58 protein-coding genes and 3 pseudogenes (1 of these 61 running past the window's edge) are annotated in these 57,671 nt (G+C 40.5%); 49 read left to right on the forward strand and 12 right to left on the reverse strand.

The window, feature by feature from the left end; translation table 11 throughout:
* Positions 1-185: 185 nt before the first annotated feature.
* Positions 186-1,427 (forward strand): aminopeptidase, encoded by a 1,242-nt coding sequence (locus P5Y91_RS08130; protein WP_118397338.1) that lies wholly within the window; start codon positions 186-188, stop codon positions 1,425-1,427.
* A gap of 315 nt (positions 1,428-1,742) precedes the next feature.
* Here the strand turns inward: P5Y91_RS08130 and def are convergent, their stop codons facing one another.
* Positions 1,743-2,357, reverse strand: a complete 615-nt coding sequence (gene def, locus P5Y91_RS08135) for a peptide deformylase (protein ID WP_003004253.1) — start codon at positions 2,355-2,357, stop codon at positions 1,743-1,745.
* 60 nt (positions 2,358-2,417) lie between these two features.
* On the reverse strand, positions 2,418-3,104 hold the full coding sequence (locus P5Y91_RS08140; protein WP_070594792.1) for a cyclic nucleotide-binding domain-containing protein: 687 nt from the start codon (positions 3,102-3,104) through the stop codon (positions 2,418-2,420).
* Between the two features lie 145 nt (positions 3,105-3,249).
* On the opposite strand from P5Y91_RS08140, the gene P5Y91_RS08145 reads away from it, so the two are divergent.
* The 7 genes from P5Y91_RS08145 (at position 3,250) to trxA (ending at position 10,966) form a co-directional block, all read left to right on the forward strand.
* Positions 3,250-4,413: an MFS transporter gene (locus P5Y91_RS08145; RefSeq protein ID WP_045759069.1), complete on the forward strand. Its 1,164-nt coding sequence runs from the start codon at positions 3,250-3,252 to the stop codon at positions 4,411-4,413.
* A gap of 105 nt (positions 4,414-4,518) precedes the next feature.
* A complete protein-coding gene (locus tag P5Y91_RS08150; RefSeq protein WP_118397341.1) occupies positions 4,519-5,682 on the forward strand; it encodes an MFS transporter in 1,164 nt (387 codons plus the stop codon).
* Entirely contained in the window at positions 5,673-6,401 is a 729-nt protein-coding gene (locus tag P5Y91_RS08155; protein ID WP_118397344.1) for a pseudouridine synthase, read from the forward strand. The genes P5Y91_RS08150 and P5Y91_RS08155 overlap by 10 nt, the downstream gene beginning before the upstream one ends.
* A 372-nt stretch (positions 6,402-6,773) precedes the next feature.
* A complete protein-coding gene (locus P5Y91_RS08160; RefSeq protein ID WP_277839234.1) occupies positions 6,774-9,437 on the forward strand; it encodes a Cna B-type domain-containing protein in 2,664 nt (887 codons plus the stop codon).
* Between the two features lie 410 nt (positions 9,438-9,847).
* Complete coding sequence (gene rpsO / locus P5Y91_RS08165) at positions 9,848-10,117, forward strand: 30S ribosomal protein S15 (protein ID WP_003004251.1); 270 nt, start codon at positions 9,848-9,850, stop codon at positions 10,115-10,117.
* Positions 10,118-10,414: 297 nt separating this feature from the next.
* Positions 10,415-10,639 (forward strand): DUF4649 family protein, encoded by a 225-nt coding sequence (locus tag P5Y91_RS08170; RefSeq protein WP_024054957.1) that lies wholly within the window; start codon positions 10,415-10,417, stop codon positions 10,637-10,639.
* A 12-nt stretch (positions 10,640-10,651) separates the two neighbouring features.
* Entirely contained in the window at positions 10,652-10,966 is a 315-nt protein-coding gene (trxA, locus tag P5Y91_RS08175) for a thioredoxin (protein ID WP_003013593.1), read from the forward strand.
* Between the two features lie 50 nt (positions 10,967-11,016).
* Here the strand turns inward: trxA and pepF are convergent, their stop codons facing one another.
* The gene (pepF, locus tag P5Y91_RS08180; RefSeq protein ID WP_070594797.1) at positions 11,017-12,813 is read right to left on the reverse strand and encodes an oligoendopeptidase F; all 1,797 of its coding nucleotides are present in this window, start codon (positions 12,811-12,813) and stop codon (positions 11,017-11,019) included.
* 155 nt (positions 12,814-12,968) lie between these two features.
* Here pepF and P5Y91_RS08185 point away from each other — a divergent pair, with 155 nt between their 5' ends.
* The 10 genes from P5Y91_RS08185 to P5Y91_RS08230 all read left to right on the forward strand — a co-directional run bounded on the left by P5Y91_RS08185 (position 12,969) and on the right by P5Y91_RS08230 (position 24,945).
* Positions 12,969-14,237: a DUF6287 domain-containing protein gene (locus P5Y91_RS08185; protein WP_118397353.1), complete on the forward strand. Its 1,269-nt coding sequence runs from the start codon at positions 12,969-12,971 to the stop codon at positions 14,235-14,237.
* 17 nt (positions 14,238-14,254) lie between these two features.
* A complete protein-coding gene (locus P5Y91_RS08190) occupies positions 14,255-14,992 on the forward strand; it encodes a hypothetical protein (RefSeq protein WP_049475177.1) in 738 nt (245 codons plus the stop codon).
* Between the two features lie 608 nt (positions 14,993-15,600).
* Positions 15,601-17,823, forward strand: a complete 2,223-nt coding sequence (gene pnp, locus P5Y91_RS08195) for a polyribonucleotide nucleotidyltransferase (protein ID WP_049483815.1) — start codon at positions 15,601-15,603, stop codon at positions 17,821-17,823.
* 24 nt (positions 17,824-17,847) lie between these two features.
* Positions 17,848-18,465 (forward strand): serine O-acetyltransferase, encoded by a 618-nt coding sequence (gene cysE / locus P5Y91_RS08200; RefSeq protein WP_061604741.1) that lies wholly within the window; start codon positions 17,848-17,850, stop codon positions 18,463-18,465.
* A gap of 12 nt (positions 18,466-18,477) precedes the next feature.
* Positions 18,478-19,344, forward strand: coding sequence for a GNAT family N-acetyltransferase (locus P5Y91_RS08205; protein WP_049516407.1), 867 nt, complete (start codon positions 18,478-18,480; stop codon positions 19,342-19,344).
* A gap of 20 nt (positions 19,345-19,364) precedes the next feature.
* Positions 19,365-20,708 (forward strand): cysteine--tRNA ligase, encoded by a 1,344-nt coding sequence (gene cysS / locus P5Y91_RS08210; RefSeq protein WP_049516408.1) that lies wholly within the window; start codon positions 19,365-19,367, stop codon positions 20,706-20,708.
* A complete protein-coding gene (locus tag P5Y91_RS08215; RefSeq protein ID WP_003004765.1) occupies positions 20,701-21,099 on the forward strand; it encodes a Mini-ribonuclease 3 in 399 nt (132 codons plus the stop codon). The genes cysS and P5Y91_RS08215 overlap by 8 nt, the downstream gene beginning before the upstream one ends.
* The gene (locus tag P5Y91_RS08220) at positions 21,096-21,956 is read left to right on the forward strand and encodes a helix-turn-helix domain-containing protein (protein ID WP_049516411.1); all 861 of its coding nucleotides are present in this window, start codon (positions 21,096-21,098) and stop codon (positions 21,954-21,956) included. The genes P5Y91_RS08215 and P5Y91_RS08220 overlap by 4 nt, the downstream gene beginning before the upstream one ends.
* A gap of 124 nt (positions 21,957-22,080) precedes the next feature.
* Complete coding sequence (locus P5Y91_RS08225; RefSeq protein ID WP_003010064.1) at positions 22,081-23,211, forward strand: ABC transporter ATP-binding protein; 1,131 nt, start codon at positions 22,081-22,083, stop codon at positions 23,209-23,211.
* Between the two features lie 66 nt (positions 23,212-23,277).
* Positions 23,278-24,945, forward strand: a complete 1,668-nt coding sequence (locus P5Y91_RS08230; protein ID WP_129824496.1) for an alpha-glucosidase — start codon at positions 23,278-23,280, stop codon at positions 24,943-24,945.
* A gap of 59 nt (positions 24,946-25,004) precedes the next feature.
* On the opposite strand, the gene P5Y91_RS08235 is transcribed toward P5Y91_RS08230, so the two are convergent.
* Both P5Y91_RS08235 and P5Y91_RS08240 read right to left on the reverse strand, forming a co-directional pair.
* Positions 25,005-28,220: an LPXTG-anchored zinc carboxypeptidase gene (locus P5Y91_RS08235; RefSeq protein WP_277839236.1), complete on the reverse strand. Its 3,216-nt coding sequence runs from the start codon at positions 28,218-28,220 to the stop codon at positions 25,005-25,007.
* A gap of 114 nt (positions 28,221-28,334) precedes the next feature.
* Positions 28,335-29,297 carry an aromatic acid exporter family protein gene (locus P5Y91_RS08240; protein ID WP_070594805.1) on the reverse strand — a complete coding sequence of 321 codons (963 nt, stop codon included), beginning with the start codon at positions 29,295-29,297 and terminating at the stop codon, positions 28,335-28,337.
* Between the two features lie 96 nt (positions 29,298-29,393).
* On the opposite strand from P5Y91_RS08240, the gene rlmB reads away from it, so the two are divergent.
* The 5 genes from rlmB to rpsI all read left to right on the forward strand — a co-directional run bounded on the left by rlmB (position 29,394) and on the right by rpsI (position 32,526).
* Positions 29,394-30,122 (forward strand): 23S rRNA (guanosine(2251)-2'-O)-methyltransferase RlmB, encoded by a 729-nt coding sequence (gene rlmB, locus P5Y91_RS08245; protein WP_003010074.1) that lies wholly within the window; start codon positions 29,394-29,396, stop codon positions 30,120-30,122.
* Between the two features lie 18 nt (positions 30,123-30,140).
* Positions 30,141-30,653, forward strand: coding sequence for an NYN domain-containing protein (locus P5Y91_RS08250; protein ID WP_003004212.1), 513 nt, complete (start codon positions 30,141-30,143; stop codon positions 30,651-30,653).
* Positions 30,653-31,516 (forward strand): DegV family protein, encoded by an 864-nt coding sequence (locus P5Y91_RS08255; protein WP_003010076.1) that lies wholly within the window; start codon positions 30,653-30,655, stop codon positions 31,514-31,516. The genes P5Y91_RS08250 and P5Y91_RS08255 overlap by 1 nt, the downstream gene beginning before the upstream one ends.
* Before the next feature lie 152 nt (positions 31,517-31,668).
* Complete coding sequence (gene rplM, locus P5Y91_RS08260) at positions 31,669-32,115, forward strand: 50S ribosomal protein L13 (RefSeq protein ID WP_002876943.1); 447 nt, start codon at positions 31,669-31,671, stop codon at positions 32,113-32,115.
* Positions 32,116-32,133: 18 nt separating this feature from the next.
* The gene (gene rpsI / locus P5Y91_RS08265) at positions 32,134-32,526 is read left to right on the forward strand and encodes a 30S ribosomal protein S9 (protein WP_002893764.1); all 393 of its coding nucleotides are present in this window, start codon (positions 32,134-32,136) and stop codon (positions 32,524-32,526) included.
* A gap of 109 nt (positions 32,527-32,635) precedes the next feature.
* Here the strand turns inward: rpsI and P5Y91_RS08270 are convergent, their stop codons facing one another.
* On the reverse strand, positions 32,636-32,857 hold the full coding sequence (locus tag P5Y91_RS08270; protein ID WP_002893762.1) for a tyrosine-type recombinase/integrase: 222 nt from the start codon (positions 32,855-32,857) through the stop codon (positions 32,636-32,638).
* Between the two features lie 244 nt (positions 32,858-33,101).
* On the reverse strand, positions 33,102-33,710 hold the full coding sequence (locus tag P5Y91_RS08275) for a DUF1269 domain-containing protein (protein WP_002893760.1): 609 nt from the start codon (positions 33,708-33,710) through the stop codon (positions 33,102-33,104).
* Between the two features lie 350 nt (positions 33,711-34,060).
* Between P5Y91_RS08275 and P5Y91_RS08280 the strand changes: the two are divergent.
* From P5Y91_RS08280 to P5Y91_RS08340, 13 genes and pseudogenes are all read left to right on the forward strand, one after another.
* A pseudogene (locus tag P5Y91_RS08280) lies at positions 34,061-34,204 on the forward strand (IS982 family transposase); the annotation flags it as partial.
* A gap of 3 nt (positions 34,205-34,207) precedes the next feature.
* Positions 34,208-34,541, forward strand: a pseudogene (locus tag P5Y91_RS08285) (diacylglycerol/lipid kinase family protein); the annotation flags it as partial.
* 148 nt (positions 34,542-34,689) lie between these two features.
* Positions 34,690-35,280, forward strand: a pseudogene (locus tag P5Y91_RS08290) (IS256 family transposase); the annotation flags it as partial.
* A 180-nt stretch (positions 35,281-35,460) separates the two neighbouring features.
* On the forward strand, positions 35,461-35,739 hold the full coding sequence (locus P5Y91_RS08295) for a DUF6110 family protein (protein WP_002902306.1): 279 nt from the start codon (positions 35,461-35,463) through the stop codon (positions 35,737-35,739).
* A gap of 1 nt (position 35,740) precedes the next feature.
* Positions 35,741-37,804, forward strand: coding sequence for a heavy metal translocating P-type ATPase (locus P5Y91_RS08300; RefSeq protein ID WP_002893754.1), 2,064 nt, complete (start codon positions 35,741-35,743; stop codon positions 37,802-37,804).
* A gap of 299 nt (positions 37,805-38,103) precedes the next feature.
* Positions 38,104-38,718, forward strand: a complete 615-nt coding sequence (locus P5Y91_RS08305; RefSeq protein WP_002911684.1) for a CadD family cadmium resistance transporter — start codon at positions 38,104-38,106, stop codon at positions 38,716-38,718.
* Positions 38,719-38,729: 11 nt separating this feature from the next.
* Positions 38,730-39,068 carry a Cd(II)/Zn(II)-sensing metalloregulatory transcriptional regulator CadX gene (gene cadX / locus P5Y91_RS08310; RefSeq protein ID WP_000711078.1) on the forward strand — a complete coding sequence of 113 codons (339 nt, stop codon included), beginning with the start codon at positions 38,730-38,732 and terminating at the stop codon, positions 39,066-39,068.
* Between the two features lie 43 nt (positions 39,069-39,111).
* On the forward strand, positions 39,112-39,246 hold the full coding sequence (locus P5Y91_RS08315; protein ID WP_023024363.1) for a hypothetical protein: 135 nt from the start codon (positions 39,112-39,114) through the stop codon (positions 39,244-39,246).
* Between the two features lie 69 nt (positions 39,247-39,315).
* Positions 39,316-39,600, forward strand: a complete 285-nt coding sequence (locus P5Y91_RS08320) for a hypothetical protein (RefSeq protein WP_225915803.1) — start codon at positions 39,316-39,318, stop codon at positions 39,598-39,600.
* 588 nt (positions 39,601-40,188) lie between these two features.
* Positions 40,189-40,491 carry a TMEM175 family protein gene (locus tag P5Y91_RS08325; RefSeq protein WP_006151097.1) on the forward strand — a complete coding sequence of 101 codons (303 nt, stop codon included), beginning with the start codon at positions 40,189-40,191 and terminating at the stop codon, positions 40,489-40,491.
* Positions 40,416-40,775, forward strand: coding sequence for a hypothetical protein (locus tag P5Y91_RS08330; protein ID WP_000397555.1), 360 nt, complete (start codon positions 40,416-40,418; stop codon positions 40,773-40,775). Before P5Y91_RS08325 ends, P5Y91_RS08330 begins: the two co-directional genes overlap by 76 nt.
* Positions 40,772-41,095 (forward strand): potassium channel family protein, encoded by a 324-nt coding sequence (locus P5Y91_RS08335; protein WP_000825751.1) that lies wholly within the window; start codon positions 40,772-40,774, stop codon positions 41,093-41,095. The genes P5Y91_RS08330 and P5Y91_RS08335 overlap by 4 nt, the downstream gene beginning before the upstream one ends.
* Complete coding sequence (locus P5Y91_RS08340) at positions 41,092-42,141, forward strand: DUF389 domain-containing protein (protein ID WP_277839237.1); 1,050 nt, start codon at positions 41,092-41,094, stop codon at positions 42,139-42,141. The genes P5Y91_RS08335 and P5Y91_RS08340 overlap by 4 nt, the downstream gene beginning before the upstream one ends.
* Positions 42,142-42,719: 578 nt before the next feature.
* Here P5Y91_RS08340 and P5Y91_RS08345 read toward each other — a convergent pair.
* Positions 42,720-44,528, reverse strand: a complete 1,809-nt coding sequence (locus P5Y91_RS08345; protein ID WP_277839238.1) for a DUF262 domain-containing protein — start codon at positions 44,526-44,528, stop codon at positions 42,720-42,722.
* 421 nt (positions 44,529-44,949) lie between these two features.
* Here P5Y91_RS08345 and P5Y91_RS08350 point away from each other — a divergent pair, with 421 nt between their 5' ends.
* Positions 44,950-46,662, forward strand: a complete 1,713-nt coding sequence (locus tag P5Y91_RS08350) for a hypothetical protein (RefSeq protein WP_277839239.1) — start codon at positions 44,950-44,952, stop codon at positions 46,660-46,662.
* Positions 46,663-46,880: 218 nt separating this feature from the next.
* On the opposite strand, the gene P5Y91_RS10375 is transcribed toward P5Y91_RS08350, so the two are convergent.
* Positions 46,881-47,306, reverse strand: coding sequence for a helix-turn-helix transcriptional regulator (locus tag P5Y91_RS10375; protein ID WP_347272208.1), 426 nt, complete (start codon positions 47,304-47,306; stop codon positions 46,881-46,883).
* A gap of 282 nt (positions 47,307-47,588) precedes the next feature.
* Between P5Y91_RS10375 and P5Y91_RS08360 the strand changes: the two genes are divergently transcribed.
* The 4 genes from P5Y91_RS08360 (at position 47,589) to P5Y91_RS08375 (ending at position 48,824) form a co-directional block, all read left to right on the forward strand.
* Positions 47,589-47,828, forward strand: coding sequence for a hypothetical protein (locus tag P5Y91_RS08360; RefSeq protein WP_195550322.1), 240 nt, complete (start codon positions 47,589-47,591; stop codon positions 47,826-47,828).
* A gap of 27 nt (positions 47,829-47,855) precedes the next feature.
* Positions 47,856-48,197 (forward strand): hypothetical protein, encoded by a 342-nt coding sequence (locus tag P5Y91_RS08365; RefSeq protein WP_195550323.1) that lies wholly within the window; start codon positions 47,856-47,858, stop codon positions 48,195-48,197.
* Between the two features lie 20 nt (positions 48,198-48,217).
* Entirely contained in the window at positions 48,218-48,424 is a 207-nt protein-coding gene (locus tag P5Y91_RS08370; protein WP_195550324.1) for a hypothetical protein, read from the forward strand.
* Positions 48,425-48,515: 91 nt separating this feature from the next.
* Entirely contained in the window at positions 48,516-48,824 is a 309-nt protein-coding gene (locus tag P5Y91_RS08375) for a hypothetical protein (RefSeq protein ID WP_195550325.1), read from the forward strand.
* Positions 48,825-49,233: 409 nt separating this feature from the next.
* Here the strand turns inward: P5Y91_RS08375 and P5Y91_RS08380 are convergent, their stop codons facing one another.
* Positions 49,234-50,112: a LysR family transcriptional regulator gene (locus tag P5Y91_RS08380; RefSeq protein WP_195550326.1), complete on the reverse strand. Its 879-nt coding sequence runs from the start codon at positions 50,110-50,112 to the stop codon at positions 49,234-49,236.
* A 125-nt stretch (positions 50,113-50,237) separates the two neighbouring features.
* On the reverse strand, positions 50,238-50,588 hold the full coding sequence (locus tag P5Y91_RS08385; RefSeq protein WP_195550327.1) for a helix-turn-helix domain-containing protein: 351 nt from the start codon (positions 50,586-50,588) through the stop codon (positions 50,238-50,240).
* A gap of 358 nt (positions 50,589-50,946) precedes the next feature.
* Here P5Y91_RS08385 and P5Y91_RS08390 point away from each other — a divergent pair, with 358 nt between their 5' ends.
* The 6 genes from P5Y91_RS08390 to P5Y91_RS08415 all read left to right on the forward strand — a co-directional run bounded on the left by P5Y91_RS08390 (position 50,947) and on the right by P5Y91_RS08415 (position 55,880).
* Entirely contained in the window at positions 50,947-52,572 is a 1,626-nt protein-coding gene (locus P5Y91_RS08390) for a malolactic enzyme (RefSeq protein WP_277839240.1), read from the forward strand.
* 132 nt (positions 52,573-52,704) lie between these two features.
* Positions 52,705-53,652, forward strand: a complete 948-nt coding sequence (locus P5Y91_RS08395; protein ID WP_277839241.1) for an AEC family transporter — start codon at positions 52,705-52,707, stop codon at positions 53,650-53,652.
* A 753-nt stretch (positions 53,653-54,405) separates the two neighbouring features.
* A complete protein-coding gene (locus P5Y91_RS08400; protein ID WP_031576108.1) occupies positions 54,406-54,615 on the forward strand; it encodes a helix-turn-helix transcriptional regulator in 210 nt (69 codons plus the stop codon).
* Positions 54,612-54,800 carry a hypothetical protein gene (locus P5Y91_RS08405; protein WP_013904663.1) on the forward strand — a complete coding sequence of 63 codons (189 nt, stop codon included), beginning with the start codon at positions 54,612-54,614 and terminating at the stop codon, positions 54,798-54,800. Before P5Y91_RS08400 ends, P5Y91_RS08405 begins: the two co-directional genes overlap by 4 nt.
* A gap of 13 nt (positions 54,801-54,813) precedes the next feature.
* Complete coding sequence (locus P5Y91_RS08410; protein WP_277839243.1) at positions 54,814-55,164, forward strand: PspC domain-containing protein; 351 nt, start codon at positions 54,814-54,816, stop codon at positions 55,162-55,164.
* Between the two features lie 14 nt (positions 55,165-55,178).
* The gene (locus tag P5Y91_RS08415) at positions 55,179-55,880 is read left to right on the forward strand and encodes a DUF3169 family protein (RefSeq protein ID WP_277839244.1); all 702 of its coding nucleotides are present in this window, start codon (positions 55,179-55,181) and stop codon (positions 55,878-55,880) included.
* Positions 55,881-56,166: 286 nt separating this feature from the next.
* On the opposite strand, the gene P5Y91_RS08420 is transcribed toward P5Y91_RS08415, so the two are convergent.
* Positions 56,167-56,370 carry a CsbD family protein gene (locus P5Y91_RS08420; protein WP_009732209.1) on the reverse strand — a complete coding sequence of 68 codons (204 nt, stop codon included), beginning with the start codon at positions 56,368-56,370 and terminating at the stop codon, positions 56,167-56,169.
* A 314-nt stretch (positions 56,371-56,684) separates the two neighbouring features.
* Here P5Y91_RS08420 and P5Y91_RS08425 point away from each other — a divergent pair, with 314 nt between their 5' ends.
* Both P5Y91_RS08425 and P5Y91_RS08430 read left to right on the forward strand, forming a co-directional pair.
* A complete protein-coding gene (locus tag P5Y91_RS08425) occupies positions 56,685-57,284 on the forward strand; it encodes a rhomboid family intramembrane serine protease (RefSeq protein ID WP_277839245.1) in 600 nt (199 codons plus the stop codon).
* 184 nt (positions 57,285-57,468) lie between these two features.
* Positions 57,469-57,671: the 5' portion of an NADP-dependent oxidoreductase gene (locus P5Y91_RS08430; RefSeq protein ID WP_277839247.1), read on the forward strand. It continues 805 nt past the right edge of the window; 203 of the gene's 1,008 nt are visible here — the first part of the coding sequence; the start codon lies at positions 57,469-57,471; the stop codon falls past the right edge of the window.

Genomic DNA, 57,671 nt, shown 5'->3' on the forward strand with positions numbered 1-57,671 from the left:
CAAGACGCAGTGGTTGAGTGGGCTCTACTACGCTGATTTCATCAGCTTTTACAGCCCTACTCAACTGTGCGGAGGTGGGACGACGAAATCGAATTCTAACGAATTATCGATTTCTGTCCCACTCTCTTTTTACATGGACTTATGGTATACTAGGAGGAGATCATTCACTTATGAAGGAGAAAACAATGCTTTTACCAAATTTTAAAGAAAACCTCGAAAAATACGCTAAATTGTTAGTGGCGAACGGTATCAATGTGCAACCTGGGCATACCTTGGTCTTGAACATCGATGTGGAACAAAGAGAATTGGCCCACTTGATCGTGAAGGAAGCCTATGCCTTGGGGGCGCATGAAGTGATTGTCCAATGGGCAGATGATTTCACTACCCGGGAAAAATTCCTCCATGCACCGATGGATCGTTTGGACAATGTGCCAGACTACAAGATTGCGGAGATGAACTACCTCTTAGACCACAAAGCTAGTCGCTTGGGTGTGCGCTCGTCTGATCCAGGTGCCTTAAATGGTGTTGATGCAGAGAAGCTATCTGCCTCGGCTAAGGCCTTGGGCATAGCCATGAAACCAATGCGCATCGCTACTCAATCTAACAAGGTCAGCTGGACCGTTGCTGCAGCAGCAGGTTTAGAATGGGCGAAAAAGGTCTTTCCAAATGCGGCGAGCGATGAAGAAGCAGTGGATCTCCTTTGGGATCAAATCTTCAAGACCTGCCGGGTCTATGAGGAAGATCCCGTCAAGGCTTGGGAAGAGCATGCTGCTATTCTCAAGAGCAAGGCAGATACACTAAATAAGGAACAATTCTCAGCCCTTCATTACACAGCCCCAGGGACTGATTTGACTCTTGGCTTGCCGAAAAACCACGTCTGGGAATCTGCCGGAGCCATCAATGCCCAAGGTGAAAGCTTCTTGCCAAACATGCCGACAGAAGAGGTCTTCACAGCTCCTGACTTCCGTCGTGCTGAAGGTTATGTCACCTCTACAAAACCGCTTAGCTACAATGGGAACATCATTGAAGGGATCAAAGTGACCTTTGAAAATGGAGAAATTGTGGATATCACAGCTGAAAAAGGCGATCAAGTCATGAAAGATTTGGTCTTCAAAAACAAGGGAGCGCGTGCCTTGGGTGAATGTGCTCTCGTACCAGATCCAAGCCCAATTTCCCAATCAGGCATTACCTTCTTCAACACTCTCTTTGATGAAAATGCCTCTAACCACTTGGCCATCGGGGCAGCCTATGCAACCAGCGTAGAAGGTGGTGCAGAGTTCACAGAAGAAGAACTCGAAGCAGCCGGCCTCAACCGCTCAGACGTCCACGTCGACTTCATGATCGGCTCAAGCCAAATGGATATCGACGGCATCAGAGAAGATGGCACCCGCGTCCCAGTCTTCCGCAACGGAGATTGGGCAATATAGGGAGCAGGACAGAAATCGGTAGACGCAGTCTCGATTTCGTAGTCCTGCCCCCGCACAGTTGATTAGGAAGTACGAGTACCGTAGGTAGGAGTAGTTCCAATCAACCACTGCGCCAAGAGACAGAAATCGGTAGACGCAGTCTCGATTTCGTAGTCCTGCCCCCACACAGTTGATTAGACTGGACGAAGAACCGAAAGGTTCGAGTACCGTCAATCAACCACTGCGCCGAGAGACAGAAATCGGTAGACGCAGTCTCGTAAAAAAAGTAAGGTAGTAGTGAATCATCACTACTACCTTACTTTTTTGTTATTTGCTCTATTCTAAAATCAAAAGGCCTTCTTTGATTTCAAATGGGTTATTTGGGTTGATGCGGTCATAGAACATGATGCCGTTGGTGTGGTCGATCTCATGTTGAACGACGATGGAGTTGTAGCCCTTGAGTTTGATGCGTTTCTTTTCCCCATCTTTTGTGAAATACTCAACAGTCACACGGGCATGGCGAACCACATAGCCTGGGACGTTGCGGTCTACAGAGAGACAGCCTTCCCCGTCGCCAAGAGCCGCATCTTGAACAGAATGGGCGACAACCTTTGGATTGTACATGACTTCTTGAAGACTATAGGCTTCTTTTGGTGGGTTGCCATCGGCATCTTCTGGATTGGGAACCAAAACAGCGATGATCCGTTTTGAGATATCCAGCTGAGGGGCCGCGAGTCCCACTCCTCCACGGAGGCCGAGTTTTTCAGCCATGACAGGGTCTTGAGAATGGTGCAAGAATTGCATCATTTTTTCACCTAGGATAATTTCCTGGTCAGACAAAGGGAAGGTCACATCCTCCGCAACCGCTCGAAGTGTGGGATTTCCTTCGCGGATAATGTCATCCATATCAATCAAATGGGATGCTCTTGTAACTTTTTCAATTGCTTTCATCGTTTTACTCTCACTTTCTTTCTACCCTCCATGATAACACAAAAGAGCCTAAAATTAAAGTTATCTGTCGACGGTTTCCGCATGTTTGATGGACAAATCATTCATCCTTTTTGCATCTAAAATCGTATAGACTCTCCCTTCTCTTTGGACTAAGCCCTCTTCGATCATCTGCTTGATGACGCGGCTAAGGTGGCGGTAGCTGATCCCAAAATGCAGGGCCAGCTGATTCATCTTGGGCTTGAGGGTCCCATTTTCATCGCAATGTTCCATAAAATGAGTAGCGAGGCGTTCCTTGACCGAATAATGAAAGTTGGCAGGAGCCAAATAGTTGATCTGGTGCAATTTCTCAGCCAAGGTCTTGGCCGTAGAACGCAAAAAGGTCGGGTCCAGCAGTAGGCGGTCCTTGAAATGCCGAGCAGAGAGCTGGACGACTAGTGAGTCTTGGTCTGCAATGACCGATGTGATACAGACCCGATCGAGCAGGAGCTCAATCTCTCCTAACAGTCCAGGTTTTTCTTGGATTTCAAGGATGGTGTCGCTACCATTTTCAAGACTGTGGACGATCTTGAGCCGGCCTTTGAGAAAATAAGGAATGACATCTTGGTCAGAACCCTGGCGGCAGATATACTCTCCAGCCTGATAGAGAACAAGGTCCAGCTGACTAAGACAGTCACCTGGAAAGATCTGATCCAATTGGTAGTCAGTGATGATCTCCATGAGTTTCGTAGATGGGGAAATTTTTTTCATCTTAATCTCCTAAAATAGGACAAATGTCCTGTTTTTCTCTTTCTAAATTGATTATACTAGGATTCTATTGAAAATACCAGTTTGAATCTTTTCTAAATAAATTAGTAAAGTCAAATGTTACCAGTAAAGTGTAGGAAATAAAAAAATGAAAAAAATAATGGAAAGAATCAGTCTCTTGAGCTTGTCGCTCATGCTGATCTCATCATTTTCAATTACAGCCGGTTTGCCGGCTATGAAGGCCTATTTTAGCCAATTTGGATATTCAGCAGGCCAGGTGGAACTCTTGGTTTCCCTGCCGGCCTTTGCGGTTGTGGCCATGCTCTTTTTAAATAGCCTGATCGAGCGGTGGATGAGTGAGCGCCAGATGATTGTCGCAGGGCTTTTGCTCTTTTCAACTAGCGGCCTTGTGCCTTTGGTCGTGCAGGACTATCCTCTCATCTTTCTGAGTCGTATTCTCTTTGGTTTGGGGACAGGAATGATCAATGCCAAGGCTATTTCGATTATCAGTGAGCGCTACTCAGGCAATGACAAGACTCGGATGCTGGGCTATCGGGGGTCTGCTGAAGTGGTGGGCTCTGCCATCTTGACTTTTATTGTTGGACAACTCTTACCCCTAGGCTGGCCAGCGATCTTTGCCGTATATGGAGGTGGTTACTTGATTTTACTCCTCTATATCCTTTTTGTCCCCTATCCTAAGGGGAAAAAACAGGCTAGCTTGAAGGAGAAAAAGAAAGGTTCCGCACGCCTTCGCTCCCCTCAATGGCGTTTTAGTCTGATGCTAGCCGTGATTGCTGGTATCATCATTTGTTTCAATTCCATCATTAGCCTGCGCGTGCCGGATATCATTGTTGATGCTCGTATGGGAACGGCGACAACAGCTGGAACAGTCCTAAGTCTGATGCAATTGACAGGGATTGTAGCGGGAGTGGGATTTGCTAGTTTGACACATGTTTTCAAAAAGAACTTGCTCATGATCATGTGCTTTGGTTTCGGTCTAGCGTTAGCCTTGATCGGCTTGTCTGGACAGCTGTGGAGCCTGGTTCTAGGAACCCTCTTGGCAGGATTTACCTACAGTACGGGAGTAACCAGTATCTTCTATCACTTATCTGAAAAAATTCCGACTAATCTCCTGAACCTTGCGACCTCGCTTGTCTTGATTGGCTGCAATCTTGGATCAGCCGTCTCCTCTTTCTTCATCCAGTTGGTGACGCCACTAGCTCCTTCCAATCATCTGCTCTTTATCTTGATTGGTGCTTTGATGCTCCTAACAGGAGTCTTCGCCTCACAATTACTAGCACGAACGAAATGATTGAAAAATCATTTCGTTTTTTTAATTCAATCTATTGCGTCCTGTCACTAGCTCGTGTTATTATAGGAGGAGTGTGAAAAAAAGAATAGTTTAAAGGAAAAAATAATGAAAAGAATCATGGAGAAAGTGAGTATTCTCGCGCTTTCATTTATATTGACGACCTCGTTTTCGATTTCGAGTGCGCAGTCGGCCATGTTTGCCTATTACAAGGGAATTCCTCACAGCATGATTGAGCTCTTGGTCTCGCTTCCTTCTGCAGGGATCATGGTTTCACTCATCTTCAATAAATGGATTGGGCGCCTATTTTCAGAGCGTCAGATGATTGTGATAGGCCTAGTCGCTTACGCTCTATGTGGCTTTATTCCCTTAATCAGTCCAGCTTATCCGGTTGTCTTTTTGTCTCGGATTATTTTTGGGATGGCGGTTGGCTTGCTCAATGTTTCTGCCATAGCCATTATCAGTGAGCGCTATAAAGGAAAAGAACGTGTCCAAACACTTGGCATTCGGGGTTCTGCAGAGGTTGTTGGGACAGCTGTTTTGACCTTTGGAGTGAGTCTCTTGATTCGCTTTGGCTGGCAGGCTGCCTTTCTCGTCTACGGTATCAGTATTCCAATCTTACTTTTGTATCTCTTATTTGTGCCATATAGTTCGAAAACAGTTGGTGTAGAGGAGAAACATCGGAATGATCAGATGACAGCTGGTCAATGGCGGACGGCACTAGGCTTAGCTGTTGTTGCGGCGTCGATCGTCTTATCTAATGTCATGATTACTGTTCGGATTCCAAGTGTGGTGGAGCAAGTTGGGCATGGCACTGCCCAAACTGCAGGGATTATGTTAGCAGCTATGCAATTTGTCGGGATCCTTGCAGGATTAGCCTTCTCACCCTTGACCCAGCTCTTCCGCGATCGCTTGTTGCTCGTTTCGGGAGTGGCCTATGGCTTGACCCAACTGTTGATCGGGCTTTCTACCAATCTCTGGATGCTTGCCATTGTGACCATCCTTGCAGGCTTTGCCTATAGTGTAGCTCTTACAACAGTTTACAATGTCTTATCTGATAAGATGCCCGCAGGGGTCTTGAGCCAGGCAACGTCCATGGCGGTTTTGGGATGTAGTACAGGTTCGATCGCAACGACCTTTGTCCTTAGTCTATTAGGGACTATCTCATCTGCTCCAGCCTTCATTTTTGGATTTTCTGGTATCCTCATGATCCTGATTTCCTTTTTTGGCCTTTGGATTGTGCGAAAGAGCGGGAAGACATCATGCGGCTAGATAAATTTTTAGTAGATTGTGGTGTGGGGAGTAGGACCGAGGTCAAGCAACTCCTCAAGCAAAAGAAAATTGCAGTGAATGGAAAAAAAGAGACAGCAGGGAAACTTCAGATTGATCCAGCCAAGGATCAGGTGACCTTTATGGGGGAAAATCTGGTCCATGAAACCTTTGTGTATTATCTGCTTCATAAACCAGCTGGAGTCATCTCAGCGACTGAGGATGACCATCACCAAACTGTCTTGGATCTATTGGATGAGACAGCCCGTCAAAAGGAAGTCTTTCCTGTCGGGCGCCTAGATATCGATACCCATGGCTTGCTCCTTTTGACCAATAATGGTAAGCTCGCCCATGCCATGCTTTCACCGAAGAAGCATGTGTCGAAGGTCTACCGTGCCCAGGTGGCTGGGATCATGGATGAGGCAGATGTGGCCCGTTTTGAAGCAGGCATTGCCCTCAAAGACTTCACGACTTTGCCTGCGAGGTTGCAGATCTTAGAGGTGGATGAGACAAGCGCCAGTTCCTATGTCGAAATTGAAATCGCAGAAGGAAAATTCCACCAGGTCAAGCGCATGGTCGCTGCCTGTGGCAAGGAAGTGGTGGATTTAGAGCGGATCTCGATGGGTCCTCTAACGCTAGATCCAACTCTTCAATTGGGAGAATGGCGGAGACTCCAACCTTCTGAACTCAAGTCCCTAGAGGTCTTCGGAGTTCCCTTATAAGCAAAAAACCAAGAGGCTGGGACAAAAGTTCTAGCCTCTCAATTGTCTTTGGATTGTCGAGCAAGACGCAGTGGTTGAGTGGCCTCTACTACGCTGATTTCATCAGCTTTTATAGCCCTACTCAACTGTGCGGAGGTGGGACGACGAAATCGAATTCTAACGAATTACCGATTTCTGTCCCACTCTCTATTTTTCTTTGTATCAAAAAAATGTACTTAAAATACAAAAAAGCATATATAATAGCTTGTCTTCTCAAAGTAAATCGATTATAATGAAAAAAGATGGGTTGTGCATAAAATCACAATATGTAGTGATAATTTTTCGACTCACATACCTTATCTAGTAAACGTAGAAAAAGGAGAAAAATCGTTTATGAAAAAGAGGCTTTATTCTGTTGTGATAGCAGTTGTCCTATTTTTGGTAGCGGCTTTAGGATTTGCCAAACCCAATAGTCCGGCTAAAGTCCATGCAGATACGATCAATGATGTTGTGACATCTGTAAACATCTCGAAATCAACTGGTGGGGCCATTACAGATCCACTCGGTGTTTGGGAAAGTTTTCAAGTTGAAGCAAACTTTGTGTTGCCAAATGGACGTGTAAAAAAGGGAGATCAGACCGTTATCCAACTTGGAGATGACTTTAAGGTCTTTGAAACGGATACCATTGACCTGCTGGATCCAAGTGGTCAAAAGGTCGCGACAGCAACGGTAGATGATCAAAGAAAAGTCATTACTGTAACCTATACGGATTATCCTGAAAGAATGGCCAATGTGACAGGGAAACTGCGTTTCTTTGCGCGTGTAGACCACCAAGTCGTCAAAGGGCAAAAGACACTTGATTTTACTCTCACGATCGATAAGAAAGTGATTTCAGGTGGGAATATCGATTACAAAGGGGTCAATCCGGGTGAAAATCCTCCTACTCCAGAAGTCTTTAGCAAATGGGGCTGGACCAACTCAGATAATAAATTAAAATTGACCTATACCTTGAACATTAATCAAGGTCACACAGCTCTTCATAATATTGATATTAAAGACCAATTGGCCTTTACAGATGGAAAAATCAAAGCAGATTCTGTCAATATCCATACTGGAACTTGGCAGATCGATAACGAAGATGGTGCCTATCATTTACGAGATACCACCAATGTCACCAAGAATTATTCCCCTGTTGTCAGTGCCGATGGTCAATCTCTAACGGTTCACATCGGAGATCTAGCTCCAGAACAAGGAATGACAATTCGCTATGATGTTTATTTGGACAAGGTCCCAGCCATCAATACTTCCTACAAAAACAATGCGAAGATGACAGCTACAGAAATCAAGGAGCAAAATAAGGTTGCAGACATTCTGTATCAGTTCCTTGATGGAAAATTTAATGGTGAGAAATACTCCTTCACTATTCATAAAAAAGGTGAAAATGGTCAAGCTCTTGCAGGTGCTGTCTTTGCTGTGACAGCAGATGATACAGGTGAGCAAGTTGGAACCATTACGACAGATGAGAATGGTGTTGGCACCATTACGGGCTTGATCAAACAAGCTTATACGGTTAAAGAAATTCAAGCTCCGACAGGCTATGTGCTCTCTGAAGAACCTATCAAGATCAGCAAGGATGATTTTGGAAATGACCTCGCGATTTCTCGTGATGTCGTAAACCAAAAAGAAAAAACAAGCGTTGCTGGTCAAAAGACATGGAATGATAATGATAACCAAGATGGCAAGCGTCCATCAAAAATCACCGTCAATCTCCTAGCAAATGGGGTCAAAGTCGCTTCCAAAGAAGTGAAACCAGATGCTGCAGGAACTTGGGCTTATCAGTTTGATAATCTCGATGTGGTCGATGATGCTGGCAATGTCATTGCCTACACTGTTTCAGAAGAACCTGTTGAAGGCTATGAAACAACTATCGAAGGAACCAATATTACCAACACTCGTACACCAGAAGTTGTTGAGATTCCAGTAACGAAAGTTTGGAAAGACAATGATAACCAAGATGGCGTTCGTCCTGACAAGGTCACTGTTCGTCTCCTTGCAGATGGTACAGAAGTAGCTAGCCAAGAGCTAAGTGCAGCGACTGATTGGAAGACAGTCTTTACCAATCTTCCAAAATACAATCACGGCAAACAAATTGTCTACACAGTCACAGAAGACACAGTAGCCAATTACTCTGCTGCGATTGATGGAACAACCATTACCAATAGCTACAAGCCAGGTAAAACCAGCGTTACTGTTACAAAACGTTGGGAAGACAACAATGACCAAGATGGCAAACGTCCAAGCACCATTAAGGTACAGCTCTATGCAGATGGCAAAGCTCAAGGAAAAGAAGTAGAACTTTCTGCTAAAAATAACTGGACTCATACCTTTAGCAATTTGCCTCTAAAAGCGAAAGGCAAAGAGATTCAGTACCAAGTGAAAGAAGTTGGAACAGTCAAAGGCTATACTAGTACGGTCGATGACAGTAACAAGGGAAATGTAGTGATCACCAATAGCCGCACACCAGAAGTAACGGAAGTAGCGGTCAAGAAGATCTGGGATGATGCAGACAATAAAGATGGTCTTCGTCCTGAAAAAATCACAGTTCGTCTCCTTGCGGATGGTCAAGAAGTAGCTGTAAAAGAAATCACAGCTACTGATAATTGGCAGGCAAGCTTCACGGATCTACCTGTATACAAGGAAGGTAAGAAGATTGCCTACACGATTACAGAGGATCCAGTAGCAGGTTATACAAGCAACATTGATGGTTTCACGGTAACCAATCGTCATACACCACCAACAACACCTCCTACCACACCACCAAGTACACCGCCAACGACTCCGCCTACAACCCCACCAACAACTCCACCGACGACACCACCAACAACGCCGCCAAGCACACCGGAAAAACCAGAAACTCCAACTACACCAAAAGAAGGAAAGAAAAAATTTCTTCCATCAACTGGTGAAGTTGTTGCTTACGGATTGACCATACTCGGTGCACTCTTAGCAATTTTTGCTTTGGCTTTGCTCTTGCGTGGTAAACGGAAAGAGAAATAAGCTTCATACCGATAAAGGGGCTGGGACAAAAGTCCTAGCCTCTCAATTATTTTTGGATTGTCGAGCAAGACGCAGTGGTTGTGTGGGCTCTACTACGCTGATTCCATCAGCTTTTACAGCCCTACTCAACTGTGCGGAGGTGGGACGACGAAATCAAATTCTAACGAATTACCGATTTCTGTCCCACTCTCTTTTGAATAAGTTGCTTGAAGAATGATCCATCAAATTGTCCAAATTCCCAAGGTTCTTTTTAGAAAAGAGAAAAGCTCCTCTCGAAGGAAACATAAGTGTTTGACAGAAAGATGAAATCTTGGTAGAATAAGAAGGTCGAATAGACAACTAACTCTTTCTTGGTAGCAGGATATGCCAAACCTGCCACTCGGATAGAGCATAAAGAAAAGGAGCTTATCATGGCAATCTCAAAAGAGAAAAAAAATGAAATCATTGCACAATACGCACGTCACGAAGGTGACACTGGTTCAGTAGAAGTACAAGTTGCTGTCCTTACTTGGGAAATCAACCACTTGAACGAACACATCAAACAACACAAAAAAGACCACGCTACTTACCGTGGTTTGATGAAGAAAATCGGTCGCCGTCGTAACTTGTTGGCTTACCTTCGTACAAACGACGTTAACCGTTACCGTGAGTTGATCAACTCTCTTGGACTTCGTCGTTAATCTGCTCTATTTTCCACTTACGCTGCGTTGTCACCTTGCCTCGATATACTCGAGTATAATCTTCGGCTACGGTTCCTAGCATCGTAAGGTAAAATAGACCAGATCTATCTCCCTTCGGGGAGATTTTTTGTTTTCACCAAGATTTTAGCCCGAGCTCAAAACAGCTCTCTGGATTCAGAGGGCTTTTTTGTTATCTTTTTTCGGACAAGATTCATGATTCTGAGTAAGTCGTTTTATTTGACAGATGTAATTGACAGAGTTACAATAGACACATCTTAAGAAATAGAGGTTATCGATATGATTGATATTACATATCTAGATGGTGCAAAACAAGAAAGAGTCATGCATTTTGATTCCTACGATGAGTTTGAACGCTCCCAACAAGCTTGCTTGATTGGGGTAGCAGATTTTTATCCTGTTGTGAAACTGACCTATAATGGGCATGAATTGGATTACCAAGGGACTTACGGAGATGTCTTCTTCTATTTGATGAAGCAAGATTTGACGCAGTACCAAAACTAAAGGAGAAAGAAAATGGCAAAAGCAATTACAGACGCAACATTTGAAGCAGAAACAAAAGAAGGCTTGGTCTTGGTAGACTTTTGGGCAACCTGGTGTGGTCCATGTCGCATGCAAGCTCCTATTTTAGAAAAATTATCGGAAGAACTTTCGGAAGATGAGTTAAAAATCCTAAAAATGGATGTGGATGAAAATCCAGAAACAGCGCGTGCTTTCGGCATTATGTCCATTCCAACCTTGCTCTTTAAAAAAGATGGGCAGGTTGTTAAACAAGTAGCAGGAGTGCATACCGCAGCACAAATTAAGGCCATTGTGGCAGAGTTGAGTTAAAAAGCAAAAAAGCTAAAGAGGAATGAACCTTCTTTAGCTTTTTTTGAATCTTATTCTCCCAATTCTGCACTGTAAGCAATAATTTGATCGACAGTGTCTGAAAGGAATTGGATGGTATCACGAAGTGGTTTGTCAGTTGAGATATCTGCTCCGATAATCATGGCTGACTCAAGTGGTGTCTTGCTACCGCCTGATTTGAGGAGGTCCAGCCAATCTTTAGCTCCGTTTTCAGAGTTTTTCAAATGCAAGTAACCCGCTGTTGAGATTACTAATCCAGCTGAGTAGGTGTAGCTGTAAAGTCCCATGTAGTAGTGGCTTTGGCGCATCCAGGTCAAAGCCGCATCGTCATCTGTTTCAACAGCGTCTCCCCAGAATTCGGTCAAGACTTCCTTCATGATGCTATTGAGCTTGCTAGCGCCGAAGGTTCCACCTTCTTCAATCAGGGTGTAGACCTTGCGTTGGAAGGCTGCTTCCAGCAAGTGGGTGATGAAGTTGTGGAAGTAGGTGTCTGTCAAACGGTGAGCTAGGGCAAAGCGTTTTTGACGAGGATCGTCAAACTGGTGTTCCAAGTAGTCGCTGAGGAGGAGCTCGTTAAAAGTAGAAGGAGCTTCCACATAGTAGGTCGACATGTGGGCGTTGAAGTAGCTTTGGTTGTTGTCTGAGAAGATGAATTGACCAGAATGTCCGATCTCATGGATCAGGGTATAAACATCGCTCATCCGTCCTGTCCAACTCATCAGGACATAAGGATGGACACGGTATGGATCGGCTGCATAACCACCGGAATCCTTGCCTTCATTGGCAGCAAAGTCGACCCAACGTTCGGTTTGGTAGCGGGCAATTTCGCGGGAATATTCTTCGCCAAGAGGTTCCACAGATTTCATGACCAAATCATAAGCATCATCAATGGTAACATCTGGGTTGAGCGCACTGTCCAAGTCCAACTTCCAATCAGCAAAGGTCATTTTCTCAAGGCCGTTGACCTTGGCCACGTGTTTGAGGAATTTTTGAGCTACTGGAGCGAAGTCCTTCATGATCAGGTCAATCTGACGATCAAACATGGCACGATCCACTTCCTGCTCAGCTAAGAGATAGTCAAATACGGAATCGTAGCCTCGCATATCTGCGATTAGTTTTTCAGATTTGACTTGGGCTAGATAGGTAGCAGCAGCCGTGTTTTGGTGCTTGCGGAGACCTTCTGAGAAGGAACGAAAGGCTTTTTCACGGACTTCCGCATTCTCATGGTTTTGGTAGAAGTTTTCATAGGTGACAAAGCTATTCTTGTAAACTTCTCCATCTACTTCAAAATCAGCCATTTCAAAGTCACCTGCCCGCATCTTGGTATAGATGTCTTGCGGTCCGTAGAAGACTTCACCAAGGTTGGTCAGAGTTTTTTCCACATCAGCTCCCAAGTAGTGAGCTTTTTTGATTTTAGCCTGACGAATGGCAAAAGTGAGGTGAGGGAGTTGTCCGAGACGTTCAAGGACTTCTTCATCCGCTTCTACCAAAGCATCATCAAAGAAGGAAAGTTCAACGCTGGCCCAAGTTTCGAAATCCATCCCTGCTTGGGCAATTTCCGCAAAAGCTTCATCGCTAAAGTCCGTCGTTTGGGGCATAAAGCTGTAGTTGCCAATGTGGCTGAGTTGGATCTGAATTTGTTCAAAGACTGCAAAGGCAGCTTCAAAGTCTTCAAAGGTGTGGAGGTTGCCTTTGTAGTTACGGACAAATTCATTGATTTCTTCACGTGTTTTTTCAATGGCACGCAAGAAGTCTTCCTGGTCTTGGTAGAGGGCTGTGAGGTCCCAGAGTTCGTTCTCAGGAAATTCAGAACGTTTTTTTAATTCCATAGTGTTCTCCTTTTGATCAAATAACTATACTAAGTATATCAGAAAAAAGGGCAGAAACATAGAGGAAGAGGGGAAAATGCTTGTGTGAAAATCTTGAAAAGAGCTGGAAAAATCGACCATTTTTGATATACTAGGATAGATATGAGGAGGTTTTTATGAAAAAGGTTATGATTTCAATACTGGCGGGTGCGTCCGTTCTGTCTCTAGTGGCTTGTGCTCCCAAACGCTACGAGCGTCAAAGTAAGCCGAATACGGCAAGCTCTTCATCGGTCAAAAAAGAAAAGAAGGATACAGGACAAAAGAACTATCAAGAAGTATTAGATCGCTACAAGGCTTATGCAACCGCAATTAATGCCAAAGACCAAACGGCTTTACAAAATGAACTGAAGAAGATCGATGCGACTTCAGAGGAATATGCGTATGTCTTTAACATTCAAACTCTTGGAAGCACCAATGAGTGGCACTATGCTTTTGAGGATCTTAATCGTGATGGTAATGATGAACTGCTGATTGGGGATGGCAAAACGATTGCTGCTGTGTATTATTTGAAAGATAAGCAGCCAACCTTGCTCCATGTAGCCTATGTGGCTTCTGCAGGTGGCTATCGCTCTAGCTTAGATCTTTTTGACAATGGACAAATCGTCTATGCTACTTGGCAATCTGTGAATCCAGAAATGGAATTGACCCTTTATTCGCTAGGAAAAGGGGAAGCAAAGGAAGAAAAGAAAGCAACCATTCAAATTGGTGGGAAGGAAACGGCAGAACAGGCTCTTGGGATTTCAGCCAAGAAGTTGGACCTTAGTAAGCTTGACTGGAAAAAATTTGATGGTTCAGGGAATTCCAAATCAACAGCGAAAGCAGAAGAGAAAAAATCAGAAAGCTTCCAAGTACAAGTTAGCGTGGCCGATCTTCGTATTCGAAAAGAACCGTCTACCTCCGCCCCATCTGCAGGAATGATCGCAAAAGGAACTCACACCATTACGGAAACAGTAGACGCGGATGGCCATACTTGGGGCAAATTGGAATCTGGGCAAGGCTGGATCGCCCTTGACTATACAACGCGCGTGAGTGGCAATACTGAATCAGCTTCAGCGCGTGCCGCTACAAAGACTGGAATGAATCTAGAAGAAATTAAAGCTGGAAATTTCTCAAGTGTAGCGGGAGTTTGGAAAAATAAGTACGGTACGAGCATTGAGTTTGATGCGCAAGGAATTGTGAAGGTCAATGGTAGTGCTGTCAATGGTGTTCAATTTTCTGGTTTTTACTTCAAGGAAGGCAATTTACACGGAGTTAGTCGGATGCCTGGGGCAACGAATGACACGCCTATTCTTTTCATTCCTTCAAGAGAAGGTGGCAGTGAATCCATTTACTGGAGTAAGAGTGATGCTACGAATGGGAACGATTTGTACTACCGTGTGAACTGAAAAATAAGGAGACAAACATGAAAAAAATTGGAACATATTTACTAGCTGCAGCCCTCTTGCTTTCCCTAGCAGCCTGCGCCCCAAAACGCTATGAGCGTAAGCACAGTCCGGTAGGGGCTTCATCGGTCAAAAAATCATCTGACAAAGCCCAAGAAAAAGAGCAAACAGAAGAAGCTAAGTCAGATGAACATGATAAAGAAGCCATTGGGACCTTATCAAAAGCAGACCAAGCGGACATCTATTCGATTATTGAAAACAGTGCGTCTTTGACCTACTCACTTCAGGTGCAACCGACTCGTTTGCTGGAGTTGAACAATGATCACGGTGCGGTTGATGGTTACCCGCAAGACATGTTCATTGATTACTACAATACCTACACGCCAGAAACCTATAATTTACAAGATATCATTGATAAATTGAATGCTGAAGAGACATCGGACTCTATCCGTAGTCTGTCACAAGACCAGTTGATCCAACTAACAAATGAAAAGAAAGATGGCTGGATCTATTCGACAAAAGACAAGGCCTTTTACGAAATTGTAGCTGGTGGTCGTGGCGGAGCGATGCCACCGATGGAAATTCCTTCACCGGATGAATGGGTGATCAATGAAGATTCAGTTGAAGTGACCACATCGATCCAAGGGACTTCTGAACCCTACAGACGTTTTGTCTTGAAACGCAACAACAAGAACTACAAGGGTGGAACCCACAAAACACGCTTTTATGTCGACAGCACAGAATTCGTGAAATCGTAAAAATAATCAGAAGCTATATCTAGCTCTAAAATTTTTATATAGAACTTGCTGAAGAATCAAAGAAAAAGGCCATCAAAGCCTTTTTCTTTTGGGCTTGAATATGTTAAAATAAAAGGTATACGTGCTTGGATACAAAGATGAGGATATAACATACAGATAGGCTGTTGAAATTCCTATCTCGTTGAGTTCTATAGTGGCTTAGTATCTTGAGTAATTGAACCCGGCCGAAAAGCCGTGTAAAAAAGATAAACTGTCTTGTCTTCATCGAAGACTTCGTCAGTTTCCTATTTTTACTTTGCTTTTTGCGGCCTAAGTATCTTGATAGTTGAACACGGGCTAAATCCCTAGTGAAAAAGATAGATTTCCTAGTGTGCGTGGCACACTGCGTTAATCTCCTATTTTCATACGGGATTCTTCACGCCCTTTGTATCCTGATGAACTGAATTTTGGCCTCATTTCTTAGGAAAAAAGATAAGTTTCCTAGCACTCATCGAGTGCGGCGTCACCTTCCTATTTTTCTACAGAAATGTTCGGCAAGCCGAACCGTCCAAAATATCTTGATCTTTGTAGGCAAGTCGTATAATTTTATCAATCCAAAGGGGATTAAAATGACAAAACAAGTGTTTCAAACGACTTTTGCGGGTCGTGAGTTGATCGTAGAGACTGGTCAGGTTGCCAAGCAAGCAAATGGCGCTGTTGTCGTACGTTACGGTGAGTCAACTGTCTTGACGGCTGCCGTTATGTCTAAGAAGATGGCAACTGGGGATTTCTTCCCACTTCAAGTCAACTACGAAGAAAAAATGTATGCGGCTGGGAAATTTCCTGGCGGCTTTATGAAACGGGAAGGACGTCCTTCTACTGATGCGACTTTGACAGCGCGTTTGATCGACCGTCCAATCCGTCCCATGTTTGCGGAAGGTTTCCGTAATGAAGTGCAAGTCATCAACACGGTTCTTTCTTACGATGAAAATGCATCTGCACCAATGGCAGCCATGTTTGGTTCATCATTGGCGCTTTCTATCTCAGATATTCCATTTGACGGACCAATCGCTGGGGTACAAGTAGGTTATGTGGATGGGGAGATCGTCATCAACCCAACGCAAGAACAAGCTGAGCGCTCGCTTCTTGAATTGACAGTAGCAGGTACGAAGCACGCCATCAACATGGTAGAGTCTGGCGCTAAAGAATTATCAGAAGAAATCATGTTGGAAGCTCTTCTGAAAGGGCACGAAGCTGTTAAAGAATTGATTGCCTTCCAAGAAGAAATCGTAGCAGCAGTTGGGAAAGAAAAAGCAGAAGTAGAATTGCTTCATGTGGACGCTGAATTGCAAGCTGAAATCATTGCAACCTACAACAGTGACCTCCAAAAAGCAGTCCAAGTAGAAGAAAAATTAGCTCGTGAAGCTGCGACTCAAGCGGTGAAAGACCAAGTGACAGCCGTTTACGAAGAAAAATATGCAGACCACGAAGAATTTGACCGTATCATGCGTGATGTAGCTGAAATCTTGGAACAAATGGAACATGCAGAAGTGCGTCGTTTGATCACAGAAGACAAGGTTCGTCCGGATGGTCGTAAGGTCGATGAAATCCGTCCTTTGGATGCGGTTGTTGACTTCCTTCCTCGCGTTCACGGTTCAGGTCTCTTTACTCGTGGACAAACGCAAGCCCTTTCTGTTTTGACCTTGGCACCAATGGGTGAAACGCAAATCATCGATGGTTTGGATCCAGAGTACAAGAAACGCTTTATGCACCACTATAACTTCCCTCAATACTCTGTAGGGGAAACAGGTCGTTACGGTGCGCCTGGTCGTCGTGAAATTGGTCACGGTGCTCTTGGTGAGCGTGCGCTTGCTCAAGTCTTGCCAAGCTTGGAAGAATTCCCATACGCGATTCGTTTGGTAGCAGAAGTTTTGGAATCAAACGGTTCTTCATCTCAAGCCTCTATCTGTGCGGGAACACTTGCCCTTATGGCGGGTGGTGTGCCAATCAAGGCACCAGTAGCAGGTATTGCAATGGGTCTCATTTCTGATGGAAACAACTATACCGTATTGACAGATATCCAAGGTTTGGAAGACCACTTTGGAGATATGGACTTTAAGGTTGCAGGTACGCGTGATGGGATTACAGCCCTTCAGATGGATATCAAGATCCAAGGGATTACTGCAGAAATCTTGACGGAAGCTCTTGCTCAAGCCAAGAAAGCGCGTTTTGAAATCCTTGATGTGATCGAAGCAACCATTCCAGAAGTGCGTCCAGAATTGGCGCCAACTGCTCCGAAAATTGATACCATCAAGATTGATGTGGACAAGATTAAGATTGTCATCGGTAAGGGTGGAGAAACCATCGATAAGATCATCGCTGAAACAGGGGTTAAGATTGATATCGACGAAGAAGGGAACGTATCAATCTACTCGAGCGACCAAGATGCCATTAACCGTGCCAAAGAAATCATTGCTGGTTTGGTGCGTGAAGCGAAGGTGGACGAAGTCTACCATGCCAAAGTGGTTCGGATCGAGAAATTTGGTGCCTTTGTCAACCTCTTTGACAAGACAGATGCCCTCGTACACATCTCTGAAATGGCTTGGACTCGTACCAACCGTGTCGAAGACTTGGTAGCCATCGGTGATGAAGTCGATGTGAAGATTATCAAGATCGATGAAAAAGGTCGTGTCGATGCTTCTATGAAAGCTCTTCTCCCTCGTCCGCCAAAAGCAGAAAACAGCGAGGAAAAGGGTGAAAAAACTCATCGCCATGGCGATCGTCCTCGTCACCACAACAAAGACCACAAACCTAAAAAAGACTTTACTATTACACAAAAAGATTCAGAATAATCATTTAAAAAGGAGGAGCACGGTATGGGATGGTGGCGTGAAACCATCGATATTGTAAAAGAAAATGACCCAGCAGCGCGTACCTCGCTGGAGGTCCTTTTGACCTATCCGGGCGTCAAAGCACTGGCAGCTCACCGTGTTTCCCACTTTTTGTGGAACCATGGCTTTAAGCTCTTGGCGCGGATGCATAGTCAGTTTTGGCGTTTTTGGACCCAGATTGAAATCCATCCAGGTGCGACCATTGCTTCTGGTGTCTTTATCGACCATGGAGCGGGCCTCGTTATCGGGGAAACGGCCATTGTTGAAAAAGGCGTTATGCTCTACCACGGGGTGACCCTTGGGGGAACAGGGAAGGATGTCGGTAAACGCCATCCGACGGTTCGTGAAGGAGCCTTGGTCTCCGCTCATGCTCAGGTCATCGGTCCGATTGAGATTGGGGCCAAAGCCAAAGTAGGAGCGGGAGCGGTCGTGGTCTCCGATGTACCGAGTGATGTGACCGTTGTCGGAGTCCCTGCTAAAATTGTTCGTGTGCACGGTAAGAAGGATGAGCCAATCATTCACCAAGAAGAAGAAAAACGCGAATACTACGTGAATAAGATGGAGCATGCTAAGGAAGCCAGTCATCGGTCTTCTAGCTTGTAAGGAGATCGCTACGTGATTCAAGCAACCAATACATTGAATGACCACCAACTACTGGAAGCAAAGTCCCTTATTGCCATCTGTCAGAACGATGACGGAACTTTTCGGGATCCTTATCTCTCCAATATGCTCAATTTTGATCCCTATATGCCCGCCTTTTTCCTTTATTATGAAAAAGGTGAACTTATTGGCATATTAACGGTTTATGCAGATGACCCAGATGTGGATGTGGCGATCCTGGTCCATCCTAATTATCGTCGTCAGGGAATTGCGCGTGCTTTGTATGGAAGTTTTGAGAAAGAAACGGCATCTTATCCAATTGAGTCTGTGACTTTTCAGACAGAGCGTATTTTTCTAGAGAATCATCCTGATTTTGCCAGCAATTGGGGACTGGTTGAGGATGGCGAAACAGAAACCTGGTTAGGACGTGATCGAACCGCTTATGCATTAGATTCCCGTTCGGATGTCGGTGTGCTCTTGGCGGAACCTTCTTATCTTGAAGCCATTGCCCAGCTCCACCACCAAACCTTCTCAGATGAAGTGGAAGCACCGGAAGTGAGCCACAGATACATTTCAGAGGCCTTGAAGGATCCTGATAGTCTGCTTTACATATTACTCAAAGAAGGTCAAGTGATTGGCGTTTGTACGGTCGATGTATCTGGAAAATGCAATTACCTTTATGGACTTGCGATTGCTGAAGTCTATCGTGGGCAAGGTTACGGAAGCTATCTAGCAAAATCAGTCGTCAACCAAGTCATTGAGCAAAATGATAAGGAATTTCAGATTGCAGTGGAAGATGACAATGTAGGTGCTAAACGCTTGTATGAAAAGATTGGCTTTATCAAACAGACTCAGGTGGTTTACTTGAAGCCAAAAGAGTAGAAACAGAAAGGAAATGAAGCGTGTTAAAAATTTATGATACCATGTCTCGTGATCTGCGAGAATTTATCCCCATCGAGGAAGGAAAGGTCCGCATGTATGTTTGTGGACCAACGGTTTACAACTATATCCACGTAGGGAATGCCCGTTCAACGGTAGCCTTTGACACGATTCGTCGCTACTTTGAGTATCGTGGCTACGAAGTTGCCTACATTTCCAACTTTACAGATGTGGATGATAAGATCATCAACCGTGCCAAAGAAGAAGGCATCACACCTCAGGAAGTGGCAGACAAATATATTGCGGCCTTCCGTGAGGATGTGACGGCTCTTGGCGTGAAGCCTGCAACTCGCCATCCTCGTGTGGTCGAGTTTATGGATGACATCATTCGTTTTGTCGCTGACTTGATCGAAAAAGGCTATGCCTATGAGAGCCAGGGAGATGTCTATTTCCGTGTGGAAAAATCCCACAACTATGCAAAATTAGCCAACAAAACTCTAGAAGACTTGGAGCTAGGCGCTTCTGGTCGGACAGATGAGGAAACAGCCCGCAAGGAAAATCCAGTTGACTTTGCCCTTTGGAAAGCTGCCAAACCAGGAGAGATTTCCTGGGACAGCCCTTGGGGACCTGGTCGTCCTGGTTGGCACATCGAGTGTTCGGTCATGTCGACGGGAATTTTAGGGGATACTATTGATATCCACGGTGGTGGTGCTGACCTTGAGTTTCCGCACCATACCAACGAAATCGCTCAATCAGAAGCTAAGACCGGAAAAACTTTTGCCAATTACTGGATGCACAATGGCTTTGTCAATATTGATAATGTCAAGATGTCCAAGTCCTTAGGCAACTTTATCACTGTGCATGATGCATTGAAGACTATCGACGGCCAAGTGCTTCGTTTCTTCTTTGCAACCCAGCACTACCGCAAGCCCATTAACTTCACAGAAAAAGCGGTTCGCGATGCGGAGACCAACCTCAAGTATTTGAAAAACACCTATGAGCAACCGTTCACAGGAGAAGTGGATCCAGCAGACTTACAAGGCTTTGTGGACAAGTTTATCGCGGCTATGGATGAAGATATCAATGCGGCAAACGGCATCACCGTCGTCTTTGAATTGGCTAAATGGATCAATTCAGGTCACTACAATCAAGACGTCAAAGATGCCTTGACCAAGATGTTAGAAGTCTTTGGAGTGGTCTTTGTCGAAGAAGACTTGGATGCAGATATTGAAGCCTTGATCGCTGAACGTCAGGAAGCGCGGGCTAAGAAAGATTTTGCGCGAGCAGATGCCATTCGCGATGAATTGGCTGCACAAGGAATCAAGCTCTTGGATACAAAAGAAGGTGTAAGGTGGACACGTGATTGATGTCAATCTAATCAATGGGATTGCCCTTGCCTTTGAGGGAGATGCGGTCTATTCCATGTATATTCGCAGACACCTGATTTTTCAAGGGATGACCAAGCCCAATAAGCTTCACCAGGCTGCCACCCGCTATGTCTCTGCTAGAGCTCAGGCCAGCTTGATTGAAAGCATGCTGGAGCAAGAAATTCTGACAGAAAAAGAGTTGGAGATCTACAAGCGCGGTCGCAATACCAATAGCCATACCAAGGCCAAAAATGCGGATGTCGTGACCTATCGGATGTCGACGGGCTTTGAGGCTGTCATGGGCTATCTCCATATGACGGGGGAGCTCTCTCGGCTAGAAGAGCTGATTGACTGGTGCATCCAGCAAGTAGAAGAAGGAAGAAAGCAGTGAAAAATATCAGAGAGTGGTTTCCTCATGCAGAGGTGACGGATCAAGCCAATCCACCAGCTGGTTATGTAGCCATTCCCCTTCAGGCTCATCAATGGTTGCTGCTGAAGGAAGAAGAGCTAACCGAACGAGAAAAACAATTGATTTCCTGGTTGGGCGGTGAAGAAGAGGTTGCCCCTAATCCTTGGTACCAGTACCTGATCGATGGAAAGGGAGAAGCCCCTCAAGTCATCAAAAAAATGCAGCTTGTCTATTGCCACATTTCGCATTCGACAGCGGAAGGGACGGCTTCTTGGCTAGAGATGATGCAGACACTTTTGCCCAACTTCCGAGCAACCTTGCAACTGAGCGGACAAGATTATGTGCTCATTCTGGACCAAGACCAGTCTTTACCTGTGGCCGATATCTTAAAAGATACCGTCTCTGCCATGGAGTATGACTTCAATATTCGTTTATCTATCTTGGTCGGGCAAGTATGGACCGAGTCTAAAGACGGGAAAGTGTCTCCGGTCATCCGAGCAGAACGGGCGGTCTTTCGAGCCTGGATTCGAGAAGGCCATCAAGGTGTCTATCGCTTTTCTCAACTCTATCTATGGGGAATCGAGCAGGCAGATTTAGATCTCACTCCAATCAAGGCAAGCTTGCATCAGTTGATTGAAAGTCAAGATCAATTGCAAGACATCATTGTTGCTCTTTGGGACAATGGGGCAGTCGTCACCAAGGCCGCCCAGCAACTCTATCTCCACCGCAATTCGCTCCAATATAAGATTGACAAGTGGGAGGAGTTGACGGGTCTTCAGTTGAAAAATCTGACAGATCTAGCCCTGTGCTATCATTTAGTTTTACAAGATGTGATTTAAACGGAATCAATCCAGAGTTTTGTGCAACTTGCACAAAACTCTTTTTCTTTTTTGTGAGACTTGCCATAGATTTGTAAAACGTTTTCATTTACAATAGAACTATAAAAATCAAAGGAGTACCATCATGGTAGAATTGAATCTTAGTCACATTTATAAAAAATATCCAAATAGCGAACATTACTCAGTTGAAGACTTCAACTTGGACATCAAAGACAAAGAATTTATCGTTTTCGTAGGTCCTTCAGGATGTGGTAAATCAACGACTCTTCGTATGATCGCTGGTCTTGAAGACATCACAGAAGGTGAATGTTCAATCGATGGCACTGTTGTAAACAACGTGGCACCTAAAGACCGTGATATCGCCATGGTATTCCAAAACTACGCTCTTTACCCACACATGACTGTGTACGATAACATGGCCTTTGGTTTGAAATTGCGTAAATACAGCAAGGAAGATATCGACAAACGTGTACAAGAAGCAGCTGAAATCCTTGGCTTGAAAGAATTCTTGGATCGTAAACCAGCTGACCTTTCTGGTGGTCAACGTCAACGTGTGGCCATGGGTCGTGCCATTGTCCGTGATGCAAAAGTGTTCTTGATGGACGAACCTTTGTCAAACTTGGATGCTAAACTTCGTGTATCCATGCGTGCTGAAATTGCGAAAATCCACCGTCGTATCGGAGCTACAACAATCTACGTAACCCACGACCAAACAGAAGCGATGACATTGGCTGACCGTATCGTTATTATGTCTGCTACTAAAAACCCAGCTGGTACAGGTACTATCGGACGTGTAGAACAAATCGGTACTCCGCAAGAAGTGTATAAGAACCCTGTGAATAAATTCGTAGCTGGATTCATCGGAAGCCCTGCCATGAACTTCATTAACGTGAAATTGGAAGGTGGACACATCGTTGCCAATGGATTGAACTTGAAAGTTCCAGAAGGTGCTTTGAAAGTCTTGAAAGAAAAAGGCTATGATGGTAAAGAATTGATCTTTGGTATCCGTCCAGAAGACGTGAATACAGAAGCTGCTTTCCTTGAAACATTCCCAGAATCAGTCGTGAAAGCAACCATCTCTGTATCTGAGTTGCTTGGTTCAGAATCTCACTTGTACTGCCAAGTTGGTGACAACGAATTCATCGCTAAAGTAGATGCGCGTGACTACCTTGGAACTGGTGAAACCATCGAACTTGGATTTGACTTGAACAAAGCTCACTTCTTCGACAAAGAAACTGAAAAAACAGTATACTAATAAGTGCTGACACTGTAGAGACTGAGACGATATGTCTCAGTCTCTTTCATTTTAAGGAGACAAAACATGGAAAAAGACTGGTGGAAGGGGAAGGTCGCTTATCAGATCTACCCAAAAAGCTTCAAAGACAGCAATGGAGATGGTGTTGGGGATTTAAAAGGAATCACGGAGAAACTCGATTACCTTCAAGACTTAGGGATTGATATTCTCTGGTTATCCCCTATTTACAAGAGTCCGTTTATTGACCAGGGTTACGATATTTCCGATTATTATGCCATTGATCCTATTTTTGGAACGATGGAAGATATGGAAGAGTTGATCGCTGAAGGCAAGAAGCGAGGCATTTCCATCATTATGGACTTGGTGGTCAACCACTGCTCCAGTCATCACGAATGGTTCCAAAAGGCTTTAGCGGATCCAGATGGCCCTTATGCGGATTACTTTTATTTCATCGAAAGTGACAAGGAACCCAACAACTGGGAAAGTTACTTTGGAGGCAGTGTTTGGGAACCGGTTCCTGGCACTAATAAATACTATCTCCATTCTTTCCACAAGGATCAGCCAGACCTCAATTGGCAAAATCCTGTCTTGCGCGAAGAGATATATAAGATGATCAATTGGTGGTTGGACAAGGGAATTGCAGGCTTCCGGATTGATGCCATTATCAATATCAAAAAGGATTTAGAATGGCGTTCGCTTCCGTCCGATCGCGAAAATGGCTTGGTTCCAGTACCGGAGTCTCTGGTCAATGCCCAACCGATTGAACCTTTCTTGCAAGAGTTAAAGGAGCGGACTTTTGCCAAGTACAACGCCTTCACAGTAGGGGAAGTTTTCAATGAAACTGACGAAGAGTTGCACTTCTTTATTGGAAAAGATGGTGTCTTCTCTTCCATCTTTGACTTCAAACAAACCATGCTGGGGCAAGAAGGAAAAGGCTGGTTCGACCATGCTCTTCCAACAGCGGATGAACTCAAGGAAAGTATTTTCCAAGCGCATGAGCGCGCGGATTGCATTGGGGTTCTATCGACCATCATTGAAAACCACGACGAACCTCGTGGAGTGTCCCATTATATTGCGGAAGGTCCAGTAAACGATACCAGTAAAAAGGCCTTAGGAACCATACAGATTTTGCGCAAGGGAATTCCTTTTATCTATCAAGGCCAAGAAATTGGGATGGAAAACCAAGTCTTTGAATCGGTGGAGGACTTTGATGATATCGCGACCATCAATGGCTACCATGTGGCGAAAGAAGCTGGTTTGACCGAGGAAGAAGCCTTGGCCGCGATTGCCAAATACAGCCGGGACAATGCGCGAACACCCATGCAATGGTCAGCAGAGCCAGGTCTGGGCTTTAGTGATGGACCAGCTTGGTTGATCAGTCCCAAACCAAATGTTGCCATCAATGTGAAAGATCAAGAAAAGGATCCAAATTCCATCTTGAATTACTATCGCCAGTTGACGGCCTTGTATCGCCATCCCCTTTATGGAAATACCATCCGATTCGGAGATATGATCCCAGCGTATCGGGACCGTGAAAACATCATCGCCTTTGAACGCCGTGGGGACAAGCGTCTCTTGGTTGTCAGCAATTTCCAAAATCGCCAGGCTACCTTGGAGTTGCCAGCTCCGATTAAAACAGTCGTTTTAAATAATACAGCAGGATTATTCCAAGAAGGAGACCAAGTGCTCGAATTAGTCCCTTACCAAACGGTTGTGTTGGAATTGGCAGAATAGAAAAGAACCTTCGCATCTGCGAAGGTTCTTTTCATGTCATCCAGGTCTAAATCTGGAACTTACTCAACTTCTTTCTTTTTCAAGAGGAGGAAGCCTCCGCTAACGGCTAGCAAGAAGCCTGAAAGAATGAAGTGCGCCGTTGTGTCTTCTCCAGTTTGTGGCAATTGTGCCTTGGCTGGACTTTCTTGGAAGCTTTGTCCTACTTGGTAAGTCAAGGCTTGCACGCTTTCTTCTTTAGTTGTTTCTTTTTGTGGAAGGAGCACTTTAGGAGTGTCCTTCTTGGCCAAGATTGGCTGTGGATTGCTTGTTTGGTTATGAATTGGAACTACCACTTGATCTGGTTCTTTAGCTGGAACGTAATCCATCAAGCTTGCCAACTTGCTGCCAAAGATCGCATTGGTTACCCAGCGGAAGAAGTGGACAGGGTGTTGACGGTTGGTTGGATTTCCTGCATAGACAAAGAGTGGTTGTCCCATCAGTTCTCCAGAGATGGCCATGACTTTGTTAGCCAGAACATCGTTATGTGGCCACCAACCTGCAATATAATAATCGCTTGGAGCGATGCTCATCAAGGTCTTGAAATGCTCTGGAACCTTTTCAATCCAGTTTCCTGAGTTGGAGTAGAAGAGGGTATTCTTCTTGTATCCGCTGGTCAATGGATCCTGATCATCAATGATCGCTTTCATCAAGCCTTCGTAGTCACTACCGCCTTTTAGTTTTTCAGCGTCAAATCCTGTAAGAACTCCCAATTTTTCCAATTTTTGCATGGCTTCCCCGCCAATGACAAGGGTTGGTTTCTTGCCAAAAATGGAAGCGTCAAAGCGATTGCTTTCCAAAATAACAACATCCGCTTCTTCTGGCGTATTGACGATTTGGAAGCCTAATTTTTCAAGGACCAAACTAGTATGAGCAGGCGCATCTACTCCAGCCCAATTATAGTGGTAGTTTGGAGAGTAGACCTTCATCGGTTTCAAGGTTGGGCCACTAGGCACCTTGTAGAGGGCATCACCATAAATGGCATAGTTTGGTAGGAGCGAAGCAAAGGTATCGCGGTCAACGATGTAGCCATCATCTGTTAGGTAGACAGATTTTCCTTGTGCAATAGCCTGGTTGACAGCTTTAACGGCACTGGCTGAGGTATTTGCGATCACATAGTAAGGAGCTTTTGGATCGATCTCAGAGGTACGAGTGGCGCGGGTGGTGGTGACTTCTCCTAATTTTCCGTTGAAAAGACCATCCGCAAAGACAGGTTCGGACTTGAACCCTCTCATATCTGGGAAGTTTACCAGCAACTCTGCGTACATAGCAGCCCAGGCAGATTCGTTGGAACCCTTGTAGAGAATGTGGTTAGCATAGCCACGTTTGGCTTGGGCCATGTCAATGACTAAGTCCCCTTTTTTATAGTTGCCAATATCTTCTTTGAGTTCCTTGACGAGGACACCATTGCGTTTGAAGTAGTCGATCATATTGAAGGCTTCTTGGGCATCGTTGTCTTTGTCGAGGCTCATTGGGATGACGTAGTAGTCTGGGAAGAATTTCGGACGACCATTTTTCACACGTCCAACGATTTCTCCATTTGGGCCGACCAGTTCATTTTCGGCTTTTGGATCTTCGGTTTTATTGAGACCGCGCAGGTAGAAGTTGAGACGCATCTCAAGGAGACGGTCCGGATCTTGGTTGAGGAAGTCAATCCCTCCTAGGACAGCATTGCGACCTGCTTTGTAGGATTCTTCATTTCCTTCCGGAATTTCGATAGTATGGCCTAAGATACCATGGTAGACAGCATAAACTCCTGTATAGCCAGAGAAGGAGTCATCCCAGCCATCGCCCCAATCCAGTTTTGGAATGATGTAACTATCGTATTTAGAATTGGCAACTCCTGCCCGTCCCATATGATGGGCATTTTCTAGCATCAGATCTGACAGAAGATCGTATTCGAAGTTCGGATCATGTGGTGGAGTTGCAGGTTCGATCAAGAATTCTTTGACAAAACCGTGTAAGTCGTAGAGAGCGATTGGATTCCATTTGTTGATCATTTGGATAACCGTGCGAACTTCAGGGTTGGTTTGGTAGCTGGCATCCCGGTTTGGATCGAGCCCGTTTGCTAGGGCCCGCAGGTTGAGAGCATCCCCATCTGGGTTTTCCGTGAAGTCAAATAAGAAAATGAATTTGTTTAAGAGAGTTGGGATGTCCAGGGTCACATTCTTGACGTTACCAGCTTCGTCTGTCGTTTTAAAAGTGACTTGATTTTCTGTAGCGAAGGTATGGAAGAGGCCTGTGATGATATCAATGCCTGGCTGTTCATCCGCGTGGGTGTTGTGGACTAAGACAGGTAATTTGTAATCCAAGGTCTTGTCTTTTAGTGCGGCCAGCATTTCACTTGGCTTAGTCAAAGCTGTAGGGTTGGTACTAGAAAGGTAGTGATCAATGCTGGCTTGGTCCTTGCTCACGATCCCCATCTTCATATCCCGGCCTTGGGCACTCTTGCCAAGAGTTTCCAGCTGCACTAAACGATCGGGTTTCGCTTCTTCCTTGGATTTTTCGATGGCAGCCAGCATCTCTTCATGTGTATGGTAGTCTTGGTAAGGTCTAAAAACAAGGGTTTTATTGATGGTCACACCTAAGTCTGCATTGGTCCCGACCAGTTCATGGTTGCCGATGTAGTTGCGGTAAGTCCGGCGAATATTATTTGGGCTACGAAGACTGAGATCTTCACCAAAGAGATCCTGCACGTCAATGTGGAGATCCAGATCATTGCCGTTTGCGGTCTCTGTGATAGTAAGGAATGGATCCTTGCTCAGTGTTCCTGTCTCCATATCCCAGGTTTTCCACTCAGAGAGAGGTTTATTGTCTAAGGTCCAGCTGATCTTGCCAGCAGCTTGAGCTTTTTCTTGGACTTTGTCATCAATCGTACTCTTTTCAGAGAGATAAATGGTGCTATCCGTCAATCGAGTCGCTTGGTCAGCGGTCGTTGTAGCACGGGTAGTGCTTGGACTAGCGGTTGGAGCAACTTCTGTTGTAGAAGCCGCATCAGAAGTCGCTGCGGTTTCTGTAGGACTAGCAGGAGTTACTTCTGTGGATGCAGCGGGACTGGTCGTCTCGGCGGTCACAGGTTGCTCAGTAGCAGGTGTCGCTTCAAGGGCCGTGCTAGGCTCTGTTTGAGGCGCTTCTAAGCTATCGGCTGAAGCTTGGCCATGACCGATAACGGAAAGCAAGACAGCCGCTGAGAGGCTGAGTGTTGTAGTGTACAAATGTTTCTTATACGAAGACTTCATATAGAAGACCCTCCTTAAAAAGTTATTTTCCGTTTCTAGTATACCATTTTAGGAAAGTGTTTACAACAAAACCCCGAATAAAAAAGCCTTTGCATCTTGCAAGGGCCTTTTTGTCTATTCTGTCTCCTTATGAAATTGTTGGTAAAAATCAACCTTGACCTGGATAAAAGTTTCTAAGTCTCTTAAGAGTTGGAGCAAGGTGGCGCGTGTTTCGAATTCTTCACGGGTCTTAGGAAGAGGACGTTCGCGAAAGATCGCCAAATACTGACTAATATCATCTAGAAGATCTTGGGCAGGATTTTTCTGGCTTAACTGTTGGGCCGTTTTCTTAAAAAGTTGAGCTAGGATTATGCTTTCACTCGCCGCCAACTGACAGCGGTTGACGTTTTCTGCCATATCCCGCAGAATATCGTTTTGCCGCTTGCGCATTTCGAAGTAGTGAATATGGTAGTTGGTTTGGTGAAAGAGGTGGTTGGAATGGTCCAGATAAACTAGCTTCAAAGCGTCCTTTAGGATACCATCCAACTCCTTAATCAAGCGAGCATCATTGCGACCATCCCCTTTACTAAGTAATTCCGCAAAACGACCAAGGATCTTTTTCAGTTGGTCTTCAACAACATCATGGTAGTGATCGATCGCTCCCTGATTAGAAGGCATATAGAGATTGGCCAGCAAGGCAAAGCTGGTCCCAATTAAAAAGAGAGCAAGTTCATTGAGCAAGAGCCCCCAGGAGGTAGACTGCTCAATCAAGAGGTGGGTAACCAACACCGTACTAGGGGTGATACCGATCTGCCAACCCAATAGAAAGGCACCAGGAACATAGAGAGCGATAAAAACTCCCAGTGCCCAGAGGTTGAATCCAAAAAAGGAAAAAGCGAGACTTCCGATAGCAAGGGCTAGCAAGGTCGACATAAAGCGCTGGTAGGCTTGCTTGATGGTACTGCGACGCGTATCAGAGATGCTCAAGATGGCAATGACGCCAGCTGAGATGGCATAGGTCAAGCCCAGAGCATAAGCAAGGGCAGCTGCTAAACAGGTGGCCAAGGTGAGCTTAATGGTTCGTTGAAAAAGAGGCATGGTTTCCTTTCTATTTTACTAGTTTCGCTGAGATAGATTTCATTTCATTATATCATGAATTGGCCTCATCCTCCTTTCTTATGGTATACTAGTTCTATGGAAAATAACGATATCGTATACGGTGTCCATGCAGTCACCGAGGCTTTACAAGCCAATACAGGCAATAAATTATATATTCAAGAAGACCTCCGAGGGAAAAATGTCGACAAGATCAAGGCCTTAGCAGCTGAGAAAAAAGTGTCGATTTCTTGGACGCCAAAGAAAACCCTGCAGGAAATGACAGAAGGAGCTGTTCACCAAGGCTTTGTTCTTCGAGTGGCAGCCTTTGCTTACACCGACTTGGCAGCGATTCTGAAACAGACAGCCCAAGAAGAGAACCCGCTTTTATTGATTCTCGATGGCTTAACAGATCCGCACAATCTTGGATCTATCTTGCGGACAGCTGATGCGACCAATGTCTCAGGAGTCATCATTCCTAAGCACCGAGCGGTTGGGGTGACCCCAGTGGTGTCAAAAACTTCTACCGGAGCAGTGGAACACATTCCCATTGCGCGTGTGACCAATCTTAGCCAAACCTTAGACAAGCTAAAGGAAGAGGGCTTCTGGATCTTTGGAACCGACATGAACGGCACGCCATCTCATCAGTGGAATACGGCTGGCAAGTTAGCCTTGATCATTGGCAATGAAGGAAAAGGGATCTCAGCCAATATCAAAAAACAAGTCGATGAGATGATCACCATTCCCATGAATGGTCATGTGCAAAGCCTCAATGCCAGTGTGGCAGCAGCCATCCTTATGTATGAGGTCTTTCGCAATCGACTATAATCCTAGAAAGGCAATGATATGAAACGAAAAATCTTATTGGTTGACGGCTATAATATGATTGCCTTTTGGCAGGAGACCCGCCAGCTCTTTCAAAAAAGTGAGCTCGATGCAGCCCGCAATATCCTCCTGCAAAAACTGAGCCACTATGCTAGCTTTGAAGGAATCGAAGTCATCTGTGTCTTTGATGCCCAGTATATGCCAGGAGTGCGGCAGACCTATGAGGAGTTCAATGTTCAGGTGGTCTTTACCGGTGAGGATGAGACGGCAGATGACTATATCGAGCGCTTGGCGGCAGAGCTTAACACGCCCCTCCACCAAGTATCAGTAGCGACCAGTGACTTAAATGAGCAATGGACCGTCTTTGCTCAAGGAGCTCTTCGGGTATCTGCCAGAGAGTTAGAAAAACGGGTCGCAGTCGTCAAAGGAAACCTCAATCAAGCGCAGCGAGTGGTTAACGATCAAAAACCACCCATGCGACCGCTCGATCACGAAGTATTGCGACAATTACAAGAAATGATGGGAGACAAGTAATGACATTTGCTATTTTAACCGATTCGACCGCAGATTTAGACCAAAACTGGGCCAAGGAACATCAGGTGACCATTCTTGGCTTGACCATTGAGTTAGATGGGACGGTTTACCAGACAGTAGGCCAAGCTCAATTGACCAGCCCGGAGCTTTTAGAAGCCATGAAAAATGGGGCCAAACCGACAACCAGTCAGGTCAATGTGGGCCAATTTCAGGAAACCTTTAAACAATTTGCCAAAGAAGGAAAAGATCTGCTTTATGTGGCCTTTTCATCAGTCTTATCTGGGACCTATCAGAGTGCAGTCATGGCACGAGACCTGGTTTTAGAAGACTACCCGGAAGCCGTGATCGAGATTGTCGATCAGAAGGCTGCTGGGATTGGAGAGGGTTATCTGGTCATGCGAGCAGTAGCTGCGCGTGATGCAGGTCGTTCATTAGCAGAAGCCAAAGAAGAAATCATGGACCTAGCGCCAAAACTGCGGACTTATTTCCTAGTTGATGACCTCTACCACCTCATGCGTGGCGGCCGTCTCTCAAAAAGTGCCGCGATCATGGGAAGTTTGGCCAGCATCAAACCCATTCTCTGGATAGATGCGGAAGGGAAATTAGTCCCTATTAGCAAGGTTCGGGGACGCAAAAAAGCTGTCCGGGAATTACTGGAGCTGATCAAAGCAGATATCGGTGAAAGCACAGCCTTGGTATCTTATACCAACGATCTAGAAGGAGCCGAAGCACTGAAGCAAGAAATGCTTGCGCTTGAAGGCATCGATGAAGTTCTCGTGATGCCTCTTGGACCGGTTATTTCAGCCCACGTCGGCCCGAATTCCTTGATCGGATTTGTCATTGGAAAAGAAAATCGCAAATAATTTTCCAAATCGGTTGACTTTTATCTTAGAATTTTGATACAATAGTAGGCGGTATTGTTTACCCCATTTGTAAGGCCCCGGAACCTTTCAAATAACTTGCGGACCGGAACATCCGCCCTGTAAACAAAAACGACATTCATATAGGAGAAATCATGAACAAAACTACATTCATGGCTAAACCAGGCCAAGTAGAACGCAAATGGTACGTTGTTGACGCAACTGATGTACCTCTTGGACGCCTTTCAGCAGTTGTTGCTAGCGTGCTTCGCGGAAAAAACAAACCAACATTCACACCTCACACTGATACAGGTGACTTCGTAATCGTTATCAATGCTGAAAAAGTTAAATTGACTGGTAAAAAAGCAACTGATAAGATCTACTACACTCACTCAAACCACCCAGGTGGATTGAAATCAATCTCTGCTGGTGAACTTCGTTCTAAAAATGCAGTACGTTTGATCGAGAAATCAGTTAAAGGTATGCTTCCACACAATACTCTTGGCCGCGCTCAAGGTATGAAATTGAAAGTATTCGTTGGAGCTGAGCACACTCACGCTGCACAACAACCAGAAGTTCTTGATATTTCAGGACTTATCTAAGGAAAGGAACAATAAAGTATGTCACAAGCACAATATGCAGGTACTGGACGTCGTAAAAACGCTGTTGCACGCGTTCGCCTTGTTCCAGGAACTGGTAAAATCACTGTTAACAAAAAAGATGTTGAAGAGTACATCCCACACGCTGACCTTCGTCTTGTAATCAACCAACCATTCGCAGTTACTTCAACTGCAGGTTCATACGACGTTTTCGTTAACGTTGTAGGTGGTGGATACGCTGGTCAAGCAGGAGCTATCCGTCACGGTATCGCTCGTGCCCTTCTTCAAGTAGACCCAGACTTCCGCGATTCATTGAAACGCGCAGGACTTCTTACACGTGACTCACGTAAAGTTGAACGTAAGAAACCAGGTCTTAAGAAAGCTCGTAAAGCATCACAATTCTCAAAACGTTAATCAATACGATTATATCAACGTTTACAGACATTCAAGAATTATTTCTTGGATGTCTTTTTTGTTTCAAAAAATCAAAGTTCACCCCAAAATTCACCCCATATTCACCCCATCAATTTTTTAAACTACGAAAAGCAATATCACCTACAGTCTGATTGACTTTATCTTTGATATTAACGTAAGTTTTTGTAATCTCTTTATCACTATGAGTAAGAGCTTCTGAGAAGGCTTCAAGAGAAACACCTGCTTGTTTAGCAAGAGTAGCACCAGTATGTCTTAGTTTGTGTGGTGATGCTGGTGCTAATTCGGGATGTCTTCGTCTGACTGATTTCATCTTGATAAAACTTAAAATTTTTCTAATTATAACGAAGCATAGTCAAAAAGCTATGACCTCTATATTCACAAAAAAATCCAGACCAATACTAGTCCAGATTTCTTGTCTATTAAACATTCTTTTCAAAGAATGGAAGAACGGCTGTAACGGCTTTGTCAACGCAATTATTTAACTGTGAGAATCCGACGCACATAAATTTTAAATGGCGTCTCAGTCACATTTAAATTTATGAGACGCTTAGACGTTAGGCTTTCAATTTGTCAAATTTTGCTTTGACATTTGCCTTGAATTCTTCAAGTTTAGCCTTGCGTTCGGCTTTACGTTCAGCCTTCATTTGTGCACGTGCCTGGTTGTAGAGGTCTTCTTGGACTTGCAGAGCTGCTTCGATTTCGGCTACGACGGTTGCTACATCCCAACGCACGATTTGGGTGTCGTACTTGGTGAAGTAAGCATCGATGACTGCTTCGTTGTTTTCTTGCACCAAGGCGACAACGGCTGTTTCGCCGTCGATCAATTTTTGAGACACAACGTCAATCAAGCCAGCTTCTGCCGTATCAACGGTATCACCAGCAGCCAAACCATAGAGGCTGCCAATACCATAACCAAACAAGACGCCGATAGGACCACCCAAAAGCCCGATAACTGCACCGAGCAAGCCACCTTCTAGGGTTGCATCCGTCGTTGAATCTTCAAAGTCATAGCGTTCTTTTTCAACGATGTGACCGTTTTCATTTTTGACCAAGGCGATTTGAGCAACCTTGGTCGTCTGAGTTTGGCGGAAAGCCTTCAAATCCGCAAAGGACTGATAAGCTTCGCTTTCAGTGTTAAAGACTGAAACTACTAGGTTTTCCATAGTTAGTACCTCTTTTCTAAATATATACGTTCATTATAATACAGTTTCAATCACTTTTCAATCATTTTAGTGCGACATTTTAATTGATATGTCGCGTTTATCAGCGTCAAAGAACAGTTTCAGGCAGCGGTATATCTTTGCCATATCCCAGCCCAGACACTCTGGCGACTCTGAGTGATTATCAAGAAAGGCGTCCAGCAACATCTTAAAGCCTCCCGTGCAAAAAGTAAATAAATAGTGTTTTTCCTGTATGCCTGTCACACGGCTAAAAGACCGCTTGACCAAATCTTCCAGAAAATTATAGCAGATATTATGTACCAGCTCTGTGTAGCGAGTCTGATGAGCGTGCCGAATCACATCGACACTTTTATAGAATCTGCCAACTGTTTCCTTATGGTCGAATCCTTGAAAGAAGTCGCTTTATTCGTCGGTCAAGACAATTAATTTGGCTGGTGCAACTGATTCGCCAAGCTATGAACAAGCAATTATTACCTTTTGAAAGCAAAAATGGCAATTATGAAGGTGAAGCTACTCAGGTCTTAGTTCTTCTATCCAATTACTATGCAGACAAAAAACTATTTGATGAAAATACAGATGAATATGGAAATATCTTGATTTTAAAGGATTCATCCATCATTTCTAAATTATCGGCTATCCCAGATTTATTAAAAAGGGGATCTAGTAGGTAACAATAATATCGAATATATCAAAGTACGCAATATTAGGATTTCTTCAGAGGTTGAGTTAGAGTCAGATGTTGATGGGGATAAGTCGGATAATCTGCCAATAGATATAAAAATACTAGAAAACAGGCTTGAAAAAGGCTCGTAAAGCTAGCCAGTTCTCTAAACGTTAATTCGTTGCTGGACAGCAGAATACAAACGAAAACACTTTGCATCTTGCAAGGTGTTTTTTTCTATGAGAACTGGCGGTGCGCAATTAGGATAGCTCTAGCGACTTTAGTCGCATAGAGATATGCTATGCACAGTTGCCTCAAGAAAACAATGCTTCTTGGTCCACCCTGTTAGACAAGCTTCAAAACCAAGGAATCCAACAGATTTCTCTTGTAGTTACAGATGGCTTTAAGGGGCTTGAGCAGATTATCAGTCAGGCTCACCCATTAGCTAAACAACAATGTTGCTTAATTCATATTAGTCGAAATCTAGCTAGTAAAGTGAAACGAGCAGATAGAGCGGTTATTCTGGGGCAATTTATAATGATTTATCGTGCTGAAAATTTAGAAATGGCAGGACAAGCTTTAGAGGACTTTCTCGCCGAATGGAAACCAAAGTATAGGAAAGTCATGGAAAGTCTGGAGAAGACGGATAATCTTTTAACTTTTTATCAGTTTCCCTACCAGATTTGGCACAGCATGTATTCGACAAACCTCATTGAGTCTCTTAACAAAGAAATCAAACATCAAACGAAAAAGAAGGTTCTTTTTCCTAATGAGGAGGCTCTGGAACGTTACTTAGTTACGTTGTTTGAAGATTATAATTTCAAGCAAAGTCAACGAATCCATAAAGGGTTTGGTCAATGTTCTGATACACTTGAAAGCTTATTTAATTAACACTCCGTAACTCTACTTAAGTGTTTACACATAATTATTGACAGTATCAAAAAATAAAGTATATTGTTTTCATCATAATATAATTAAATATCAGTATAGAGAATTTTATCTATATATCAGATATCAGCAATTGCTTTTGCTGTCATTTTTCGCTACAATAGTTACAAGGAGGAAATAAACATGTTAAAAGAAGTATTAAACGTCGTAAAAGTTGCGAAAAAATCATCTCTCTTCTTAGGAGGGGTAGCATTTGGGACGCTTGGCTTGAAAGTCTTAGCAAGTAAAGAAGCTAAGAAAGGCTATTCTAAGGCCTTGGCTAAAGCTTACAAATTGAAAGATGGACTGGATGCATCTGTTTCTGTTGTAAAACAACACGGTGATGATGTTTTACAAGACGCTAAATATTTATACGAACAGGAAAAGAAAGAAGAACAATTAGATAGCCTGACAGGTGAATAATATGTCTTTTAAAGTGCTACACAGAGGATATCAACATATCCGATTATCGTCCTCGTTTTCACTGACCTTGGATATTCAAGATTATCTTCGTTCCTTGGCTAAAGATGAAAAAGGGATCGACTCTATTCAGTTTTATATGGATCAGCAGCACTTTACTCTACGTATGAAAGAAGGCTTCTCTGTATTAGAAAATGCAGAGGCCTTTTTAAAAAAAATTGACAAGGGGAAAGTTTCGGACTTGATGACTCTTCCCATTCGTAGAGAAGAGAGTGCTTATTCAATTGTATCGGGTGCAGCGATTAAGCGTTTGCTGTTTCGAAGTTTTGTACCCTACCCTATTCGTTATATTTGGACTTGTTATCAGGCTTTGGGTTATGTCAAAGAAGCCTATCAAACTTTAGCGCGCAAGGAACTAACCATGGAGGTCTTGGACTGTTCGGCCATTTTGTTGTCCTTGTTTATGAACCAATCCAAGACAGCTAGCAACATCATGTTTATGCTTGATTTGGGTAATCATCTGGATCAGTGGTCTTTAAAAAAAACAGCAACAGATTTGGAACAAAGCCTTCTTGCTAAAGAAAGTGATGTTTTCTTAGTGCGGGGAGACATGGTCATCAGCATCAAGAGTTCTGATGTTCAAGTAGGTGATGTATTAGTTGTCTCCCAAGGTAATGAAATCTTGTTTGACGGCCAAGTGGTTTCAGGATTAGGCATGGTCAATGAGAGTTCCTTGACTGGAGAGAGCTTCCCTGTTGAAAAGAAAGAGGGAGATTCTGTATGTGCGAATACTGTTTTGGAAACAGGAGAGTTAAGAATTCGTGTGACTGATAATCAGATAAACAGTCGTATTTTGCAACTCATCAATCTGATGAAAAAATCTGAAGAGAGTAAGAAGACAAAACAACGTCATTTTATTAGGATGGCAGACAAGGTTGTAAAATATAACTTCTTAGGTGCTGGTTTGACTTATCTGTTAACAGGTTCGTTTTCAAAAGCCATTTCCTTTTTATTGGTGGATTTTTCATGTGCTCTAAAAATATCCACACCTGTAGCCTACCTTACGGCCATAAAGGAAGGTCTAAATCGAGAAATGGTTATTAAAGATGGTGATGTATTAGAAAAATATCTGGAAGTGGATACTTTCTTGTTTGATAAAACGGGTACCATCACGACGAGTTATCCTTTGGTTGAAAAGGTTCTTCCTTTCGGAGATTATACTGAGAAAGATATTTTAAGAATAAGTGCATGTTTGGAGGAACATATCTATCATCCTATTGCCAATGCAATTGTTAAACAAGCTGAAATTGAAGGCATTGAACACGAAGAAATGCATGGCAAGCTTCAGTATGTTGCAAGCAAAGGGATTAAATCGCAAATTGATGGTCAATCGGTTGTCATTGGAAATTATGTACTAATGCAAGACGAACAGGTAAGAATTAGTTCTGAGCAGCTGGCCTTGATTGAGCAATATAAGACTCATTACAATTTATTGTTTTTGGCTTATAAGAAAGAATTAATTGGGATGTTTTGTATCCACACTCCCTTGAGAAGCGAGGCGAAAGTTGCATTGAAAAAGCTAAAGCGCCAAGGGAAAAAACTGATTCTGGCAACTGGTGATACGTTGGCTAGAACAGAAGAGTTGGTTAAAGATCTGCCATTTGACAACGTTTATACTGATTTAAAACCAGATGGTAAGTTTCAGTTGGTTCAGGAATTACAGAAAGCTGGCCGAACTATTTTGATGGTTGGAGACGGGTTAAACGACTCTGCTGCCTTGACGCTTGCAGATATTGGGGTTGTGATGAATGAAAGTGCTGATATTTCTAAGCAGATGAGTGATATTTTATTATTAGATAATCGTTTAGATTTCTTCGAGGAATTGAATTCTTTATCTGAATCGTTGCAGAAATTAATTCAAAGAAATATTCAAGAAACAGTTGTAATAAATGGAAGTTTAATTGGATTTGGGTTGTTAAATTGGTTAAGCCCATCTAATCTTTCGATATTGCACAATCTGACTACTTTAAGAATCGTCCTTCGTAGTCTTTCTATTAAAAGTAGGTAAGAGACCGAGAAGCTGAGGTTATAAAAACTAAAAGGAGTTGTCTCATTTGAGAATAACGGTTCTTTGTCAACTGTAGTGGGTTGGTGGAAAATTATACCCTGGAGAGGACCAAATTGGTTCTCTCCTTTTAAATATTGAAAAAACCATTGGCAGTGGACATACTTTAAGACTATATATTTCTGAAACTAGTTTCACAATACAAATATTGACATGCAATTATTAATTGGTGGATTTTAAGTTGACATCTACAAAGGTTAATGTTAGAATACATTCAAAAATATATTTGAATGAGGTGTTTTATGATTCAAAATATTGTTACTTCAATAATCCTGTATTCTGGGACAGCCGTAGACTTACTTATTATCCTAATGTTATTTTTTGCCAAAAGAAAAAGCAGAAAGGACATCATTAACATCTATTTAGGACAATTTCTAGGCTCTGTTAGTCTAATATTCCTAAGTTTGCTTTTTGCATTTGTCTTAAATTATATTCCTAGTAAAGAGATTTTAGGTTTACTCGGTTTGATTCCAATTTTCCTAGGCCTCAAAGTTTTGCTTTTAGGAGATTCTGATGGAGAAGCTATTGCAAAAGATGGTTTGCGAAAAGACAATAAAAACCTGATTTTTCTAGTCGCTATGATTACTTTTGCAAGTTGTGGCGCTGACAATATTGGTGTCTTTGTCCCATATTTTACCACCTTAAATTTAGCGAATTTGATAGTGACTTTACTTACTTTTCTAGTCATGATTTATCTCTTGGTTTTTTCTGCCCAAAAATTAGCACAAGTCCCTTCTGTTGGGGAAACTTTGGAAAAATATAGCAGATGGTTTATTGCCGTTGTCTATTTAGGATTGGGGATGTATATCCTGATTGAAAACAACAGCTTTGACATGCTATGGGCTGTGTTAGGCTAGGAGAAAAAATTATGAAAAAAGATAGTATCTGTCAAGTGGATGTTATAAATCAACAAAATGTTACAACCGCAACGAACTACCTTGAAAAGGAAAAAGTCCAAAAATCACTTCGCATTTTATCAAAATTTACCGATAATAAACAGATAAATATCATCTTTTATCTCCTTGCCGTCGAAGAACTCTGTGTCTGCGATATAGCCTGTTTATTAAATCTCAGTATGGCATCTGCCTCCCACCATCTTCGTAAACTAGCCAATCAAAACATCTTGGACACTAGAAGAGAGGGGAAAATTATATATTATTTTATAAAAGATGAGGAAATCAGAGATTTTTTTAATCAACTAGGATAACAACTATTTTTACTACTTTTCCATGATTATAGGGAGATTATATATGAAATTTTTTGATGAAAATTACTCACAAGAAATACCTACTCGTATTAAATGTTTAAGAAAAAAGTATAATTTAAAGCAAAGCGACCTAGGTAATGCAGGTCAAGTTAGGCAAATTGAAAAGGGAGAAATTTGAAAGAATTTGTATCTTTTATTTTTTGTTTCATTTATGCCCTATGCTACTGGAATAGTTAGTAGTCATTTCATGAATCATACGGCACAGCTCTTTTATGGACTGATTGTTATTGTTTCAACGGTAGCAAACTGGTTTTTACATAAAGTAATTGATAAACCCAATATAGATCAGAAAGAATTACTTGAAGCTACCGCACAATATAGGAAGTTATTGATACCTGACCTAATAATTAAAGGAGTGGGATTGATTCTATCTTTAATTGTCTATCCTCCGATTATGATGTATAGTGTTTTAATTGCGGCATTTTACATCATAACTTTAAAAACACTATCTGAAAAAAGAGTGAATAACTAAAAAAAGAGTGAATAACTAAAAAACGGTGACCAAAGTTAGGTGTATTATTTTAATGCTTAGAGACCTAAACTATTCCCCTATTTTAAAAATATTGATTCAGATTTTATGAAATTAAAAAGTAGATATTGTTCAGAAAATCCTTGATATTACGCTGTTTTTAGTCCAACTGAAATCCATACTTTCCAAACCAGGCTTGAAAAAAGCTCGTAAAGCTTCACAATTTAGTAAACGTTAAAACTTATTTAAACTTATTGAAAGCATTTCGTATCAAAAATACGGGATGCTTTTTCTGTTCACCCCAAATTTTTGTAACTAGGTGATACTTGAAATTAATACAAATTTGGTTGTTTTTGATAAATCTAAGCAACACTACATGATGAAGTGAAAGGGGATGAATCTTTGATAGTATTCACTTATTGTGAAATATGATATATTTATTAATTAGATGGATGAATACTTCTAGAGTTAAATATAGTATAATAGGGACATACTTTTTGGTTTATTTTTGTTTGTAGTCGGATTATGAAAGAATATCCAATATTATGCGATAAGATAGAATGTTACAAAAAAGAAAGGGGATGCAATCCGATGAAGAAAGACAGATTAATTGTATTGACAGATGCTGTTCTAGCAATTATTATGACCATCTTGGTTTTAGAGTTAGAAAAACCAACAACACCAAGTCTTGAAGCTTTTTGGGATTTACGGCAAAATTTCTTTGCTTGTTTTCTTTCCTTTTTCTGGTTGGGATCGTTATGGATGGCACTAAACACATTATGGGAAAAGGTTGAGAAAATTTCCTCAGAAATTATTTGGTGGAATTTGTTTCTACTCTTGGAGCGGCAGGAGTTCTCTTTGGAGAATTTCATGCCATCCAAGATACCAGTCTGAATGATGTGGTGGACCGGATCTATATAAATGTCAAGGATTTACCGTTTCAGTCCTTGGGAGCTTTAGCTAATATCCTGTCTGATATTAAGAAGGGACTGATTCAAGACAGTCATATCTGGTCTTTCTTCCAGTCATTTTTCAAACAATATCAGTTGATAATCAGCTTAAATCAGATCTATCAGTTTGTCTATCTTTCTCTGATGGAGATCATGTCCTATCTTCACTTTGATTATTGGAAAAAAACGGCTCGGTCAGGAGCTAGTATGAATAAGGAGAACAAATGAAACGTTTAAAAATGTTATGGCATATTATGCAGGTTACGGGTTTTACTCGGTTTGCTCTGAGTTTTGTGACCTTTGTTTTTGGGTCAGGAGGCGTGCTTTTCCTAGTTGAACCTGCTATCACAAATTACGGAGACGGTCTTTGGTATGCTTTTGTGACTTCGACGACTGTCGGCTACGGGGATCTCCTAGCTGTGACCTTGATTGGAAGGATTACCAGTGTCTTCTTGACGATTTATGGGCTCATATTTTTTGGCTGTTTATCAGCTGTTATTTTTAATTATTATACCAATTTAAATAAGGAAAGAGGAGAGGACAAATGACTGCCAATTATTCAACACGGGAATACCGTGAGAAATTATACGATGACCTTCATGTTCGATTGAGAGATACAGCGATTTTGATGTGTGCAATTTTTATTGCCTCTATCGGACTAAATATGAATTCAACAGCTGTCATTATAGGAGCCATGTTGATTTCACCTCTCATGACACCGATTGTTGGACTGGGATTCGGTTTAGCTATTTTTGATACGCGTTTAATCAAGCAATCTCTAGAGGTTTTATTGACTCAAGTGTTGGTCAGTTTGCTTGTCTCGACTCTGTATTTCTGGATTTCTCCCTTGTCTTATGCAAGTAGCGAGTTGATTGCACGAACCTCTCCAACCATTTGGGATGTCCTCATTGCTATTGCTGGTGGGATTGCTGGTGTGATCGGTTCAAGGAAAAAAGAAGCAAACAATATCGTGCCAGGAGTAGCCATTGCTACAGCTCTGATGCCACCTATCTGCACTGCAGGCTATGGTTTAGCTAATGGAAATGTACGATTTTTATTTGGGGCTCTCTATCTTTTCTTGATCAACTGTGTCTTTATCATGCTAATCAATATTGTTGGAACAAGAATTATGATGAGACAATCTCCCTTAAGTTCATTTAAAGAGCTAAACATGAAAATGAGAATTGGGTTGATCTCCTTGATTGTATTATTGGTTCTTCCAGCCAGCTATTCAGCAGTCACTCTGACGATGGATCAAGCACGAAAAGAAGGGATCAAACAGTTTGTAGGAAAAGAGTTCGCCAATCATACGGTTATTAATCAAGTCTACAAGTCAAGTAACAATGAATTGGTCTTGACGGTTGTTGGAGATCCGATTTCAGAAGAAGAATTAGAAACACTCCACCAAAAACAAGCCTCTTACGGTATTCAATCTGTTCAATTGAAAGTGAATCAAGTTCAGAACTCGCCAACATTAGATAGTGAAGCGACCAAGGAATTTTATGAAAACATTGACAAGTATATTGATCAAAAACTCTCTGAAAAAGATTCACAAAACGATCTCGTAAAAGAAAATGAAGCAGACAAGGATTGAGGACAATGAACTGAATCGGTTTTTACGCCGTGTTTTTCTTGTATCTTCCTCTTTCTTACTTATAGCAGGTTGTTTTTGCTTGAATAAGAAATAAATTAGAAGTTCTATCATCTAAGAAAAATGATGAAAAAAATCATTTAACTAATGGTGTGAACGTTTAGTGTTTATCAGCTCCATTCTCTGTAATTTTGGGGGTAAAATCCACACCATTTAGATAAAATTAGTTGAATTTGATTGGAAAAACGCTTTTATAAAAGCGGAGAAAAGTCTTGATATTACGCTGTTTTTAGTCCAACTGAAATTCATACTTTCCAAACCAGGTCTTAAGAAAGCTCGTAAAGCATCACAATTCTCAAAACGTTAATCAACACGATACTATCAACGTTTACAGACATTCAAGAGTATTCTCTTGGATGTCTTTTTTGTCAAAAAAATAAGTCTTTTTCGGAAACTTATTAAATGTTGGGGACGATACAAATAGATAAACGTATCCATAATTGCCTCTAAATACATGAAAAAAGCACTTTAGTTGATAGTAACAGAATATGTGTTATCAGCTAAAGTGCTTTGTTAAATTGCTATATGCTCAAAAATTTTTCTCTTGATTCATTTGAATCTTCCATTTTGAAAAGCTTTATAAAATCAAGATAGTCTGAATATCGTTCTTCTGGGATAAATGTTAACAATTCTTCTGTATCAGATTCAGATTGGTTTAGGCCCCATTCGTTCAGTATTCTAACGAATTCATCAGAAATACGAATATCACGTTCTCTAATTTCATCAAGTCCCCAATTGTTATTACTTTGACTTAACTCAAGTAAGATGCCAACTTTGGACTTCTTGTAGCTTTCTTTTTTCTTAGCAAAGTATCCGTTACTTGCGATAATATTGACCTTCTTTTCAATGGGAATCTTATTACCAATATGTTCAACTAATTCTTTGACTTCAGAATCTGAATTTGTTGGGAAATAACTTGATTGCCATTTTTGGGGAAGGATATGCTCAATTTCCCATTTTTCTGGCAATAATTCCGATTGATGTTGATAAGCTATGATATTTAATATCATCTTCACTGTATTATGATTCGCATTTTTGATTTTATCTGACAATTCTTTCTCATCGATTTCGCTGAAATTGAATCTGGGTTGTGATGAGTTAACTATTTCTGCATTTAAATTCAAGATTCCAGTTTTGACGGCATTAATTGTTGGTGTTATGATATATCTTGCAGAAAGAACTGCTAATAATCTCTTCACAAAAATAAGAAAATCATCTTCAAATGTATCTTTATGGTGATAGTGTAAGTAATAGATGACAACAGGATATTTCCAGAACTCATTAGGATAAGAGGTCAGAGCATCCAAAATTTGTTTTATTTCCATATTTTCGGACCATTTTTCATTTTCTAGTGAGACTCTATTATTTATCACTATCCACAAATTTAAAATGGCATTTAAGTTTTGCATTAAATCTTGTGAGTACAGTTTTTCGAAATTATTTTTTGCATAATATTTTCTAATACCGGGAGTGGTTGTTCTGCGATCGTTTTCCTTTGCTCTCAAGTAGAACATATAATAGTAAAACAACTTTTGAATACTTTCCCCAGCATTTGTAGCTTGTTCATCTAGTTCTTGCCAGAGTTCTATAAATTTCTTTTTTTCTTCTGGATCTAAGTGATTATAAATTTTTGCTTTAAAAATATCGGCATCCGATAATGCTAGTCCTCTATCGTTTAGAGTTGAAAAAATAGTTAGTGCTGTTTCTTGACTATCGGCTGTAATAGGGAGAAGAATAGCTTGATTTAAGATATTACTGATGAAGTTATAAAAGGACAATGGATTATCTGCAGCATATTCATTAACTAGTTGCTGGAGCAATCTATAATTTTTAGCATAGTTGCTATGTGATTTTTCATCTGCTTTTCCAGAGACTAGTATATTAGCAAATTCTTGATTCCCCTCCTCTCCCATTACCCGGGAACTAATAAGGATTTCATTAAAATTAACTACCCCTGTAGTTGGATTTTGCTTCCAAATTGTTGGCTCGATTTGACTTTTCAAGAAATTAGTCTCAGGACCACCACTTTCTAATTTAGTGTAAATAGCCCTCAACAGCAATAAGAGGCTTGTAATACGCTGTTGACCATCGATGATTTCCTGTTCTTTATTATCATTTTCATATGCAACTATTGTACCAAGAAAGTAAGTATTATTTTCATCTTCGGTAGTATTGAGTGTGTATTCAGTTAAATCATCGAATAAAACTTGGATTTGTTCGTCTGACCAAGCATATGGTCTTTGATATTCAGGAATAATAAATCGTTTATTCTTTCCGGTTTCTAATAGTTGTTTGACGCTTCTTTTGTCAACATTTATTGATGTAGTCATAGAGAAATTCCTCTGATTAGTTTATAATATAGCTAATTATATCAATTTTTTAGTTTTCTTTCTAAAAAATATCTATTTTTAGAAAAGAAAAATACCGGCGATAATTTTGACTGACGTATTATAAAAATCAATTATGTATTTGAAGGAACCAATAACGGTTGACAACTAGAAGAAAAACGCTTACAATATCATTATGCTGTAACTTCCATTGTTGGCGAACTAGAGTCGCCCAGAAGGAGGAAAGACCATGAAAATGGATAACAAAACCCTTGCTCGTCTTGAGCTAGCAGCAGAAGTCCTTTTAGCACTAAAAGAAATTGTTATCAAGTATATTGAAATCAATAATAAAAGGCTAGAAGGTTAGCATACAGTTTTACTGTATGCTTTTTGTTTAAAATTTATAGATAAGAATTGAGAGAAAATGATTTTAGATAGATACAAAGCTATTATAAAAAAACATACCAATGATTTTAAAAAACTATTCGAGCGTAAAGTTTTTGAGGGTAATTTTAAAAGATTTGTAAATGATAGGCCTGGATATCGTTCAGATTTTCCTATATTAAATATTGCTTCGGATAATTTTTATATTTATCAAAAATATGAAAGAACACTTCAATCAGATATTCGAAACTATTTAATAAATCCTATTTTAGAGGAATTATTGAATGAGAGAGGTTATGAAATTGAGAGTCAGCTAGAAAGTATGAGAAATTGTGTAGATTTCAGAAATTCTGATATAGAGGATTATAATCTTTATCCGTTTCAATTTATTATTGAGAAGGAAAATAGTAGAATTGGTGTTCGATATACTGAATTATATGATTACGATGATGTTGTTAGAGAGTTAATAAAAGATTTTCAAATTGACAAAGTTGTAATTTTACATTTTTCAAATGATACAAATTTTGTATCGTATATAAATTCTGAAATAATAGATGAATCTCACTACACAATTAAAATGTTTTTAGATGAGTTCATAAGTGAAAACTTATATCAAGACTTTTTAACTATGGTAATAGAAGTAATTGATGATATTAAAAAGTTAATTGGTTTTGAAGTAATTCCTAGACTAAATATATCTTATCTAACTAAAAATAGACTTGATTTTAAAAAAAGTTTGCAAGATGTAGAGTTTCAAGAATTAAGTTATAATTCTAAAAATAGCTTTAAAAATTTAGAAAAATATGATTTAGAGATAATTTGTTCGAATTTGAAAAAGGGTAAGGGTCAAGTTTTGCTTGGAAAATCAGATTTCGCTATCTCTTATCTAACTTCTGAGTATTTGTACAAAGTGCTAGTTGATAATTGTAACTTTGATTATACTTCTGTTGTAGCAGGATATCTAAAAACAATTGAACAGTTCCTTTATCAAATTTTATTATCTCAATTAGATATTGATAAAAGAAATCAATGGATCAAAAGAGGGAAAAAGTATATTTATAGGGGGAAAAAAAAGATATATGCTAATAAAGAAGACATAAGAGAGAATCCAAATAATAGTGGTAATTATCAAATTTTAGTTACTAGTCATAATCTTAAATTTATGGATGTTAGTTTAGGTTCGCTAATTTGGTATATAACCGATAATGAAGATTGTTTGGAAATAAGTGAGCAGGGAAGAAATTTGTTAAACAGACTTTTGCTAGATTACAAAGATTCTGTTCGCAATGGGTATTTTCATAAACACAATCTAGAAGATATTGAAGAAGTGAAGCGTATTAGAAATAACACTTTATATCTTCTTTGCTTTTTAATTGGAAGTTTAAAAGATTTTGATATTACTAAATTTGGTTTTTTAGATTTTTCTTATACTCAATTCTATATATCTATTTTTAAATATCCAAAGTGTCTTCCTTTATTAATCCAGGAAACACCAACTAGTCAACCGCAGTTGATGAGAATGATTTATAATCAAGAGCCCGAAATTTATAATGAGTATGGCCAAATCCAGCAAGATATCTATTTTGCCAAAATAGATAATGCTAAAATTTTGTATGAATCAGTTGATGATGTTCCAAAGAATGATCTAGTGATTTTTAATACTAATAATGTCCCTTATCGTGTAGAATATAATAGTAGTATTATAGTTTCTAGCCCTTTTAATATAATTGAAATTTACAAAAAGAGTGATTAGATTAAGAAACATATTGTATAGTTCTTATAGCTATGTATTGAATTAACTAAAATTTTATTAATTCTATTACGTTTTTCTTTTTTAAGAAAATATATGAATTCTAAAAATTCCATTCTGACATAGAAATTTAAACAAAAAGCTACCTTTTTACTGTAATGAATTACAGTTAGAAGGATAGCTTTTATTATTTGGTAATATTTAAAATCCAAATCTTTCCATTATCTATTTTTTTTATTAAATCCATTGAGAACAAATGGGATCAGTGCACCAATTATGGTACCTGCAATAGCAGCAGACTTAGAGGATACAATTAATTTAGAAGCCTGAGAGATTTCATCAAAATCTAGATTTTCTTCTTCGGCTTTAGACAATACTTCTAATAACATTTCAGCACGCTTAGCTCTATCAGAGTCGGTTGATTTTAGTTTTTCAATTTCAAAATCAACCACTGTTCGTATTGCAATGTAGTGTAGTTTAGTTAGTTTGCTATTCTTTGTTTCTAAATTACTAATGGTCTGTTTAGTGACTCCAATAAGATCACCTAAATCTGCACTTGTCCAATTTAAGATTTCTCTGATAGACTTTAAATTGTCTTGCAGTATTTGTCTTGTTTTCTCATTTGAGGGATATTTTTCTTTTTTCATTTCACGACACCTACAATTCTGTATTTACATTATAACAGAAATTTGAACCATAAAAAAGCATTGTTTGAGTCAAAATTATAATTTAGATAAAAAATACTTGACAAAATAAAATTAGTGGACTATAATATCGGTATTCTTAAGAAAGTGAGGAATAAAGTTATGATTAGCTTATTAAAAATAAAGTGAGTCATATATTTGTTCTAGATTCTATGTCAGAAATATGACCATAAGATTTTTGACGTAGTGTATACCCTGCCGTGCCATTATAGGAGGAAAGTCATAATGGATTTACAAGTAATATTTAATATTGTGTTGGTTTTTGGAATGATCTATTTAGTTGTTAGAAGATATATTATTGCATCAAAATTTGCAGACTATATGATTAAGAATGGTGGGGAGGAAATTGAATTTATAAAGGAAAATAAATTGAGTTTCTCTGAATGCGTGAAATTGATTAACAAAAAACATAAAATTGGGTTAGTTAATGCTTATTCTGTTGTGAATTGTTTAAGAAAAATGTAAGTTAATCTTTTAAAGGAGAGTATTATTATGGATGCAATTGTTAAGAAATTAGCAGGTTTTGGTTTACCGGCTGTAGTGTTGTTAATTGCAATAAGTACAACAGGTCTAACAGGTGCAGCAGCATTAACTACAGCATTGGCTGCTCTTGGACCGTTTGGTATGTTGGGTGGGATTGCTTTGTTAGGTTTTTTAGGTTTTGCTGCAGATTCGATTGCTGGATATGGTTATGAAGAAGTAGCAAAACGTGTAGTTAAAGAACAATTAAAAACTACGTCTAAGTCTGAAATGATTAAGAATATTAGAAAACAACCAATTACAAAATCAATGAAATTAAAAATTATTGACTTTGTTGAACATATAGATGATTAATTTGAAATAGGAGTAATATTATGTCAAAATTATACGAGTGTAGAGAGTGTGGCGAACAGTTTACAAAAAATGAAATTGATTGGGAAGGTAGTGATGAGAGGGATGAGGTGTATTACTGTCATGACTGTTCAAGATTTCTAGAACAATGTGGTATCGATGCAATGGATCCTGATGGTTTTGGTTATGATGAGTATGGAAACTGGGATTCGGAACGACTAGGTTTATAAATAGTTATGTTATTTGTTTTTTAAACGATTAATAATACTACTTAAGTATATAACGATCTAGTTACGGCCTTCGAAAAGAGAGAGTGAAATTATGATAGAAGCTTATCTCAAGATTCACAGGAATGTATTACCAGTTTCTGGAACTAAAAAAGAAGTGTTTTCTAAAAGTCTAAAAATTGCAAGTAAATATGGAGATATAATAGCTAGTGATGAATTATTTGGAATTATTTATCTTAAAACAAAGCTAAATTTACGCTCTCTACATTTCCCAAAGAAAATTAAACTATCATTTGCTTGCATTGAAGATCAAGATATAACCATAATAAAGTTTGATGATGTGTTTGATGTTACGAATCTGTGGTTTATGGAGGCTTTTAGAAAGGAATTTTCAAAACAATAACAATCTGTTGGCTGTAAAGGTGGTGGCTTTGAAACTATACTGGAATTTCTCTAAAGTATCAATATCTATTCTTTTAAATTTTATGTGAGTAACAATTCTCTTAAATATTTTTGTGAAGTTTTTTTCAGTTAGTATGAAAATAACACTTTTCAAGCTAGGCTAGGAAAAAGCTCGTTAAGCTTTACAATTTAGTAAATGTTCATTCGAAAGAATAACTATACTTACAAAGAGCACCTTTCGGGGTGTTCTTTGTATTGACATCTTGTAGATTTATAATTAGAAATCTCCTTGAAGGGTATCGGGTAAATGAAAAGATTCGGCGATCATATCCTATTTCTTCGTACTTTAGTCTAAGACCTATAATGTAAAAAACTCTAGTTATCAGGTAGTTGATAGCTAGAGTTTTTTTCTATTCATATGATTTAATGAGATTAAATAAGGCTTCTACTTCTGATGACAGTGTAGCTGATTTGAGATAAGCATAATAAACTGTAAATGTTATCTGGTCCTCCGGTATTAGAGGGATTTTTATTAAATCATCATCTTCATCAGAAAGTGCGATATCAGCCAGTAAACTAACGCCAATCCCTTTCTTTAAAAGTTCTTTAATGATGACAATGTCGTCAGTCTTAAAGAATATTTCTGCCTTGTTTTGATACTTTTGATTAAGTAGTTCAAAAGCTTTCAGGTGAACAAAGTGTTCGTCTAAAAGTATAAAGGATTGATCTACTAAATCTTCAAAAGTGAGGGAAGGAACAGTAGCAAGAGGATGGTTCTTAGATAAAACGACATACAGTTCTTTATGAAAGAGTTCATGTGTCTCTATTGAAGGATGATTGAGTGGTTCAATCAAGCCGAGTAGGCTTGCATCAAGCTCTCCCTTGAGGAGAAGATTTAATAACTCTACGGAGCCACCGCGGATAGGGCGTACCTTTTTTAAAAAATCGAATTTATCTTTTTCGTTTAAGGCAGCAAAGAGGTACTGAATGATAATAGGAGGGAATCCTACAGTAGAGTATTGTGCCAAGGAGCGATTAATTTCTTTGCGAGTAGAAATAACCTCAGATAAGATCTTTTCTGTATGCTTTAGAAGGATTTGCCCTTGAGGAGTTAATTTAAAGGAACGATGTGAAGGATCATGGTGAATCAATTTGCAATTAAAAGATTCCTCTAAGCGCTTGATGGCATAAGAAATAGATGGTTGGCTGACTTTATGTAGTTTTGCTACTTCCGTATAGGATTGAAGCTGGCAGAGGTCATGAAAATATTGTAGATCTTTTAAATTCATAGGAGCTCACTTTCATTAATTGGAGAAAAAATAAGTGGAAATCGCCAGATAAATAAAATTTATCCGTATCCTACAATTTGACTATACGAGTATTCGCTGGTTAAAATGTAAGTGAGTCAGGAATCTCAAAGATTATCTAAGATACTTTCAAAAATGACCAACATCTTTTCTCGTTTATCAATAGGGAGCTGTTTAATCTTCATGTTGATTCTTTTGAGTGCAAGATTGTCGGTCTTATCAGAGGTTGATTCAAGGCTATCAAAATTGAAAAATTCCTCTGGGGTCATCTCTAGGGCGTCAATCACTTTTTCAAGACTGTGAATGGTCAGATTCACATTTTGGTTTTCGAGTTGGTTGATATACTTAAGCCCAAGTCCCGCTTGTTCCGAAAGTTCTTCCTGGCTCATTTTGTTTTGTGTTCGAAAATATTTCACTTTTTGGGAAATGTACTGTTGTAAATAGTTTTTAGTTGTCATATAAATAGAATACAAGTTTTGCATGACAAAAAAACACATTAAAAAGTACAAAGTATTGTTTAAGGGACTTATGTGATATTAATTTTAATCAGGATTGCCAATTTGTATAATTATTTTGCTATACTTGTAACTTTTAGTAAAGAGTGATCATCAAGAGTTTCATGAGTTCAGGACTTTATAAAATTTAACAACTTGAAATATCATCAATAATAGTGTTTTAAGTATAAAAGAGCTTATTAGAAAATTGTTCTCGTAGACTCATTATAACATATACGTACATAATCGTATTTTTTAAACGACAAAGTTTTCCAAACAATTCATTTAAGTAGTATAATAGAGGTAAAAAGGAGGTTGCACTATGACTGCACATGATATTTTAAACAATCCTTTCCTTAATAAGGGAACTGCCTTTACCTTAGAGGAGCGAAAGGAACTAGGCCTTATTGGTTTACTGCCACCGTATGTTCAAACGATTGAAGAACAAGCGGCGCAAACTTATGCACAAATGCAAACAAAAGCCAATGATTTGGAAAAGCGTCTTTTCCTAATGGAAATTTTTAACACCAACCGGACTCTTTTCTATTACCTCTTTTCTCAACATTTGGAGGAATTTAATCCAATTGTATACGATCCAACCATTGCAGATACCATTGAAGGCTATAGTGACCTCTTTGTAGATCCCCAATATGCGGGATATCTTGATATCAATCATCCTGAAAATATTGAAGCCACTTTGAAAAATGCTGCTGGGGATCGCGAAATTCGTCTTATTGTTGTGACAGATGCAGAAGGTATTCTCGGTATTGGTGACTGGGGTACAAATGGTGTTGATATTTCTGTTGGGAAATTGATGGTCTATACTGGAGCTGCAGGAATCGATCCTTCAACGGTGCTTCCTTTGGTCATTGATGCAGGTACCAACCGTGAAGAATTGCGTAACAATCCTAATTACTTAGGAAATCGTCACGAACGTGTGCGTGGAGATCGTTATTATGATTTTATCGATCAATTTGTTCAAACTGCAGAACGCCTCTTCCCTAAACTCTATCTGCACTGGGAAGATTTTGGTCGCTTAAATGCTGCTAACATCCTTGAAAAATACCGGAAGCAAATCCCAACCTTTAACGATGATATCCAAGGAACTGGTATTGTTACCCTAGGTGGGATCTTTGGGGCATTGGATATTACAGGTGAAAAATTAACGGATCAAGTTTATCTCTGCTATGGTGGTGGGACTGCTGGTGCAGGGATTGCTTCTCGTGTCCTTCGTGAAATGGTTAGTGAAGGTCTACCTGAAGAAGAAGCTTATAAACGCTTCTTTATGGTCGACAAACAAGGTCTCCTTTTTGATGATATGGATGACTTAACGCCGCAACAAAAACCATTTGCTAAGAAACGTTCTGATTTTGCCAATGCAGATCAGTTGACGGACCTTCTTGAAGTAGTGAAGACGGTTAAACCAACCATTCTTGTGGGAACTTCAACTCAGCCGAATACTTTCACAAAAGAAATTGTAGAAGCTATGTGTGAAAACACTGAACGTCCTATCATTTTCCCATTGTCAAACCCGACCAAACTAGCTGAGGCAAGTGCCAAAGATTTGATCGAATGGTCAGACGGAAAAGCATTTGTTGCAACAGGAATTCCAGCTGGTACAGTTTCCTATAAAGGTGTGGACTACGTGATTGGTCAAGCGAATAATGCCCTGATTTACCCAGGTCTTGGACTTGGTATGCTGGCTTCTGAAGCGAGTCTTTTGACGGATGAAATGATTGGAGCAGCCGCACATTCATTGAGTGGGATTGTCAATCCAGGCGAACCAGGAGCACCAGTCTTACCTCCATTCAAGTATGTAGCTGATGTTTCTATCAAAGTAGCAGAAGCAGTTGCTAAAAAAGCGCAAGAACAAGGTCTTGCGCGTGCTCAAGAAACAGATATGGCTAAAGCGGTACGTGATTTGAAATGGTATCCAGAATATAAATAATTCATTTTATCTAACCATTCTCATCAATCTTGATGTGACGATGCAGGATGTTCAAATATTTATTTTTGCCTATCCTTCTCTAGCGACAGATTTATATGGGCTCTGGACTTAAGTAATTTAGAAAGGATACCTATGTCACTTTTTTTAACCTCGATTACGAGTATCATTCCGATTATCGCTATCATCATTTTGGGGTATATTCTTCAGGTGAAGGGATGGTTTGGAGATAGTTTTGGAGCAAACCTATCTCGTTTGATCATGAATGTTGCCTTGCCAGCTTCAATCTTTGTGTCGGTGATGAAATACCTAACACTAGATAAACTAATCAGTCTTTCTGGAGGCCTCCTTTATACTTTTGTAGCATTTATCTTGGGATATATCGTAGCTTATATTGCAGTTGTCCTTTTCAAAGTCCGTCCAGGACGTCGAGGAACCATGATTAATACCTTTGTGAATGCCAATACTATTTTTATTGGTTTACCTTTAAACGTTGCTCTTTTTGGTGATCAGGCTCTTCCTTATTTCTTAATTTACTATATCACTAACACGATTTCCACCTGGACATTGGGCGTGTATTTGATGACGAGCGACAGTAAAGCGGGTCAAAGCAAGGAGACAACTAAATTTGACTGGAAGAAATTGCTACCAGCTCCGCTTATAGGTTTTCTTGTAGCGCTACTATTTTTGATTCTCCGAATCTCTATTCCAGATTTCGCAACGAATACCTTAACTTATGTTGGAAATATCGTCACTCCGCTATCTCTGATTTACATCGGTATTGTTCTTGCAAAGGCAGGCCTGAATACTATTGCTTTTGATAAAGATACAATTGTCACTTTGGTTGGACGCTTTATCCTAGCTCCTCTGATCATGCTTCTTGTATTGAAATTCTTTGCCCCAAATATGGCAACAGTAGAATTTAAGACCTTTATGATTCAGTCCGCTACACCAGCTCTAGCTGTTCTCCCAATCCTTGCTAATCAGGGAAAAGGAGATGTGGAATTCTCTACGAATGTGGTGACTCTAAGTACGGTTCTATTTATCATTGTTATTCCAATTCTCCAAACTTTATTAGGATAAGTGGGGTTATGGTATGAATGAAGGTTCTGAATTAAGAAATTCCCCTATTTAAAAATATTGATTAATATTTTATGAAATTAATTAGTAGGTACCGTTCTTAAAAGACTTTATTTTGTGCTGTTTTTAGTTCAACTGAAAACCATACTTTTCAAACCAGGTCTTAAGAAAGCTCGTAAAGCTTCACAATTTAGTAAACGTTAATTCGAAAGAATTACAATACTTACAAAGAGCACCTTTCGAGGTGTTCTTTTTGTATTTTCATACTAAATTGTGGTAGTTGACGTAGTTGTTGTGGCTTTAGCCGCTTACAATTACGGCTGCCATTCGACGAAGTCAATTGCCTCAAAACGTTAATCAACACGATACTATCAACGTTTACAGACATTCAAGAGTATTCTCTTGGATGTCTTTTTTTGTTTCAAAAATACAAAGTTGACCCCGTTATTTTTTTGATTTCAAGTATCCATTTCATCTCTATTTAGAAAAATATCAAATCAATTCTTATTCAGGATAAGAGTTTTGACCTAAATCATTTACAAAATGACAAAAATAATGATATTTTTGACTATTATCATTGTCAAAAATAAAAAGATATGTTACAATGTAATCAAGTTAAAGAAATAAGACTTTGAACGGAGAAACTATGAGGATATCGGTAATAATATCTTATATAATAACAAAGGAGGAAAAATCAGATTCTACCATTTTTGGGATATCTAAGCGAAGTGGCTGAGTTTGATGACAATGGTAAATATGAAGCTAAAAAATCGTTTAAAAGAGCTTCGCGCTCGTGATGGTTTAAACCAAACCGAGCTTGCAAAGCTAGCAGGTATATCTAGGCAGACCATTAGTTTGCTAGAGCGTGATGAGTATACCCCCTCTATTATTATCGCCTTGAAAATCTCTCAGATATTTCATGAGCCAGTAGAGTCGGTATTTCGCTTAGAGGAGGAAGAATCATGAACAAATATAGAGTAATTTATTATCTTTGTATCATTGCCTTTGTAGCAAATGTTTCGATGATGATCGGGACCTTGCTGGGATGGTTTCACATTTTAGACAGTAATTATTTTTTCTGGAGTAGCTTGATTTTTAGTTTAGTATTTGAGCGGATAGAAAAGAAAGTAAAAGAAAGAGAAAAAGTATAAAAGGAGTAAGATTATGAAAGAGTTTTTGGCAGATTTTCAAGTAGATACCGAACACAAAGAAATTGCAGGGGTTTGTGCGGGTATCGCTAATTATTTCAAGGTAGATCCCCTGATGGTTCGTGCATTAGTCGTTTTGCTTTTTCTTTCTTCGATAGAAATTAGTCTTCTCACAGTGATAAGTTATGCTCTTTTAGCTGGCTGGATGGGAAGTGAATCTCTGGAAGAGATCATCAAAAAATCAGGGTACAAGATCCTATTTTTCTATATAGTTGCCATTCTCCTGAATAGCTTTGGTGATCAAGTGTTAACAGCTAGCTTTGGATTTGGTCATGCTCTGGTTCAAGGGCTACTTGGTTTATTTTAGAAAGAAGATGGAAAATGAAAAAGAAACATTTATTACTATTGTTAGGAAGTTTATTGTTGGGTGGTTTAATCGGAATGTTTGGTGCTGCCTTCACAAATCTTCATTTAAACATTTCTCAAGAGCAAGTACAGTTTGTTTTGACGACCTTCTTTTTCTGTCTGGGAATACTATCGACCATAGTAGCTCTTTATTTTATTATGAATAGTAGGAAAGCTTATGATAGCTACCTAGCAGAAGAAGATGATGAATTAAATGAGCTGGCTTATATCAAGATGTATCGCTCTTTAGATTATGGGACAGTTGCTTACAATGTTTTGCAAGTTAGTATGTTTTTCAGTTTGGTTACCGTGTTACCTAGTCATGATCTTCCGTTATCAGTTTTTCTCTTAGCGGTATTAACCATTCTTGTTGGAAGTTTCTGCGTCAAAACAACAAGCAAAATTCGTAATTACCAGATCTCTATTTTAGCCACACCAAAAGAGGTATTAGACTATCTAGAAACGTATGACGAGGGAGAGAAACAAGCGGAAATGGAAGAGGCTTATTTAATCTTGTTCAAACTCAATCAGCTAATCTTACCATCTGTCTATATCCTCTTATTTGCCCTATCTATCATCCTTGGTGAAGTGCAGTTAGTTGGTGTCCTTATAACGGCTGTCATCCATCTCTATATTAATATTGCACAATTAAGAAAAACAAAACGATACTTTAAATAGCGTTGATTTATATGAATGGTGTCGAAAATGGAGGTGAGGATGTTGAAAGGGATGAGTCAATCAAAATTTATTCTGTTTCAAGATAAAGCGATAACATAAAAACTTAAAAGATCGTAAAGCAGCACCATTTAGTAAACCTTTCTTTAAAAGAAAGACAATCGTTATAAAGAGCACCTTTCGAGGTGCTCTTTTTTCTATACCTAAGATGAATGAAAAACAAAAACCCCCCTATCTTCCCTAGTCAAATAGGACTGTAGAAAATAGGGTGGTTTTAGAACGTTAAGGATTATTTATCGTCTTTGTGAAGGATGTTTTTCACACCCTTGATAGCTCCTTCAACAGCTTCTTTTGCATCTTCAGCAACTTCTTTAGCTTTTGATGCAACTTTTTCAGCAACGCCTTCAGCTTCTGTTTTTGTGTCGCCGGTTACTTTACCGAGACCTTCCTTAACAGAACCTTTAACTTGGTTTAATTTATCTTCTAATGACATAGCGCCACCTCCGTTAAGTAAATAGTTTTTTAATCTGAATTGAAGACAGTTCATTTAAAAAATTAAAACTATTTAGTTCAGATTAACATAAGTATATACCCTCTGAAATGGAAAGTCAAATATCCGCTCCGGCATTCTAATAATAGGGATGAGGTCTGAATAATGATCGACTAATAGGTCACGACATTCAGGCTTTCCAGCAAAGATTTGAAACGAAAGAAGCCAAAAAGTTTTCTGTCTCCAATAAAATAAATGGTATAATGGTCGTGAATGGATACATCGTAACGCTATTTTTTGAAAAAGAGAAGAGAAACATGAAAAGAATCCTCAAAACCTACCCCGTTGTCAGTACTTTGTCTTTAACTTGTTTGTTGCTCGGCCTGTTGACTTCCTTTTATGGGGATGCTATGTATGACCTATTGGCCTTTCATTCGAAGCCGGCCTATGCTTGGCAGTATGTCAGTGGGACCTTGATGCATGGCAGTAAAGGAGCCCCTGTCTGGTTTTTATGGGTCCATTTGATTTTAAATGGACTCATGGTCCTTCCTTTTGGTGGACTGCTAGAAAGAAAAAGAGGCTCCAGGCAAGTCTTGATCGTCTTTGTGACGGCGACAGCTCTCTCTTCCATCGTTTTTCACCTCCTAACGCAGGCGCAGGACATTCAGGCAACAGGGATCTCTGCTGTAGGCTATGCCTTTGTAACCGGGGGAGTCTTGCTCCTGCCAAATATGTGGAAAGAGTTTTCACTCTCCGTAAAACTGTTTTATCTATTCTTAGTTTTTCTATCTGGCTTCATGCTCTTACCGGCCATCACCGGCTGGATCTCAACGCTATTGCATCTTTCAGGGATTGTGAGTTATCTATTGGTCTTTATCGGAAGTAATATCTTGAAGGGGAGAGTTAAAAGTTCCTGATATAGTAAATGCAGGGTAGGGTCATTCCTAACAGACGCTCAAGAGGAGAATCTTGGGCGCTTTTTTTTGATAAAAATTTTTTGCATTCTTTTAATTGAAGCTATCATTGAATAGTGTCTAGTTGTATGCTATAATAATCAAAAATTGAGTGATCACTCAATTTTGTGATGGAGGTATGTATTGTATGACTGTAAAAGCGGTTCAATTTCACCGATTTGGTAATATAGATGTCTTAGAATTAGCAGAAGTAGAACCAGAACCACTAAAGGAAAATCAAGTGAGGGTCAAGGTAGCTGCCGTAGGATTAAATCCGGTGGATTATAAAATTTTTGAGGGTGTTAAACAGCTTCGGATGTTATCCCTTTTAATGAAACTAAAGCATCCTAG

The sequence above is a fragment of the Streptococcus taoyuanensis genome, from assembly GCF_029589235.1.
Taxonomy (GTDB): Bacteria; Bacillota; Bacilli; order Lactobacillales; family Streptococcaceae; genus Streptococcus; species Streptococcus taoyuanensis.

Coding starts and splice junctions, on each gene's coding strand:
- pnp (WP_049483815.1), top strand. CDS start 15,601: ATGACAAAACAAGTGTTTCAAACGACTTTTGCGGGTCGTGAGTTGATC.
- P5Y91_RS10375 (WP_347272208.1), bottom strand. CDS start 47,306: ATGAAAAAAGAAAAATATCCCTCAAATGAGAAAACAAGACAAATACTG.
- cysE (WP_061604741.1), top strand. CDS start 17,848: ATGGGATGGTGGCGTGAAACCATCGATATTGTAAAAGAAAATGACCCA.
- P5Y91_RS08270 (WP_002893762.1), bottom strand. CDS start 32,857: ATGAAATCAGTCAGACGAAGACATCCCGAATTAGCACCAGCATCACCA.
- P5Y91_RS08190 (WP_049475177.1), top strand. CDS start 14,255: ATGAAAAAAATTGGAACATATTTACTAGCTGCAGCCCTCTTGCTTTCC.
- P5Y91_RS08225 (WP_003010064.1), top strand. CDS start 22,081: ATGGTAGAATTGAATCTTAGTCACATTTATAAAAAATATCCAAATAGC.
- P5Y91_RS08425 (WP_277839245.1), top strand. CDS start 56,685: ATGAAAAGAATCCTCAAAACCTACCCCGTTGTCAGTACTTTGTCTTTA.
- P5Y91_RS08255 (WP_003010076.1), top strand. CDS start 30,653: ATGACATTTGCTATTTTAACCGATTCGACCGCAGATTTAGACCAAAAC.
- P5Y91_RS08335 (WP_000825751.1), top strand. CDS start 40,772: ATGAAACGTTTAAAAATGTTATGGCATATTATGCAGGTTACGGGTTTT.
- rpsO (WP_003004251.1), top strand. CDS start 9,848: ATGGCAATCTCAAAAGAGAAAAAAAATGAAATCATTGCACAATACGCA.
- P5Y91_RS08400 (WP_031576108.1), top strand. CDS start 54,406: ATGAAGCTAAAAAATCGTTTAAAAGAGCTTCGCGCTCGTGATGGTTTA.
- P5Y91_RS08320 (WP_225915803.1), top strand. CDS start 39,316: ATGAATCATACGGCACAGCTCTTTTATGGACTGATTGTTATTGTTTCA.
- P5Y91_RS08410 (WP_277839243.1), top strand. CDS start 54,814: ATGAAAGAGTTTTTGGCAGATTTTCAAGTAGATACCGAACACAAAGAA.
- P5Y91_RS08150 (WP_118397341.1), top strand. CDS start 4,519: ATGAAAAGAATCATGGAGAAAGTGAGTATTCTCGCGCTTTCATTTATA.
- P5Y91_RS08155 (WP_118397344.1), top strand. CDS start 5,673: ATGCGGCTAGATAAATTTTTAGTAGATTGTGGTGTGGGGAGTAGGACC.
- P5Y91_RS08405 (WP_013904663.1), top strand. CDS start 54,612: ATGAACAAATATAGAGTAATTTATTATCTTTGTATCATTGCCTTTGTA.
- P5Y91_RS08415 (WP_277839244.1), top strand. CDS start 55,179: ATGAAAAAGAAACATTTATTACTATTGTTAGGAAGTTTATTGTTGGGT.
- P5Y91_RS08230 (WP_129824496.1), top strand. CDS start 23,278: ATGGAAAAAGACTGGTGGAAGGGGAAGGTCGCTTATCAGATCTACCCA.
- P5Y91_RS08345 (WP_277839238.1), bottom strand. CDS start 44,528: ATGACTACATCAATAAATGTTGACAAAAGAAGCGTCAAACAACTATTA.
- rpsI (WP_002893764.1), top strand. CDS start 32,134: ATGTCACAAGCACAATATGCAGGTACTGGACGTCGTAAAAACGCTGTT.
- P5Y91_RS08360 (WP_195550322.1), top strand. CDS start 47,589: ATGGATTTACAAGTAATATTTAATATTGTGTTGGTTTTTGGAATGATC.
- P5Y91_RS08385 (WP_195550327.1), bottom strand. CDS start 50,588: ATGACAACTAAAAACTATTTACAACAGTACATTTCCCAAAAAGTGAAA.
- rlmB (WP_003010074.1), top strand. CDS start 29,394: ATGGAAAATAACGATATCGTATACGGTGTCCATGCAGTCACCGAGGCT.
- P5Y91_RS08395 (WP_277839241.1), top strand. CDS start 52,705: ATGTCACTTTTTTTAACCTCGATTACGAGTATCATTCCGATTATCGCT.
- P5Y91_RS08295 (WP_002902306.1), top strand. CDS start 35,461: ATGTTAAAAGAAGTATTAAACGTCGTAAAAGTTGCGAAAAAATCATCT.
- P5Y91_RS08325 (WP_006151097.1), top strand. CDS start 40,189: ATGAAGAAAGACAGATTAATTGTATTGACAGATGCTGTTCTAGCAATT.
- def (WP_003004253.1), bottom strand. CDS start 2,357: ATGAAAGCAATTGAAAAAGTTACAAGAGCATCCCATTTGATTGATATG.
- trxA (WP_003013593.1), top strand. CDS start 10,652: ATGGCAAAAGCAATTACAGACGCAACATTTGAAGCAGAAACAAAAGAA.
- rplM (WP_002876943.1), top strand. CDS start 31,669: ATGAACAAAACTACATTCATGGCTAAACCAGGCCAAGTAGAACGCAAA.
- P5Y91_RS08370 (WP_195550324.1), top strand. CDS start 48,218: ATGTCAAAATTATACGAGTGTAGAGAGTGTGGCGAACAGTTTACAAAA.
- pepF (WP_070594797.1), bottom strand. CDS start 12,813: ATGGAATTAAAAAAACGTTCTGAATTTCCTGAGAACGAACTCTGGGAC.
- P5Y91_RS08420 (WP_009732209.1), bottom strand. CDS start 56,370: ATGTCATTAGAAGATAAATTAAACCAAGTTAAAGGTTCTGTTAAGGAA.
- P5Y91_RS08380 (WP_195550326.1), bottom strand. CDS start 50,112: ATGAATTTAAAAGATCTACAATATTTTCATGACCTCTGCCAGCTTCAA.
- P5Y91_RS08365 (WP_195550323.1), top strand. CDS start 47,856: ATGGATGCAATTGTTAAGAAATTAGCAGGTTTTGGTTTACCGGCTGTA.
- P5Y91_RS08275 (WP_002893760.1), bottom strand. CDS start 33,710: ATGGAAAACCTAGTAGTTTCAGTCTTTAACACTGAAAGCGAAGCTTAT.
- P5Y91_RS08390 (WP_277839240.1), top strand. CDS start 50,947: ATGACTGCACATGATATTTTAAACAATCCTTTCCTTAATAAGGGAACT.
- P5Y91_RS08305 (WP_002911684.1), top strand. CDS start 38,104: ATGATTCAAAATATTGTTACTTCAATAATCCTGTATTCTGGGACAGCC.
- P5Y91_RS08145 (WP_045759069.1), top strand. CDS start 3,250: ATGAAAAAAATAATGGAAAGAATCAGTCTCTTGAGCTTGTCGCTCATG.
- P5Y91_RS08300 (WP_002893754.1), top strand. CDS start 35,741: ATGTCTTTTAAAGTGCTACACAGAGGATATCAACATATCCGATTATCG.
- P5Y91_RS08240 (WP_070594805.1), bottom strand. CDS start 29,297: ATGCCTCTTTTTCAACGAACCATTAAGCTCACCTTGGCCACCTGTTTA.
- P5Y91_RS08350 (WP_277839239.1), top strand. CDS start 44,950: ATGATTTTAGATAGATACAAAGCTATTATAAAAAAACATACCAATGAT.
- P5Y91_RS08340 (WP_277839237.1), top strand. CDS start 41,092: ATGACTGCCAATTATTCAACACGGGAATACCGTGAGAAATTATACGAT.
- P5Y91_RS08130 (WP_118397338.1), top strand. CDS start 186: ATGCTTTTACCAAATTTTAAAGAAAACCTCGAAAAATACGCTAAATTG.
- P5Y91_RS08160 (WP_277839234.1), top strand. CDS start 6,774: ATGAAAAAGAGGCTTTATTCTGTTGTGATAGCAGTTGTCCTATTTTTG.
- P5Y91_RS08170 (WP_024054957.1), top strand. CDS start 10,415: ATGATTGATATTACATATCTAGATGGTGCAAAACAAGAAAGAGTCATG.
- P5Y91_RS08140 (WP_070594792.1), bottom strand. CDS start 3,104: ATGAAAAAAATTTCCCCATCTACGAAACTCATGGAGATCATCACTGAC.
- P5Y91_RS08185 (WP_118397353.1), top strand. CDS start 12,969: ATGAAAAAGGTTATGATTTCAATACTGGCGGGTGCGTCCGTTCTGTCT.
- cadX (WP_000711078.1), top strand. CDS start 38,730: ATGAAAAAAGATAGTATCTGTCAAGTGGATGTTATAAATCAACAAAAT.
- P5Y91_RS08250 (WP_003004212.1), top strand. CDS start 30,141: ATGAAACGAAAAATCTTATTGGTTGACGGCTATAATATGATTGCCTTT.
- P5Y91_RS08375 (WP_195550325.1), top strand. CDS start 48,516: ATGATAGAAGCTTATCTCAAGATTCACAGGAATGTATTACCAGTTTCT.
- P5Y91_RS08235 (WP_277839236.1), bottom strand. CDS start 28,220: ATGAAGTCTTCGTATAAGAAACATTTGTACACTACAACACTCAGCCTC.
- P5Y91_RS08315 (WP_023024363.1), top strand. CDS start 39,112: ATGAAATTTTTTGATGAAAATTACTCACAAGAAATACCTACTCGTATT.